This is a genomic window from Litorilituus lipolyticus (assembly GCF_006439335.1).
Lineage (GTDB): Bacteria > Pseudomonadota > Gammaproteobacteria > Enterobacterales > Alteromonadaceae > Colwellia > Colwellia lipolytica.
In genome coordinates, this window is record NZ_SAWY01000038.1 from 1 (window position 1) to 57,671 (window position 57,671).

58 protein-coding genes and 2 tRNA genes are annotated in these 57,671 nt (G+C 35.2%); 40 read left to right on the top strand and 20 right to left on the bottom strand.

The genetic code is table 11. The features are described 5' to 3' along the window. Positions 1-170: 170 nt before the first annotated feature. A complete protein-coding gene (locus tag EPA86_RS14965; RefSeq protein ID WP_140605046.1) occupies positions 171-1,235 on the top strand; it encodes an AI-2E family transporter in 1,065 nt (354 codons plus the stop codon). 59 nt (positions 1,236-1,294) lie between these two features. On the opposite strand, the gene EPA86_RS14970 is transcribed toward EPA86_RS14965, so the two are convergent. The 4 genes from EPA86_RS14970 to EPA86_RS14985 form a co-directional block, all read right to left on the bottom strand. Further along, complete coding sequence (locus EPA86_RS14970; protein ID WP_140605048.1) at positions 1,295-1,705, bottom strand: lysozyme inhibitor LprI family protein; 411 nt, start codon at positions 1,703-1,705, stop codon at positions 1,295-1,297. A 129-nt stretch (positions 1,706-1,834) separates the two neighbouring features. Further along, entirely contained in the window at positions 1,835-2,137 is a 303-nt protein-coding gene (locus tag EPA86_RS14975) for a YciI family protein (RefSeq protein WP_140605050.1), read from the bottom strand. A 38-nt stretch (positions 2,138-2,175) separates the two neighbouring features. Continuing rightward, the gene (locus tag EPA86_RS14980) at positions 2,176-2,739 is read right to left on the bottom strand and encodes a septation protein A (protein WP_140605052.1); all 564 of its coding nucleotides are present in this window, start codon (positions 2,737-2,739) and stop codon (positions 2,176-2,178) included. Positions 2,740-2,875: 136 nt separating this feature from the next. After that, positions 2,876-4,093 carry a M24 family metallopeptidase gene (locus EPA86_RS14985; RefSeq protein WP_140605054.1) on the bottom strand — a complete coding sequence of 406 codons (1,218 nt, stop codon included), beginning with the start codon at positions 4,091-4,093 and terminating at the stop codon, positions 2,876-2,878. A 213-nt stretch (positions 4,094-4,306) separates the two neighbouring features. Between EPA86_RS14985 and EPA86_RS14990 the strand changes: the two genes are divergently transcribed. From EPA86_RS14990 to EPA86_RS15090, 20 genes are all read left to right on the top strand, one after another. After that, positions 4,307-5,089 carry a CbbQ/NirQ/NorQ/GpvN family protein gene (locus tag EPA86_RS14990; protein ID WP_140605056.1) on the top strand — a complete coding sequence of 261 codons (783 nt, stop codon included), beginning with the start codon at positions 4,307-4,309 and terminating at the stop codon, positions 5,087-5,089. Between the two features lie 89 nt (positions 5,090-5,178). Beyond that, positions 5,179-5,781 carry a cytochrome c oxidase subunit 3 family protein gene (locus tag EPA86_RS14995; RefSeq protein WP_246058419.1) on the top strand — a complete coding sequence of 201 codons (603 nt, stop codon included), beginning with the start codon at positions 5,179-5,181 and terminating at the stop codon, positions 5,779-5,781. A 25-nt stretch (positions 5,782-5,806) separates the two neighbouring features. Beyond that, positions 5,807-6,064, top strand: coding sequence for a cytochrome C oxidase subunit IV family protein (locus EPA86_RS18530; RefSeq protein ID WP_170309676.1), 258 nt, complete (start codon positions 5,807-5,809; stop codon positions 6,062-6,064). Between the two features lie 22 nt (positions 6,065-6,086). After that, positions 6,087-6,491, top strand: coding sequence for a hypothetical protein (locus EPA86_RS15005; protein ID WP_140605060.1), 405 nt, complete (start codon positions 6,087-6,089; stop codon positions 6,489-6,491). Positions 6,492-6,620: 129 nt separating this feature from the next. Then, positions 6,621-8,474 carry a nitric oxide reductase activation protein NorD gene (locus EPA86_RS15010; protein WP_140605062.1) on the top strand — a complete coding sequence of 618 codons (1,854 nt, stop codon included), beginning with the start codon at positions 6,621-6,623 and terminating at the stop codon, positions 8,472-8,474. 413 nt (positions 8,475-8,887) lie between these two features. Further along, positions 8,888-9,163 carry an STAS domain-containing protein gene (locus EPA86_RS15020; RefSeq protein WP_170309677.1) on the top strand — a complete coding sequence of 92 codons (276 nt, stop codon included), beginning with the start codon at positions 8,888-8,890 and terminating at the stop codon, positions 9,161-9,163. Positions 9,164-9,223: 60 nt separating this feature from the next. Further along, positions 9,224-9,586 carry a response regulator gene (locus tag EPA86_RS15025; protein WP_140605066.1) on the top strand — a complete coding sequence of 121 codons (363 nt, stop codon included), beginning with the start codon at positions 9,224-9,226 and terminating at the stop codon, positions 9,584-9,586. Positions 9,587-9,604: 18 nt separating this feature from the next. Next, positions 9,605-11,716, top strand: coding sequence for a chemotaxis protein CheA (locus tag EPA86_RS15030; RefSeq protein ID WP_140605068.1), 2,112 nt, complete (start codon positions 9,605-9,607; stop codon positions 11,714-11,716). Beyond that, positions 11,716-12,243: a chemotaxis protein CheW gene (locus EPA86_RS15035; protein ID WP_140605070.1), complete on the top strand. Its 528-nt coding sequence runs from the start codon at positions 11,716-11,718 to the stop codon at positions 12,241-12,243. The genes EPA86_RS15030 and EPA86_RS15035 overlap by 1 nt, the downstream gene beginning before the upstream one ends. A 28-nt stretch (positions 12,244-12,271) precedes the next feature. Next, on the top strand, positions 12,272-12,790 hold the full coding sequence (locus tag EPA86_RS15040) for a chemotaxis protein CheW (protein ID WP_140605072.1): 519 nt from the start codon (positions 12,272-12,274) through the stop codon (positions 12,788-12,790). 57 nt (positions 12,791-12,847) lie between these two features. Then, positions 12,848-15,643 (top strand): methyl-accepting chemotaxis protein, encoded by a 2,796-nt coding sequence (locus EPA86_RS15045; protein ID WP_140605074.1) that lies wholly within the window; start codon positions 12,848-12,850, stop codon positions 15,641-15,643. A gap of 5 nt (positions 15,644-15,648) precedes the next feature. After that, a complete protein-coding gene (locus EPA86_RS15050) occupies positions 15,649-16,536 on the top strand; it encodes a CheR family methyltransferase (RefSeq protein WP_342777402.1) in 888 nt (295 codons plus the stop codon). Between the two features lie 23 nt (positions 16,537-16,559). Further along, entirely contained in the window at positions 16,560-17,219 is a 660-nt protein-coding gene (gene cheD, locus EPA86_RS15055) for a chemoreceptor glutamine deamidase CheD (protein WP_140605076.1), read from the top strand. 57 nt (positions 17,220-17,276) lie between these two features. After that, complete coding sequence (locus EPA86_RS15060) at positions 17,277-18,365, top strand: protein-glutamate methylesterase/protein-glutamine glutaminase (RefSeq protein ID WP_425462579.1); 1,089 nt, start codon at positions 17,277-17,279, stop codon at positions 18,363-18,365. Beyond that, positions 18,355-19,542 (top strand): methyl-accepting chemotaxis protein, encoded by a 1,188-nt coding sequence (locus EPA86_RS18480; RefSeq protein ID WP_140605080.1) that lies wholly within the window; start codon positions 18,355-18,357, stop codon positions 19,540-19,542. The genes EPA86_RS15060 and EPA86_RS18480 overlap by 11 nt, the downstream gene beginning before the upstream one ends. 44 nt (positions 19,543-19,586) lie before the next feature. Beyond that, on the top strand, positions 19,587-19,892 hold the full coding sequence (locus tag EPA86_RS15070) for an STAS domain-containing protein (protein WP_140605082.1): 306 nt from the start codon (positions 19,587-19,589) through the stop codon (positions 19,890-19,892). A gap of 16 nt (positions 19,893-19,908) precedes the next feature. After that, entirely contained in the window at positions 19,909-21,630 is a 1,722-nt protein-coding gene (locus EPA86_RS15075; RefSeq protein WP_140605084.1) for a SpoIIE family protein phosphatase, read from the top strand. A 59-nt stretch (positions 21,631-21,689) separates the two neighbouring features. Then, on the top strand, positions 21,690-22,856 hold the full coding sequence (locus tag EPA86_RS15080; RefSeq protein ID WP_140605086.1) for a response regulator: 1,167 nt from the start codon (positions 21,690-21,692) through the stop codon (positions 22,854-22,856). Continuing rightward, positions 22,853-25,027, top strand: a complete 2,175-nt coding sequence (locus EPA86_RS15085) for an ATP-binding protein (RefSeq protein WP_140605088.1) — start codon at positions 22,853-22,855, stop codon at positions 25,025-25,027. Before EPA86_RS15080 ends, EPA86_RS15085 begins: the two co-directional genes overlap by 4 nt. A gap of 166 nt (positions 25,028-25,193) precedes the next feature. Beyond that, positions 25,194-25,592: an Hpt domain-containing protein gene (locus EPA86_RS15090; RefSeq protein ID WP_140605090.1), complete on the top strand. Its 399-nt coding sequence runs from the start codon at positions 25,194-25,196 to the stop codon at positions 25,590-25,592. A 28-nt stretch (positions 25,593-25,620) separates the two neighbouring features. Here EPA86_RS15090 and yfaE read toward each other — a convergent pair whose 3' ends face one another. From yfaE to ubiG, 4 genes are all read right to left on the bottom strand, one after another. Continuing rightward, positions 25,621-25,926 carry a class I ribonucleotide reductase maintenance protein YfaE gene (gene yfaE / locus EPA86_RS15095; protein ID WP_246058420.1) on the bottom strand — a complete coding sequence of 102 codons (306 nt, stop codon included), beginning with the start codon at positions 25,924-25,926 and terminating at the stop codon, positions 25,621-25,623. Between the two features lie 45 nt (positions 25,927-25,971). Then, a complete protein-coding gene (nrdB, locus tag EPA86_RS15100) occupies positions 25,972-27,102 on the bottom strand; it encodes a class Ia ribonucleoside-diphosphate reductase subunit beta (RefSeq protein ID WP_140605092.1) in 1,131 nt (376 codons plus the stop codon). 88 nt (positions 27,103-27,190) lie between these two features. Beyond that, positions 27,191-29,461 carry a class 1a ribonucleoside-diphosphate reductase subunit alpha gene (gene nrdA, locus EPA86_RS15105; protein ID WP_140605094.1) on the bottom strand — a complete coding sequence of 757 codons (2,271 nt, stop codon included), beginning with the start codon at positions 29,459-29,461 and terminating at the stop codon, positions 27,191-27,193. Positions 29,462-29,907: 446 nt separating this feature from the next. Beyond that, positions 29,908-30,645, bottom strand: a complete 738-nt coding sequence (ubiG, locus tag EPA86_RS15110) for a bifunctional 2-polyprenyl-6-hydroxyphenol methylase/3-demethylubiquinol 3-O-methyltransferase UbiG (protein ID WP_140605096.1) — start codon at positions 30,643-30,645, stop codon at positions 29,908-29,910. Between the two features lie 321 nt (positions 30,646-30,966). Here ubiG and gyrA point away from each other — a divergent pair, with 321 nt between their 5' ends. The 9 genes from gyrA to pyrF all read left to right on the top strand — a co-directional run bounded on the left by gyrA (position 30,967) and on the right by pyrF (position 41,660). Beyond that, complete coding sequence (gene gyrA, locus EPA86_RS15115; protein WP_140605098.1) at positions 30,967-33,666, top strand: DNA topoisomerase (ATP-hydrolyzing) subunit A; 2,700 nt, start codon at positions 30,967-30,969, stop codon at positions 33,664-33,666. Positions 33,667-33,839: 173 nt separating this feature from the next. Then, a complete protein-coding gene (gene serC / locus EPA86_RS15120; RefSeq protein WP_140605100.1) occupies positions 33,840-34,922 on the top strand; it encodes a 3-phosphoserine/phosphohydroxythreonine transaminase in 1,083 nt (360 codons plus the stop codon). A gap of 1 nt (position 34,923) precedes the next feature. After that, positions 34,924-36,204 carry a 3-phosphoshikimate 1-carboxyvinyltransferase gene (aroA, locus tag EPA86_RS15125; protein ID WP_140605102.1) on the top strand — a complete coding sequence of 427 codons (1,281 nt, stop codon included), beginning with the start codon at positions 34,924-34,926 and terminating at the stop codon, positions 36,202-36,204. Positions 36,205-36,289: 85 nt separating this feature from the next. Further along, positions 36,290-36,988: a (d)CMP kinase gene (gene cmk, locus EPA86_RS15130; RefSeq protein ID WP_140605104.1), complete on the top strand. Its 699-nt coding sequence runs from the start codon at positions 36,290-36,292 to the stop codon at positions 36,986-36,988. Positions 36,989-37,129: 141 nt separating this feature from the next. Beyond that, positions 37,130-38,791: a 30S ribosomal protein S1 gene (gene rpsA / locus EPA86_RS15135; protein ID WP_140605106.1), complete on the top strand. Its 1,662-nt coding sequence runs from the start codon at positions 37,130-37,132 to the stop codon at positions 38,789-38,791. 139 nt (positions 38,792-38,930) lie between these two features. Continuing rightward, on the top strand, positions 38,931-39,218 hold the full coding sequence (ihfB, locus tag EPA86_RS15140) for an integration host factor subunit beta (protein ID WP_140605108.1): 288 nt from the start codon (positions 38,931-38,933) through the stop codon (positions 39,216-39,218). A gap of 88 nt (positions 39,219-39,306) precedes the next feature. Further along, positions 39,307-39,543, top strand: a complete 237-nt coding sequence (locus EPA86_RS15145; RefSeq protein ID WP_246058421.1) for a lipopolysaccharide assembly protein LapA domain-containing protein — start codon at positions 39,307-39,309, stop codon at positions 39,541-39,543. A 22-nt stretch (positions 39,544-39,565) separates the two neighbouring features. After that, the gene (gene lapB, locus EPA86_RS15150; RefSeq protein WP_140605113.1) at positions 39,566-40,732 is read left to right on the top strand and encodes a lipopolysaccharide assembly protein LapB; all 1,167 of its coding nucleotides are present in this window, start codon (positions 39,566-39,568) and stop codon (positions 40,730-40,732) included. Between the two features lie 229 nt (positions 40,733-40,961). Continuing rightward, entirely contained in the window at positions 40,962-41,660 is a 699-nt protein-coding gene (gene pyrF, locus EPA86_RS15155) for an orotidine-5'-phosphate decarboxylase (RefSeq protein WP_140605115.1), read from the top strand. A 91-nt stretch (positions 41,661-41,751) separates the two neighbouring features. Here the strand turns inward: pyrF and gap are convergent, their stop codons facing one another. Next, the gene (gene gap / locus EPA86_RS15160; protein WP_140605117.1) at positions 41,752-42,753 is read right to left on the bottom strand and encodes a type I glyceraldehyde-3-phosphate dehydrogenase; all 1,002 of its coding nucleotides are present in this window, start codon (positions 42,751-42,753) and stop codon (positions 41,752-41,754) included. A 243-nt stretch (positions 42,754-42,996) separates the two neighbouring features. Between gap and gndA the strand changes: the two genes are divergently transcribed. The 4 genes from gndA (at position 42,997) to EPA86_RS15180 (ending at position 46,964) form a co-directional block, all read left to right on the top strand. Beyond that, complete coding sequence (gndA, locus tag EPA86_RS15165; protein WP_140605118.1) at positions 42,997-44,529, top strand: NADP-dependent phosphogluconate dehydrogenase; 1,533 nt, start codon at positions 42,997-42,999, stop codon at positions 44,527-44,529. A 2-nt stretch (positions 44,530-44,531) separates the two neighbouring features. Further along, positions 44,532-44,912: a peptide-methionine (R)-S-oxide reductase MsrB gene (gene msrB / locus EPA86_RS15170; RefSeq protein ID WP_140605119.1), complete on the top strand. Its 381-nt coding sequence runs from the start codon at positions 44,532-44,534 to the stop codon at positions 44,910-44,912. Positions 44,913-45,198: 286 nt separating this feature from the next. Further along, complete coding sequence (locus EPA86_RS15175) at positions 45,199-46,650, top strand: glyceraldehyde-3-phosphate dehydrogenase (protein WP_140605120.1); 1,452 nt, start codon at positions 45,199-45,201, stop codon at positions 46,648-46,650. A 116-nt stretch (positions 46,651-46,766) separates the two neighbouring features. Then, positions 46,767-46,964, top strand: a complete 198-nt coding sequence (locus EPA86_RS15180) for a hypothetical protein (RefSeq protein WP_140605121.1) — start codon at positions 46,767-46,769, stop codon at positions 46,962-46,964. Positions 46,965-46,977: 13 nt separating this feature from the next. Here the strand turns inward: EPA86_RS15180 and EPA86_RS15185 are convergent, their stop codons facing one another. The 6 genes from EPA86_RS15185 to EPA86_RS15210 form a co-directional block, all read right to left on the bottom strand. Next, positions 46,978-47,316, bottom strand: coding sequence for a TusE/DsrC/DsvC family sulfur relay protein (locus EPA86_RS15185; RefSeq protein WP_140605122.1), 339 nt, complete (start codon positions 47,314-47,316; stop codon positions 46,978-46,980). Beyond that, the gene (gene tusB / locus EPA86_RS15190) at positions 47,307-47,600 is read right to left on the bottom strand and encodes a sulfurtransferase complex subunit TusB (RefSeq protein ID WP_140605123.1); all 294 of its coding nucleotides are present in this window, start codon (positions 47,598-47,600) and stop codon (positions 47,307-47,309) included. The genes EPA86_RS15185 and tusB overlap by 10 nt, the downstream gene beginning before the upstream one ends. A 3-nt stretch (positions 47,601-47,603) precedes the next feature. Then, positions 47,604-47,966 carry a sulfurtransferase complex subunit TusC gene (tusC, locus tag EPA86_RS15195; RefSeq protein WP_140605125.1) on the bottom strand — a complete coding sequence of 121 codons (363 nt, stop codon included), beginning with the start codon at positions 47,964-47,966 and terminating at the stop codon, positions 47,604-47,606. Then, positions 47,966-48,349, bottom strand: a complete 384-nt coding sequence (gene tusD, locus EPA86_RS15200) for a sulfurtransferase complex subunit TusD (RefSeq protein ID WP_140605127.1) — start codon at positions 48,347-48,349, stop codon at positions 47,966-47,968. The genes tusC and tusD overlap by 1 nt, the downstream gene beginning before the upstream one ends. Positions 48,350-48,444: 95 nt before the next feature. Then, positions 48,445-49,113: a Bax inhibitor-1/YccA family protein gene (locus EPA86_RS15205; RefSeq protein ID WP_211664948.1), complete on the bottom strand. Its 669-nt coding sequence runs from the start codon at positions 49,111-49,113 to the stop codon at positions 48,445-48,447. 196 nt (positions 49,114-49,309) lie between these two features. Next, complete coding sequence (locus EPA86_RS15210) at positions 49,310-49,891, bottom strand: DNA-3-methyladenine glycosylase I (RefSeq protein ID WP_140605129.1); 582 nt, start codon at positions 49,889-49,891, stop codon at positions 49,310-49,312. Between the two features lie 166 nt (positions 49,892-50,057). On the opposite strand from EPA86_RS15210, the gene EPA86_RS15215 reads away from it, so the two are divergent. From EPA86_RS15215 to EPA86_RS15235, 5 genes are all read left to right on the top strand, one after another. After that, positions 50,058-50,148 (top strand) — tRNA-Ser (locus EPA86_RS15215). A gap of 96 nt (positions 50,149-50,244) precedes the next feature. After that, positions 50,245-51,135 (top strand): DUF6538 domain-containing protein, encoded by an 891-nt coding sequence (locus EPA86_RS15220; RefSeq protein WP_140605131.1) that lies wholly within the window; start codon positions 50,245-50,247, stop codon positions 51,133-51,135. A 103-nt stretch (positions 51,136-51,238) separates the two neighbouring features. Continuing rightward, the gene (locus tag EPA86_RS15225; RefSeq protein WP_140605133.1) at positions 51,239-52,060 is read left to right on the top strand and encodes a site-specific integrase; all 822 of its coding nucleotides are present in this window, start codon (positions 51,239-51,241) and stop codon (positions 52,058-52,060) included. A 226-nt stretch (positions 52,061-52,286) separates the two neighbouring features. Beyond that, complete coding sequence (locus EPA86_RS15230) at positions 52,287-53,234, top strand: hypothetical protein (RefSeq protein WP_140605135.1); 948 nt, start codon at positions 52,287-52,289, stop codon at positions 53,232-53,234. A gap of 62 nt (positions 53,235-53,296) precedes the next feature. Further along, positions 53,297-53,602, top strand: coding sequence for a hypothetical protein (locus EPA86_RS15235; RefSeq protein WP_140605137.1), 306 nt, complete (start codon positions 53,297-53,299; stop codon positions 53,600-53,602). 36 nt (positions 53,603-53,638) lie between these two features. Here the strand turns inward: EPA86_RS15235 and EPA86_RS15240 are convergent, their stop codons facing one another. From EPA86_RS15240 to EPA86_RS15260, 5 genes are all read right to left on the bottom strand, one after another. Continuing rightward, positions 53,639-54,007, bottom strand: coding sequence for a hypothetical protein (locus EPA86_RS15240; RefSeq protein ID WP_140605139.1), 369 nt, complete (start codon positions 54,005-54,007; stop codon positions 53,639-53,641). An 18-nt stretch (positions 54,008-54,025) separates the two neighbouring features. Continuing rightward, on the bottom strand, positions 54,026-54,268 hold the full coding sequence (locus EPA86_RS15245; RefSeq protein WP_140605141.1) for a hypothetical protein: 243 nt from the start codon (positions 54,266-54,268) through the stop codon (positions 54,026-54,028). 79 nt (positions 54,269-54,347) lie between these two features. Beyond that, positions 54,348-54,848, bottom strand: a complete 501-nt coding sequence (locus tag EPA86_RS15250; RefSeq protein ID WP_140605143.1) for a replication/maintenance protein RepL — start codon at positions 54,846-54,848, stop codon at positions 54,348-54,350. Positions 54,849-55,527: 679 nt separating this feature from the next. Beyond that, positions 55,528-56,130 carry a DUF938 domain-containing protein gene (locus EPA86_RS15255; RefSeq protein ID WP_140605413.1) on the bottom strand — a complete coding sequence of 201 codons (603 nt, stop codon included), beginning with the start codon at positions 56,128-56,130 and terminating at the stop codon, positions 55,528-55,530. A gap of 12 nt (positions 56,131-56,142) precedes the next feature. Continuing rightward, positions 56,143-57,267, bottom strand: a complete 1,125-nt coding sequence (locus EPA86_RS15260; protein ID WP_140605145.1) for a GNAT family N-acetyltransferase — start codon at positions 57,265-57,267, stop codon at positions 56,143-56,145. Positions 57,268-57,522: 255 nt separating this feature from the next. Here EPA86_RS15260 and EPA86_RS15265 point away from each other — a divergent pair. Continuing rightward, positions 57,523-57,613: transfer RNA gene (locus EPA86_RS15265), tRNA-Ser, on the top strand. Positions 57,614-57,671: the final 58 nt, after the last annotated feature.

Sequence of the window (57,671 nt, forward strand, 5' to 3'; positions counted from 1 at the left end):
AAGGCTTTGGTTGCAGCCAAAGCTTGGGCCTCACTTTACCTAAACTGGTTTAAAAAAGAATAAAAAAGGTGGGTGTATTATCCATACAAGGCTATTGAGTTATGACAGTAACTAGTGAATTTGGTTAATGTCATGTATATTGCCTTTATTAAGTAACAAGGGATATATTCATGGTTTCTTTGGAAAAAAGTAGTTCACTCGTTAAAGGCTTTGTAACAGTTGCTGCGGTTTTTATCATCTTAGCGGGTGTAAAAATTGCAGCAAGTATTATTGTTCCTTTTTTACTGTCATTATTTATCGCTATTATCTGTAATCCGCTGATCACAAAAGCTAGCCAATACAGAATACCCAAAGCCATTTCTGTCATCTTTGTCATAGTATGTTTTGTCTTTGTTGCACTTTCTTTAACGGGGTTAGTAGGAAAATCTCTCAATGAATTGTCACAGCAGCTGCCAGAGTATCGTGTGCAGTTGAAAGAGCAATTTGTTTGGTTAACTTCACTTTTTACCAAATACAATATTGATATTTCGATTTCTGTACTGAGTGAGTATTTTGATCCTGCCGCTGCAATGGGTCTAGCTGCAGATATGTTAAGTGGTTTTGGCTCTGTCATGGCCAACCTTTTCTTAATCGTGCTAACTGTTGTCTTTATGCTTTTTGAATCATCGTCTTTCCCATTAAAACTTCATTTTGCAATGGATGATCCTGAAATGCGACTTAACCAAATAGAACGCTTTCTAGCGGCGGTAAACAATTATATCGCAATTAAAACCTTAGTGAGTTTAGCCACAGGTTGTATCGTTTCAATTATGTTATGGGCTTTTGGTTTAGACTTTTTCTTACTGTGGGGAGTATTAGCTTTTCTACTTAATTATATTCCAAATATTGGCTCTATCATTGCTGCAGTACCACCAATGACATTAGCGATATTACAACTTGGTATTGGTGAAGCTGGCTTGATAGGTTTAGGTTATGTTGTTATTAACATGGTGATGGGTAATATTGTTGAACCTCGCTATTTAGGGAAGGGACTCGGTTTATCGACCTTAGTGGTATTTTTATCATTAATATTTTGGGGCTGGTTATTGGGCACTGTGGGTATGTTATTGAGTGTGCCATTGACTATGATATTAAAGATTGGCCTTGAAAATTCGCCTGAAGGACGATGGCTGGCGGTGATGTTAAGTGATGAACAAGAAGTCTGTGAAAAGTCTAAACAGATGTTAACTCAATAATAAGGTCCGTTTTAAGCGCTAAATACACCTTTTAGCGCTTAAAATATTAACCACTAAAGCTACTGGGCTTCAGTTTTTGTGGATAACTGGATAATTCTTGCCTTCGTTAATTCAACAAAACATTGTTTAAAAGCTATTCCTGCTCCTTTGTCTGGTGATATAGCCAAATACCGCCAGCGACAATCATTTTCCCTAAAGCTAATAAAATTGCTTTGTGAACGTTTAAACATTTTTAACGCAGAGTAGCGGCCATTAACAAGAGCTTTTTCTTCAAGGTTAAAGGTATGGTGATTAATCCACGTTTGAAGTTCACTATCTAAAGTGTCAATGACACCGTCTAAGCACCGGGATAATAAGCTTTCATCGTTTTTTAAGTCTTCACAATCAGCAAGCTTATTACGAGCTTCTGCTTGAGACGATATAATAAACATTACCAGAAATGGCACAGTCATTAAGGCTTTTTTATACATAGATTATATTACTACCTGTAAGCGACATGGTTGATTAATATAAAGTAGATACTACTAATTTAAGCTATTTCAAATGAGTTTGCACAAAAAATCTCACCTAATCATAAATATTTCTTCATGAAGAATTAATTATGATGGCAGTACTTTTTTATATGGCTTAACAATAACCTTTTTATACACACCTGCCTCAATATAAGGGTCGACATCTGCCCAAGCTTGAGCTTTTTCTAGACTTTCAAATTTAGCGATAACTAAAGAGCCAGTAAAGCCAGCAGAACCTGGATCTTCACTATCAATGGCAGGACATGGACCTGCAACTAATAATCTGCCTTCGTCTTGCAGTAGACGTAGTCTTTCTAGATGCTTTTCTCTAACGGTAAGTCTTAGTGATAAAGAGTTTTCAACGTCTTCGCTATATATAAGGTAGAACATACTATCTCTCAATATGATTAATGATTTTAAAGTAGGGGTTAGGTTTTATCATTGTGTTCTTCATCTTTATTTTCTTCTTGCGGCATGTACTTATATAAAAATAATACCGAACTGATAGCGAAAACAAATGTTAAACCAGTTAAGCCAAATACTTTGAAGTTAACCCATGTTTCTAGAGGGTAGCTATAGGCTATGTAAATATTCAATATGGCACAGCAAGTAAAAAAGCATGCCCAAGCAAGGTTTAACCTTGCCCATATGTTATCTGGTAATGTTAAAGCTTCGCCGAGAAATTGTTTAATGATATTTTTGTTAAATCCGTAATAACTCACCAACAATGCACAGGCAAACAATCCATTTATAATTGTTACTTTCCACTTAATAAACGCATCATTGTGGAAGAAAATAGTAAGTCCTCCAAATACTGCTACCATGAGAAATACTACTAAATGTCGCGTTGGAATTTTTTCTTTTTTTATGACGTAATACAACACCTGCAGTGCAGAAGTCACTATTAATGCGCCTGTAGCCCAGTAGATATCTGCAAATTTATTAACCACAAAGAAAATGATGAGAGGAATATATTCAAATATTGCGTGCATATAATATTATGTTTTGAAAAAAGAGGTGAGGATTTTAACTAAAGTTTGCGGTAATAGCCAAACATTAAAGTGTTAAAAATAATGTTTGGCTCTGATATTTGTATAAGGGGGTTAACTTACCTGTTCAAAGAGAGAGTTACTGATCATAACCAAAAGGATCGTCGATACTAAAAGATGGCTCAGTAAACCATTTTGCCCCTGTCTCTGTCATATAAAAATGATCTTCTAAGCGTATACCAAACTCACCAGGAATCACAAGCATAGGTTCATTTGAGAATGACATACCTTTAGCTAAAGGGGTTCTGTCGCTTCTTACTAAATAAGGCCATTCATGAATGTCTAAACCAACGCCATGGCCTGTTCTATGCGGGCAACCAGGAGTTTCGTAATCAGGGCCAAGTCCTTTATCGGCTAGAAAGTTACGTGCAGCTACATCAACATCACCACAAGGGACACCAATCTTGGCAGCATTAAATGCGGCTATTTGTGCATCTTTTTCTACTTGCCACATTTCTCTATGTCTGTCAGTCGGTTCACCGAATACATATGTGCGAGTAATGTCAGAATTATAACCATGTAACTGGCAGCCAGTATCAATCAAGACCACATCATTTTTATCTAATGCTTTTGGGGTTTTAACACCGTGAGGGTATGACGTATCTAAACCGAATAAAACAATACAAAAATATGAACCTGCTGGTGCACCTAATTTAATATGAGCTTGATTTATAAATTGCTTCACTTCGTCTGTGGTAATGCCTTCATACAAAATACGTGCTGCTGCTTTATGTACTTCCATGGTCATGTCTTTTGCTCGTTGTAAAAGAGCAATCTCAGTATCTGATTTTTGGCCACGACAAGTCGCAGTAATTACTTTTGCATCAATGAGATTTAGTTGTGGGTTAACTTGTTGAATACCATTTGTCATAAAGAAGCTAGTTGATTCATCTATAGCTAAGGTACCTGTATTTACCCCGAGATTTGCTAGTACTTCATTGGTTAACTCGTAAGGGCTCTCATGTTCTTGCCAGCCGTGAATGTTACCTTCGATAGTCAAGTGCAACTTAATGGTATCAATTTCGAAAAATGGCACTATGTAATGCAATTCACCACTTTGAGTTAAAATTGCTCCAACCATGCGCTCACTTGGGTACCAGCGTGTCCCAGTGAAATAGTAAAGATTTGTGCCAGCATTAAGGTACATTGCATCAATGCTATGTGCTTTCATTAGTTGCTGAGCTTTTTCTATGCGACTATTAAATTCTAGTTCGGTGATAGGGGATATATCAGTCGTCATGTTTGATAGCTTTTCAAGTTCAATTGCTGCGGTTGAACCGCCAATTCCAATAGTCATTTTGTTTCACCTATATGGGGAGTGTTAATATATTTTAAATATACAATATACATGGCGTATTTGATAGTAGTAGGTTTTATTTATTTTTATAGTTGTGTTAGGACAATATTAGCAATTGATCTTTATCAAGTAACACGTGCTAAAGCATTGTACTTTTGTGTAGAGAAGAGTACTTTAGTGACAATTTTACACTATATACTAAATTTTTAAATTATGAGTGAATCGAATCTTTTTTATCAAGAACAAAAGAATGAAGTATCTTTATTCAATTATGCTTTCGAACATGAGTTGCCTGTATTGATCAAAGGTCCAACAGGTTGTGGTAAAACACGTTTTGTTGCGCATATGGCAGAAAAGCTAAATAAACCACTTTATACTGTTGCATGTCATGATGACTTAACTGCCGCAGATCTTGTAGGAAGACATCTTATTGGTCCTGATGGTACCTATTGGCAAGATGGGCCATTAACCAAAGCCGTAAGAGAAGGTGGAATTTGTTATTTAGATGAAGTGGTGGAGGCACGTAAAGATACAACGGTAGTCTTACATCCATTAGCAGATGATCGTCGTGTTTTACCTCTTGAAAGAACAGGAGAGTTACTCGAAGCCGCACCTGGCTTTATGCTAGTTGTTTCATATAACCCAGGCTACCAAAATTTATTGAAGGGTATGAAACCTAGTACGCGACAACGTTTTGTTGCCTTACGTTTTGATTACCCAAGTGCTGAAGTTGAACAACAAATTTTAATAAAAGAAGCTGGCGCTGATGCTCACCTTGCCTTTAAATTAGTTGAACTTGCTACAGCGCTTCGTCGGTTAGAACAAAATGACCTTGATGAAGTTGCTTCTACTCGATTGTTAATTTATGCAGCCCGTATGATTGGCTCAGGCATGAATGCTCTTGATGTTTGTCGTTGTTGTTTAGCTGAACCATTATCAGATGACCCTCAAACGGTTAAAGCATTGATGGATGTCGCTAAAATATACTTTGATTAGTATTGATATGAGCGAGTTTTGTCACGGTTAAACTCGCTCATATTGATTAGCTTTTATAAACAATACACTTCTGTTGCAATTGACTAACTATGCCTGAATCCTTTTCTTCTAATAATATCACTCGTGAAGATATTTTAAATAAACACGTATTGCCTGGTGATTTGGCCATGTGGTTTTTCATATTGGCTGAGCTGACTGTATTTGCTATTTTTTTTATTGGTTTTGCTATTGCTGAGCAGCAGAATTCAATTCTATTTAGTGAAGGGAAAAAACAATTACATCAAACTGCAGGGCTTGTTAATACTATAGCGTTAATAACCAGCAGTTTTTTTGTTGCAATAGCTTTGAACGTAATGCACAAAAATAAAGGTAAAAGAGCGGCATATTTGATTGTATTGGCCGATGCAACCGCACTTATTTATATCTTTGTAAAACTATGGGAGTACTTTGCTTTATTTGAGCAAGGGATTGGAATAGAAACGAATACCTTTTTTACTTTGTATTTTCTTATCACTATGTTTCATTTAATGCATGTTTTACTAGGCATGGTTATTTTGTTGTTTATTGCGAAAAAAGCATTTTCGGGCGAATATTCTGACACAAAAATATCTGGCTTTGAATCTGGTGCCAGTTATTGGCATATGGTTGATTTGTTGTGGATAATTCTATTTCCACTTATTTACGTTATTTAAGACTGAGTGTTATATGAGCTACTTTATGAATAAAAGTACTAAATTAGCTTTCATAAGCTGGCTAGTATTAATAGTACTTACTTTGATATCAGTTTATCTTACACTATTTATCGATAGCCGAGCTATATACGTGGGTGTAGCGTTATTAATTGTATCAATAAAGGGTCAGCAAATTATTGATATATTTATGGAACTTAAGCATGCACCTAAGTTATGGCGTATGCTACTATTAAGTTATGTAATCGTTGTTCCATTGATTATTGGATTAATTTATCTAGTCTAGCTATTTAGGGTAGGAATACACTATGGAAAGAGAAACAAGTCCTAGCACGAAGTTTTCGATCATTTGCCAGTCGCTTTATTTGGCTAATTTACTTTTATTACCAGGCGTTTGTTTCTTCATTTTAATCTATTACTTACTACAATATTCTCGTCTGACTAAAAATCAATTGCCCCAAAAAGAAGCTAAAAAGCTTTCTTTGAACACCTTGGGTATTGGAAAAATTCATCTGTATCGTAGTGTTCAAATAACATGCCTTGCAGGTGTTATGTTAGTGGTATTTCCATTAATAGTTTTTTTATTTTCAAACCAGTTTGAAGCATCTATTATGGTTAGCTTGTTTTACTTCATTACCTTACATGCCGCTTTTGTATTAATCGGCATGCTCAACTTATCTCGTGCAATGGCAAGAAAGTTACCAATATTCTAGTTTTTTTGTATTTAATCTAAACAAAAGTAATTCTTATTTATTCAAGCTTTGACCCATATCACAACGGCAGTGAAATAACTTGATAGAATAAGAATATATCTTTGAAATAATTTGTGAATAGTAAACATTATGGAAGAATGGGTCGGCGGCCTTTGGCATAAATATATTACCCGAAAAGCAAATCCTGAATTTGATGAGGCAAGAGTTACCTTCGATGAAGTAAGTAAATCTGTTGGTATGGTTTTTCGTGCTTTAGGTGGTGACGTCGTTAAACGTGTTGAAGCGGCAACAGGCAGAGAATACTTAACGAGAAAAACCTTTCTTCAAAAAATTTCAGGTGATAACCAGTTAGTTAGTTTAGCTTGGCAAGATCATGAGAGTCTGCGTTTACCTGAATCATTAGCTGTATTTCCAACAACTGAACTTAATTACGATTTATATATATGGTTATCTGTTCTGGCAGCAAATCATAGTGGTAAATTTACACATTGGGCGAAAGATAATCAGCAACTAGTTGTTGAAGTATTAGAAAGTTTTCCTAGCTTACATAGCCGCTATAATAGACTAGCTCAGTCATTTGTCGAGCTTAGGGCCGATCTGTCTGGTATGTCTGAGGAAGAAGCTCAAATGGAGCGATTAATTAGGCAGTCTATTTTAACGCCTGGTTCTGTTAGTGATTTTCCTGTGGTTAATTTTGCACCTAAAGCTGTATATCTTTGGTTATATCCTTCTGCTAGTTCTGATGAAGTGTTGCAAGCACAGTTTGATGAATCCTCATTAGAAGAACAAGAAAAAGAGCAGCAGAAATCGGCAAAGAAAACTAAAAATTCTCGTAAAGAAGCAGAGCGAGTTGAGTCACCCGATGAACGAAATGGCATGATGATATTTCGTTTAGAAAGTATGTTCTCTTGGAGTGAATTTTCAAAGTTAGATCGGGGCAGTGATGATAGCGATGAAGATGATGAAGATTACGAAAGAACCATTGATGACTTAGATAAGATCACTTTAGCTCAACAGCAAGAGCAACAAAAAAGTGCTCAAATAAAAGTCGATTTGGATTTACCTTCTGCATCTGAAGATGATATTCCTTTAGGTGATGGTATAAAACTACCTGAATGGGATTATAGAAAACAAGTGTTACTGGAAGATCATTGTCTCTTGCAGCCTATGTTGCCAAGAGACTCAAAACCAGCCAAGCTTCCTGTTAAACTTCAAAAAACAGCTAAAACTATCCAAGCACAATTTGAGCAACTACAAAGTGTTCGTTATTGGCTAAAAGCACAACCACAAGGTGAAGAGCTTGATTTAGCTGCTTGGCTCGATTTTCACGTAGAAAGTAAAACATCAGCTACTGCTGAAAAAGGCTTATTTCAATCCTTTAGAGGAAATCATCGAGATTTATCTTGTTTGTTATTGGCTGATTTATCTATGTCCACTGATTCTCATTTAGATGATGATAATCGAGTTATTGATGTAGTCAAAGATAGTCTATTACTTTTTGGAGAAGCGCTTCAAGCCGTTGGCGATAACTTTGCTATGTATGGGTTTTCATCAGTAAAACGTTCTAATGTTCGGTTTACCATGTTAAAGAACTTTAAAGAAAAATATAATGACGATGTCAGGGGCCGGATACAGGCTATTAAACCAGGGTTTTATACACGAATGGGTGCTGCAATTCGCCAAGCAACTAAAGTCATTGCTGAACAAAACACCAGTGAGAAATTATTACTCATACTTACTGATGGTAAGCCTAATGATATTGATCATTATGAAGGTCGCTTTGGTATAGAAGATACTCATCAAGCTATATGCGAAGCTAAGCGGTTAGGTATAAAACCGTTTTGTATAACGATTGATGTTGACGCCCAGGATTATCTTCCGTATTTATTTGGCAGTGATGGTTTTACGCAAATTTTAAGGCCTGCTCAGTTGCCGATGCGTTTACCTCAACTTTATCATCAACTAACATCTCAAAACTCGTAATAGGATTTTGACTACTATGAAAGTATGTTTATATTGTCAAAACAAAAACAATGAAGACTTAAAACAATGTGAGCGTTGTGGTATGGAGCTTCCCATCAAACAACCTCAAAGCAAAAAAGCCAAATTGACTTTTTTTACTAAAGCATTTTGGTTAATCGTTATTTTTTGCATCATTATGGTTATTTATCTGCCAAGGTAAATAACCTGGGTTACTTTTCTTACTTAATACCTATTTTACTTGATCAAAACTTTTATTAACTCGTTCTTTTTTCATACGAATTGACTGAATTATAACCAAAATACATAAATGGTTACTTTTGTTTATAAATATCATGGTTGCTAGCTTGCATTAGCTAGAAACTGTCATATAGTTAATTCAGGTTAATAATAAAAATATTGAAATGGATAGCAAAATGATCAAGCTTCCCAGTGAGTTAACCATCGCTCAGGTTGACTCTTACCAGACGCAAGTCATTTCACACATTGATGAAAATACAGTTATTAATATCGATGATAGTGAACTGACTCGAATTGATACTATTGGTGTGCAATTCATCCTCGCTGTAGTGACCTATATTATTGCTCAAGGCAAAGAAATTAAGTGGCAATCTACATCCATAATCTTACGTGAAAGCATTAATCAACTCGGTATTAAAGATGCCATCTTATTGCAATATTTTTCGGATTAATTTGAAATTACTTTATAAACAAACAAATAGAATTACTGATATTTTTATGAGGAAGTACACATGACAAAAGTGTTAGTTGTTGATGACTCCAACTCTATTAGAGACATGGTGAGTTTTACACTTAAGAGTGCAGGTTATCAAACGGTTGAAGCAAAAGATGGTCAAGAGGGGCTATCAAAAGCTCAAGGAGACAGCTTTGATCTAGTTATTTCTGATGTCAATATGCCAAATATGGATGGAATTGCACTTTGTACTGAATTAAGAAAGCTTGCGAATTTTAAATTCACGCCTATTTTAATGCTAACTACAGAAAGCTCAACCGACATGAAAATGCGCGGCAAAGCAGCAGGTGCTACAGGCTGGTTAGTGAAACCTTTTAATCCAGAAAAGCTTTTAGCAACTATAAAACGTGTAGTGCGTTAAATGTACTAGGTACTCTTTATGACGGTTGATTTATCACAATTTATTCCTAGCTTTTTAGAAGAGAGCTTTGAAGGCCTTGAATTAATGGAATCAGGGTTGTTAAATCTTCAAGAGGGAGATAGTGAATTGATTCATTCTATCTTTCGAGCTGCTCATTCAATTAAAGGGGGAGCAGGTACATTTGGTTTTGAGAATGTAACTGACTTTACTCATTTAGTTGAAACTTTATTGGATGAAATGCGTGATGGTCGGCGTGAAATTACCAGCGAAGATACAGAGATATTACTTGAATCTGTGGATTGTATTCGTCTTCTGATTGAGGCGGCAAGAGATGGTGAAGAGTACGATAATGAAAAGATTGAACAAACTTCTAAAAGACTCACCGCCACCCTTGATGGTAAAAATCATTCGAAAGAGGCATGTGACAATACAGAGGAAGTTGTAAAATCACCTAATGATCTAGAGTATTTAATTCATTTCGTACCTGAACTAAGTTTAGCAAAAACGGGTAATGATCCCATTTTTTTATTTACAGCATTAGCTGAGCTTGGCGTATTAACAATTGAAGCTGATTCATCAAGCTTGCCTGCTTTAAATGACATTGATCCTCTTGAGCTTTATTTAAGTTGGCAATTGAAATTAATTAGTTCTGCAAGCATCGACGACATTAAGGAGATTTTTGAATGGGTTGAGGATGAGTGCGAACTTGATATCATTATAGTAGACGCGGATAACTTAGCCTCTAGTTCAACTGTTCAAGATTTGGAACAATCTTCAAATGAGCAAGTCAAAGAAGTAAAAGAAACACAAGGAGTTGAAGTTTCCTCTAACTCGGAAACGTCTAACCAATCTGAAGTAACTAAAGAAAGTAATGCTGGGATTAAACCTAAAGCCAAATCAGATGTGGGTTCGATAAGAGTTGGTGTTGATAAAGTAGATAGCTTAATTAATTTAGTTGGTGAACTTGTGATAACACAGTCAATGTTATCAGAGTTAGGTAGCGATTTTGATATGTCTAAGGTTGATCGTTTAACAAATGGCCTTGAACAATTATTACAAAACACCAAAGAGCTACAAGAAAGTGTCATGCGCATACGTATGTTACCCATAAGTTTCGCCTTTAACCGCTTTCCTCGTTTAGTTCATGATTTAGCCAATAAAACGGGTAAAGACATGGAGCTCGTTATTAAAGGAGAGCAAACAGAGCTCGACAAAACGGTGATGGAACAAATTGGCGATCCACTTGTTCACTTAATACGAAATGCTGTAGATCACGGTATCGAATCTAGTGAAGTTAGACTTGCAAATGGAAAGCCAAAACAAGGAGTAATCTCACTAGATGCTTATCATCAAGGCGGTAATATCGTTATTGAAATCTCTGATGATGGTGGTGGAATTGATCGAGAAAATGTTTTTTCAAAGGCTGTAGAAAAAGGCTTAGTTGATGCTAATGCAACACTCACTGATAGCCAAGTCTTTGATTTATTATTTGAGCCCGGATTTTCTACAGCAGCAGAAGTCACCGATATTTCTGGCCGTGGTGTCGGTATGGATGTAGTAAAACGTAATATTCAAGCCCTCGGTGGTAGAATTCAGGTCGACTCTACTCCAGGTGAAGGTAGTACCTTTAAAGTGAATCTCCCCTTAACACTAGCGATTCTTGATGGTCAGCTAGTTAAAGTCGGCACCGAAACATATATCATTCCGCTTATCTCAATAGTCGAATCATTACAAATAGAAAAAGAGTATTTAAATCGTGTGTCTGGCGACATGGACTTATACAGACTTAGAGATGACAATGTCCCTATTTTGCCTATATATCAACTATTTAATATAAATTCTCAATGTACTGATTTAGATAACGCGTTACTTGTCGTGGTTGAATCTGACGGGCAAAAAGTCGGATTAATGGTTGATGATTTACTTGCACAGCAACAAGTTGTCATAAAGAGCTTAAAAGATAACTATCAGCAAGTATTAGGCATTTCTGGTGCAACTATTTTAGGAGATGGCTCAGTAGCGATGATTTTAGATATTCCAGGCATGATCCAAATGGCTCTTGAAAAAGCACAGAGAATACAACTTAAGAAATACCCGAATCATACAGATAAAGTAGGAGAGTATATTTAATGAATATACAAGCTATGGCGAATGAAATACCTTCAGAAGGTGAGCACTCCATAGAAGGCATAGACTTTATTACTAGTGGTGATCAATATCTAACTTTTACCTTATCTCACGAGCAATACGCGGTAGATATATTATGTGTCGAGGAAATAAGAAGCTGGGAACGACCAACAATTATTCCTAATTCACCTACTTATATACAGGGTGTAATTAATATGCGTGGAGTAATTGTGCCGATAATCGATTTGAGATTAAAGTTTTCAATAGGTGAAGCATCGTATACAGAAACAACTGTCGTAATTGTTTTAACTTACCAAGATGATGTTGCTTCTAGAACGATGGGCTTTGTTGTTGATGCGGTTTCCGATGTATTAAATGTGGAATCTGAAGAAATTAAGCCTGCGCCTCAGTTTGGCGGATGTGTTCCTCCACAATATATTGAAGGCCTAATTAATGCCGAAGCAAATGTAGTTACATTATTAAATGTTGCTAACTTACAGTTGTTAGAAAAAGACGACAACCATGCGTAAATTATTATGTTAAGTAATGGAAAACACCATGATAGATAGTGAAAAAGAGTATTTAACATTTATGCTTCAAGGTGAAGAATATGGGGTTGATATTCTTTGCGTACAGGAAATAAGAGTTTGGAGTTCGGTAACAGAGTTACCCAATAAACCTGAGTATCTAAAAGGTGTTATTAACCTTCGTGGGGTAATAATTCCAATAATTGACCTGAGACTAAGGTTTGGCCATCAAGCTTTAGAATATGACGAACAGACAGTTACGATAATTTTGCGCCAAAAAAATCAGCATAGAACTATGGTTGTTGGCTTAGTTGTTGATGCCGTATCAGAAGTTTATAAATTTACTCCGCAATCTATCAGACCCGCTCCAGCATTTGGTAGCCACATTGATAGCTGTTTTTTAAAAGGTTTAGCAAGTGTCGATGAAAAGTTAATTATTTTATTAGATAGCAATACTCTGTTAAATGAAGATGACCTTTATTGTATCGAACATGTAACTGATGAAGAAAATTCTGATGAACTAGCTGAACAAGAGAGCGGTACAGCATAGTAAATTAATAAAATAGTAGTGATTTACAAAGTATAAAATAAAACAGGAAAATTATTTATGACTCCAAAGCAAATTAGTTTAGTGCAGGAAAGTTGGCTAAAAGTACTACCAATAGCGCCAAAAGCTGCGGAAATATTTTATCAAACATTATTCGAAATGGATCCTGCACTGACTTCTCTATTTCCTGAGGATTTAACGGAGCAAGGTAAGAAGCTTATGGCAATGCTCGATACTGCTGTTAAATTGTTAAATGATCCTGAAAAATTAATTCCAGCAGTTGAAAAGCTAGGTGTTAAACACCTTGAATACGGCACAAAAGAAGAGCACTACGCTACTGTAGGCGCTGCGTTAATAAAAACCTTAACAATTGGGTTAGGAGATGATTTTACCCCATCTGTTAAACGTGCATGGACTGCTGTATATAAAACTTTGTCTACCACTATGATTTCAGCAGCTAATAATGCTGCTAACCAAAACTCACAAGCAAATACTGGTAACCTAAAAGGTGCAATGATGAACAAGAAAACTAAGGATGGAAATGATTTAGCTGTACGTTTACAAGGTGCTTTAGAGCAATCAATGACGGCATTCATGATGATAGATAGGGGTTTTACTATTACCTATTTTAATCAAGCTACACTTGATTTACTTAAAAAGCACGAAGCAACTTTCCAGAAAAAGTGGCCGGGTTTTAAAGCAGATGCTGACGCAATGATGGGGATAAATATTGATATGTTTCATCAACACCCAGAGCATCAACGAAAATTGTTAGCTGATCCATCGAACCTACCTTTTACTACAGATATTCAAATTTTGCATTTGGTTATAGAACTAAATGTTACTGCGATAATGGATTCAGATGGTGAGTATATTGGTAATTCACTTGAGTGGTCAGATGTTACTGAAACTAGAGCAAAAGAAAATCAAGCGGTTCAGCTTCAAGGTGCTATAGACCAGTCAGGAACTGCATGTATGATGATTGATAGGGATTTCAATATTACTTATGCAAATGCATCGACACTTATTCTTTTAAAAGAACATGAAGAAACATTGGCTGACAATTGGCCAGGTTTCAAAGCAGATGAAGAATCATTAATCGGCACTAATATAGATATATTCCATAAAAAACCTGAACATCAACGCAAACTTTTAGCGGATCCGAATAACCTGCCATATCAAACAGATATTCAAATTAGCCATTTAACTTTTAACTTAAAAGTTACTGCAATTTATGATTCAAATGAAAACTATATAGGTAATTCATTAGAATGGTCTGATGTAACAGAGATAAGAGCTAAATCAATTGAAGTAGGTCGTTTGACGTCTGCCGTAGAGGGGATGACGACTAACCTTATGATGGCGGATACTAAAGGAAATATTGTGTATGCAAATCCAGCAGTATTGACAATGTTACGCCGCAGAGAAGAGCAATTACGAACCGCTTTGCCTTCGTTTAGTGTAGATAAGGTTGTTGGTACTAATTTTGATTCATTTCATAAAAACCCAGCGCACCAACAGAACTTATTAGGGAATCCTGATAATTTACCCTATACCGCAGAAATTAGTGTAGTGGGCTTAACCTTCCAATTGATAGCTATAGCTTTAAGAGATGATCAAGGAAACCATGTAGGTAATGCTGTGCAATGGCTTGATCTTACTGAGGAGAAAGATGCCCAAGGACAAATTGAAAACCTAATTACGGATGCAATTTCAGGCACATTAGATAGCCGAATCGATACTAGTAATTATGAAGGTTTCATGAAAGTGCTTGGTTCCAATATTAATAACTTAATGGATGCCATAGTTGAGCCTATTACCGACGCTATCAATATTGCTCAATCACTTGCCGATGGTGATTTAACACAATCAATGAGTAACGATTATGGTGGTGAATTTTTAGCGCTTTCGAATGCAATGAACGGTTCAATTAAAAACCTGACGAGTATGGTCGATGAGATTCGAAATGCATCCACTAATGTCTTTGATTCAGCGAGAGAAATTGCTGAAGGTAATAATGAGTTAAGCCATAGAACAGAATCGCAAGCCTCAAGTCTAGAAGAAACCGCTTCTGCGATGGAAGAGTTAACCAGTACAGTTCAACAAAATGCAGAGAACACTACAGAAGCGAGTAAATTGTCTAATTCTGTTATGGATAAAGCGAGCAATGGTGGCTCTGTCGTACGAAGTGCCATTACTGCAATGAGTGATATCAACAAATCAAGTAAAAAGATTGCAGATATTATCAGTGTCATTGATGAAATCGCATTTCAAACTAATTTACTTGCATTAAATGCTGCCGTTGAAGCCGCAAGAGCAGGTGAGCAGGGGCGTGGTTTTGCCGTCGTAGCCGCAGAAGTAAGAAATCTAGCGCAGCGCTCAGCAGGTGCAGCGAAAGAAATCAAAGGCTTAATTAATGATAGTGTTGAGGCTGTCGGTCAAGGAACGAAGCTTGTTGATGAAACAGGTCAAACATTTGGTGAACTGGTCACGGCAATTGAAGAAGTGAGTAAAATGATTTCAGATATTGATAGTGCAGGCAAGGAGCAATCAGCCGGTATTAGTGAAGTTAGCGCTGCAGTAAGTCAAATGGATGAAATGACCCAACAAAACGCAGCATTAGTTGAAGAAGCTGCAGCATCAAGTAAATCTATGGAAGAACAATCTCAAGCACTACTTGAACAAGTTGCTTTCTTTAATAATGGAGAAGAAGAGCTAGAACAGCCAATTCGTTCTCCAAGAAAACGCGAAAAGGCAAGAGCGAGTAAATTTAGTCCTGCGGTTCCTTCTCTAAGTAATCGCCCTAAAAGCAATAGGCCTGCAACACCTGTAGACCAAGAGTGGGAAGAGTTTTAGTCTAAATGATGACCGTATCGACTCATGATAAAACGTTGCAAGTCGACAGAAGCAATAGAGCTAAATTAACCGATAAAGAATTTAGCTTTATTTGTCAATTTGTATATCAAAGCACAGGAATTGTATTAAACGACAATAAACGTGAAATGGTCTATCGAAGGCTTACAAGAATTATAAGAGAAAGAAAACTTGCTTCTTTCTCACAATATTGTCAGATGCTTAAGGAACACCCTGAACGAGAGAAAGATTTTTTTATTAATGCTATCACAACCAATTTGACAAGTTTTTTTAGAGAGCAGCATCATTTTGATTACTTAAAAACAACAGAGTTTCCTACATTGTTGCAAAGGAAAAAGAAACTTGCCAATGGCAAGAAACGTCTAAGAATATGGTCTTCTGCTAGCTCTACAGGTGAAGAGCCTTATAGTATAGCCATGACATTACTTGAAGTCTTAAAAGCAGAATTGTCTGAATGGGATGCAAAAATTTTAGCAACAGATATTGATAGTAATGTGCTAAATAAAGGAAAAAATGGCATTTACGACAATAATAAAATTGAGGCTATTCCACAAAGCTACCTTGATAAATACTTTTATCAAGGTAAAGGTGAAAATAGAGACAATGTAAAAGTTGCTAAAGAGTTGCAGCAACTAATTACTTTTAAAAGGCTAAATTTACTTCATGATTGGCCGATGAAGGGGCCATTTGATGTGATTTTTTGCCGTAATGTCATTATTTATTTTGACAAGGAAACTCAGCAAGATTTGTTTGCACGTTATTATGAGTTATTAGCGCCCGGTGGATTATTTATTCTAGGCCATAGTGAGAATTTAGGTAGTTTCCAAAAGTATTTTGAAAATAGTGGTAGAACAATGTTTAGAAAACCTTATTAGTTTTTATTAGTTTAGAGGTTTATGTGCGTCGAAGTGATCATCCTGAAGTAGAATTATGTAGGCAATCTTGTTTACCTGAATTTAGCAATATAAATCATTATTGGGACAAACAAAGAGATATGGTTGTTGCAAAAATATTGCCTGGAGAGTTTTATTTTACTACAGGTCATATAGCCATATCGACGACATTGGGCTCATGTATTTCTGCATGTATCTGGGATAGTAAAACATTCATCGGTGGAATGAACCATTTTATGTTACCGATCACCAATAAAGAAGCTCATGAAGTTAACTGGGGTAAGCGGGAGAAAATGAGTGACGCTACACGTTATGGTAACTTTGCCATGGAGCACCTTATAAATACCATCTTAAAATCTGGTGGTAGACGGGCTAATTTACGAGCTAAGTTATTTGGCGGGGCAAAAGTGTTAAACAAAATGACTGATGTAGGTCAGAGGAATATTGACTTTGCTATACATTATTTAAAGCAAGAAAATATACCCGTTGAAAGTCAGGATATTGGTGATATTTTTCCTAGAAAAATTATTTTTGAGCCAAGTAGTGGGCGAGCGTTTGTTAAAAGACTCGATAACCTACATAACGATACCATCACTAGACGCGAATATGATTATCGTAGTCAAATTGAACAAGATCCTGTTGATGGTGATGTTGAACTTTTTTAGTTAATGAAACAGTACCTTGACAGCAGTAAAGGTATATAAGGGCAATGTTATATGGAGTTGATAAAAGTCTTAGTAGTTGATGACTCAGCCGTTATTAGGAGTATTGTTAAAGAGTCCTTAAGTCAAACTGCCGGCATTGAGGTGGTTGGTGAGGCAGAGGACCCATTCGTTGCACGAGATCTCATTAAACAGCTTAACCCCGATGTATTAACACTAGATGTTGAAATGCCTAAAATGGATGGCATAACATTTTTGAAAAATTTAATGCGTCTTAGGCCGATGCCTGTTGTTATGCTGTCAACACTGACTACTAAAGGTGCTGATATAACTTTACAAGCTTTAGAACTAGGTGCTGTAGACTTTATTGCTAAACCCAGTGTTCAAGAATTATTAGCTACTCAAGCTAGCTTTCAAGATGTTTTGGTTGAAAAAATTCAAGAAGCTTTTAGCGTTGATCAACGAAATTTTAAGCTAGTTGACCTCGTTGCAAAAAATAAAAATGATCCAACATTATCTACAAGTTCATTTAAAGGAATTAAGCGAGCCAATCATCTTATTGCGATAGGTGCCTCTACTGGAGGTACTGACGCAATTAAGAGAGTTTTGACACAACTTCCAAAAAACAGTCCGCCAATTGTTATAGCCCAGCATATACCTAAAGCTTTTAGTTTACGTTTCGCCGAACGTCTCAATAACAATTGCTCCTTAGAGGTTAAAGAGGCGAATCATGGTCAAAAAATCAAAGAAGGTCATGTATATATTGCACCAGGAGATAAACATCTTGAGATTGTCAGTAAAAATGGCGCTTTATTTACTACTTTAACAGATGGACCTGAAGTAAATCGACATAAACCCTCCGTGGATGTTCTATTCGATTCATTGATTAATTTTGCAGATAATGTACAGGCGGTTTTATTAACTGGGATGGGGCAAGATGGTGCGCAAAGTATGCTTAGATTAAAAGAGCATGGTGCAAACACTATTATACAAGATAAGTACAGCAGCTTAATTTGGGGAATGCCAGGTAGGGCATTTGATTTAAGAGCACATACTGTTGAAGCTCCGCTAGACATGATTCCTAATATTCTTTTGAATTATGCACAATTATCAAAAAGTGAGATGAAGGAGAAGTTAAATGAGCATTAATCGATATATGTTTGGTTTATTCTTCACCTTAACAATTTTGATTATTGTGAATCAGTTAGTGATAGAAAGTAGTGCCATGTTTTTCGTGGTTGTTACTTTATTGCTATTTTGCTTAGGATATTATTTTTTAATACTTGAAAAGTCGAGTATATCCAATTCTTCTCCTGCTAAAGAGCAATACATCCCTGATGTTGATAATGAACTCATACATAACGTTGTATTTGAGCTGCAACAGTTTCTACAACAAGAAATTAAAGTCATTGAGGCTGAATTAAACAGAACTAAGTTACTAATAGAAGAAGCTGTATTTGGCATGTCTGATAGTTTTAAAGAGATGCAAAGTTTGACTGATGAACAACAATCAATGATTCTTCAGTTAATTGATAATAGTCATAGTTTTGCGGGTGGTGAAGGAACATTAGAAGACTTTGTTAAGGACTCAGATAAAACACTAGATGACTTTGTAAATGTTATAGTTAATACAAGTAAGCAAAGCCTAGAAACCATGAATTATACCGATGAAATGGTGACTCAATTTGATGGTATTTTCAATATCTTATCTCAAGTCGAAAGTTTAGCGTCTCAAACCAATCTACTCGCTTTAAATGCTGCTATTGAAGCTGCAAGGGCTGGTGATGCTGGGCGTGGCTTCGCTGTAGTAGCCAATGAAGTTAGATCGTTATCAGTAGATTCAACAGAACTAAACCAAGAAATTAGAAATGAGATCAATCAAGCCAAAGAGACCATTGCTAATTTACGCCAATCCGTTGAAATTATGGCCTCTGCCGACATGACATCAACACTTGAAGCTAAAAATAAAATGTCGGTTATGATGAAACATGTCGACAAGTTAAACCAATATACTAACTCAAGTGTTGATAAACTGAGTAACCTTTCACCAAAATTAACTGATGCTGTTGCAACAGGAGTTCGCTCATTACAATTTGAAGATTTAACAAGACAATCGCTACATTCACTTGAACTAAATGTTGAGAGCATTCTTTCCATTAGTAAGGTGCTGGCTGATTTTGAGAATAAACCAAGCTCAGATGTTCATCAGCAGCTAATAAGCTTGAAAGATAAGTGTCAGGCTGTTTATCAAGAAACACATCTTGCAGAAAGTAAACGAAGTGTTAAGCAATTAAATATGGATGAGGGAGATATTGATTTATTTTAATCATCAAATCACTTTAAAATTTTAGGTCGTATAGGGAGCCCACTATGACAGTTAATTCAAGTTTGCATAGCGATAGTAATCAATTAATCATCTCAATTGATGAACGTTTTGATTTTTCATTACATCAACAGTTTCGAGATTGTTATAGCCAAGTACAACAAAAAGGACTCGAGTATATTTTAGATCTTAGTAAAACGAAGTATATGGATAGTTCTGCACTTGGCATGATCTTATTGTTAAAAGATCACGTAGAAATGTACGCAAGTACCTTAACCATTCAGAACCCTAGTGATACGGTAAGTAAAATTTTAGAAATTGCACAATTTCATCGTTTAATGACAATTAAATAACTGGTATTGATACTTTATGAGCAGTAATCAAAAACTCGCACTGATTGTTGATGACTCTAAGACTCAATGTAAGATCTTAACTAAACTTTTGGAAGAAGAGCATTATTCTGTCATTGAAGCTAATGATGGCTCAAGTGGAGTACAGAAATATATAAGCCATAAACCTGATTTGGTATTGATGGATATAAACATGCCAATTATGGATGGCTTTGAAGCAGCCCGGCAAATAAAGAAATTGTCGGGTACTAAAGATCTGGCTCCACTTATTTTTATTACTAGTATGGATACAGACCAAGCGTTTATTGATAGTGTTGATTCAGGCGGTGATGGCATTTTAGTTAGGCCTTTTTCTCCAAATGTATTTAAAGCTAAGATTAAATCTATTCAAAGAATTAGTAATTTATACCAGCAAGTTAAAACTTTGCAACAAGAGCAACAGCAGGATGCTGAACTCGCTGAGAAAATGATGTCTGAAGTCATTGAATCAAGAAACTTTGCTTTAGATAGAGTGCAAGTGATAAAAAAAGCCGCGACTATTTTTAGTGGTGATATCCAGTTAACCGCTTTATGCCCTAATGGTGACATTCATGTTTTATTAGGTGACTTCACAGGTCATGGTTTAAGATCTTCAATAGGTGCTATTCCCGTTACCGAAACTTTTAGAGCGATGACGAAAAAAGGTTTCTCTTTGTTTGAAATTGTTATTCAACTTAACAAACAATTAAATCATTTATTACCTGCGGATCTATTTTTCGCTGCAAGTTTTGTTTGTATTTCACACCATGAAAAATCCGCTTACATTTTTAATGCCGGTCTTCCTGACGGTTACCTTTATAATGATAAAGGTCAGATTAGAAAACGATTTGAATCATCACACCCGCCCTTGGGTATTTTACGTGAGTTGCTACCTGACGCTAAGGTAGAGGTTATTGATATAGACTTGTCAGATAGCGTAGTTTTTATTTCTGATGGAATAATTGAGGCACGAAATGAACAAGGTGAACTATTTGGTGTTGAACGTTTTGAAAACGCAGCAACAGAAGGGATTACAGGGAATAATCTAGTTTCTACCGTGAATGAACGTTTAGAAGTATTTTGCCTTGGTGTTCCCCAAGAAGATGATATATCACTTGTAGCAATCCCTTGTCATGGATGGATAAAAGATATTGTTAATACTAAGCCTGTAATCCCTGAAAGTTTAAATGAACAAGATTTTAACAGACAATCAACACCAGCATGGTCTTGGCATTTACATTTAACTGGCAAGCTATTAAAAACAGTAAATCCAATTCCGATGATCATGAATCAAATTAACGACATAGAGGGGGCTGGTGAGCACTGGCATAATTTATATACTATATTAACAGAACTGTTTATTAACTCATTGGATCATGGCGTTTTAGGTCTGAGTTCATCATTGAAAAAATCGCCAGAGGGATTTAGCCAATATTTTAACGAACGAACGAATCGTTTAGATAAATTAGATTCTGGTTATGTATTAATTTCCTTAAAGTATTTTCCATTTTCAGAAGGTGGAAAAATGGTTGTTAATATAAAAGATAGTGGGAAAGGATTTAATATTTTAAAAGTAATGAAAAGTAATACAGAACAACTAGCTACATCTCATGCCTTAAGTGGCAGGGGAATAGAACTAGTTAATCAACTCTGTGACACGTTAGAGTATATAGAAGAGGGGACTTCTGTAACTGCTAGCTATGTTTGGCATAATAAAAGTTAAATTACATATTAGCTAACATTACCCAAATTGCCCCGTCTAAAACAGCTAAGGAAAGTACTATGACAAAACATAATATCTTAATTATTGATGATAATATTGATTATCTGAAGCTATTGGCTGAAAGTTTAGAAGATATTTTTGATGTTAAATGTGCGAGCAATATCAAAGTGGCAAATGATTTGCTTGAAGAAAATGATAAGTTTGATATTGCTCTAGTTGATGAAAATATTGGTGAAGATAAAGGGTCAGAATGGATCAAAAGTCATCAAGGCAATAGTCAAGCTCCCACATCGTTTGTCCTGTACTCAGGTCTTGCAACAGAAGAAGCAATTTTAAAAGGTTTAGAGTGTGGGGCAGATGACTTTTTGTCCAAGCCTATTTCTTTATTAGCCCTTCATTCAAAGCTAGAAAAATTAATTGATTATCAAGACAAAATCCATGATTTTGAGCATGAAATCAAATCAAAAGAAAATGTAATCAATATTTCGATGGCACAAGCATCGAAATATGGCAGTTGCATGCAATTAACATCGAAATTAAATAACTGTTTCTCCATCGAGCAAATACGTGATGAAGTTTTTTCATATTTATATTCAACAGGCTTACATGGCTGTATTGCTTTTTACCCGCTCAATGAAAAGCCAAGATTTTTTAGTGCTCAAAAAGGTTTATGTTCACCAGTTGAAATAGAAGTGATGGAGCTACTTAAAGTCAAACCTAGACTCTATAGATTCGGTAGCAGAACTATATTTAATCACTCGCTGGTTTCGCTTTTTATTTTAAATCTTGAGGATGGCAGTATTGATACTGATATATATGTTGATGCACTAGCATCAGTTATTGAATGTATTGGTGCAAGAATGGCCTTTATTACCTACAAAAATTCACTTGTTAGCGTACAAGAGCAAATAAAAGAAGCAGTTTATAAAACAAAGAAAATGGTGCAAATTTCAAAGCATCATCAGCAAGAGGTTATGAATGAAATCGTTCAAAATATAGGTACCAGTTTTCATATCCTTGATATGAGCGAGAAGCAGGAAGAATACTTAACAAGTTTAGTGCATAACGCTCTTAAAAAGCATAGCCAAGATGACATAAACTTTCTTGAGGTTACTCAACTGTTAGATCAAGCCTTAGTAAGTGTCGATCAACTTCAATCATTAAGCGTCAAGCAACAAAATTCACCTCAACTTGATGCAATTGATGATGAGGATGAACTATTTTGAAAACAGAATCATTAAGTTTTGCTCATAAAGTATTAGAAGCAGTCGATGATGCTTATTTTGAGTGGCATCCATTAAAGGATGTCGTAGTTTATTCGGCAAAGTTAATGTCTTTACTCGGTTATGAAAATGAAACTTATATTGATTCTTCAGCCCTGCTTGCTAGACATATTGAGCAGGAGGATTTCGACGAGTTCATTGACCAACTAAAAAAACATCTTAAGGGAGTGATTCAAAAAATTGATATTACTCTCCCTATCAAAACCAAATTTGAAAAATCGATGTGGGTTCATTGTGTTGCCAGAGTAGTTGAACATAGTGAAGGGGATGCATCCCTACTTTTTGGCACCGTGAGAGATATTAGTGCAACTAAGCAAATGATGCATCAGTTAAAGAAACAAAATGATTGGTTAATGTTTGCTGAACGGATAAGCAACGCTGGACATTGGCGTTATGATATTGAACAAGAAACATTAACTTGGTCTGCTGAAATATTCCGAATTCATAATTTAGAGACTAACGATTTTACACCAACTATTCATAAAGCGGTTGATCTGTTCATCGCAAAAGATAGGCCTAAAATTAGAACTATGATGAACAATGCAATTCATCATCATCAAGCATTTCAGATAAAATCTTGTTTGTTGTTAGCAAACAACATAAAGCGAAAAGTAGAATTAAATGCGGAAATAGAACGAGATGCACTTGGTAATCCTAAAGCTATATTCGGCGTATATAAAGATATTACTCGCAGTGAGAATATGTTTGAAAAGTTAAAATTACTTGCCATGGTTAATTTTACTATTCGTGTGCCTATTTTCTTCATAGATGACAATGACAATGTTGTATATCAAGATATTTCTCCTCATTATGATGAAGAAAGCTCTGTACTTTTCAATTATATTAATTTTAGCATTACTGAATATATGGAGTTTAAAAAGCACGCAAAAGAAAAAGGGCAAATTAAACAAACCAACGTAAGCTTTGATAAATATAATTCTGTGTTTGATTTATCTGTTACTTATGAAGCACAAGAAGGTATATATATCTGGATTGTGGAAAATGTTACTGAAAAATTTAGAAAAGAGCAGCAACAAATTATTTCGAACAGGTTAGCATTACTCGGCAATACATTTGGTAATGTTTCTCATGATATTAATAATGTGCTTGGAGTAGCTTTAGGCGCAATAGAAATGCTTGAACTTAAGTTTACTCGGGGAGAAAAAGATATATCAACTTATATTGACCGAGTAAAAAATGCCATAGATAAAGGGAAGGACGTCACAGAACGATTATTAGCGTTTACCAGAAAACCTACCGTTAAAGTGGTGACCTTTGACCCAATTCAAGAAATCTTAGATAACCAGTATTTATTCAAACAGTTGTTATTAAGCACAATAAATATTCAATTTAAATTTGAACAGTTGCAGTGCATGATTAATTTCCCACAAGGTGAGTTCATTAATATTTTATTAAATATTGTGTTAAATGCTCAAGATGCAATTCAAGAAAAGGGTTTAAGTGGACAAATAGAAATTTCTGCAAATTTGATAGAAGGTAATCGACTAGAGATACATGTAAAAGATAGCGGTATAGGTATAGAGAATGAAAACTTAACAAAAATCTTTGATCCGTTTTATAGTTCTAAATCAGTCAACAAAGGTAATGGTATAGGTTTAGCTAACGTATATAGCACGATGTACAAGCATAATGGGCAAATTCAAGTAGAAGGTAAAAGTGATCTCGGCGGGGCACACTTTACTTTGATCTTTAAATGTAAAGAGTTGCATGAGACTTATTTACCTCAAAATAGTAATAATGAGTTTTTAAGTTATCAAAATACCAATATTTTAGTACTTGATGATGAAGTTAGCATTGCGGAATTTGTAGCATTATTTTTAGAGAGCAAAGGAGCAAACGTTGTTGTCGCAAATAATAAATTTGAGTTGATAGAAAGGCTTTCGAATGATGCTGCATTTGATATTTTTATTACCGATATGATACTACCTGATTTATCAGGTAAAGAAGCTGTAAATATGGTTAAAGAAAAATTTCCGGCGATTAAGGTATATTCAATCAGTGGCTATATCGCCATAGAAGATAGAAGCTGGGATTACCCTGTATTAAGAAAACCATTTAATTCAAAAGAGCTTGCTGAATTTTTATCTATGTAATGATTACATTTGGTGATGAGCATTTAAAATGAAAAACATTGTATGACAACAGATTAATCGCATACTATTATATTAGCGATAAGCGATTATATAGAAATCGCACTTTTCCTATTCACGATAACTTTATTGTTATTCAATTAAGAAGTTAAAAAGAAAATATATTACTATGAATGATAATTTCTCAGATTTAGATTTACATGATGAACAAACACCAGAAATTCAGATTGACGGTATAGATTCAGCAATAGGCATAAATAATGTGCTAGGTGACGAAGCTTTATTTTTAGAAATCTTGGCTATGTTTTATGAAGATCATAATGAAGATGGTAAAAAACTGGAACAAGCCATTTCAACTGAAGATTATACGGCGTTAAAGCATATTGTACATACATTGAAAGGTGTATCGAGTTCTGTGGGCGCGACTTCACTGTTTGAATGTACAAAAGCATTAGATGAAGCGATTAATAAAAACATAAGCGATGACTACGCACCACTTTATCAAACTCTGTTACCTGAGTTTAATAAAGTAATGGATAGTATTTCTGCTAAATTAATTAAAACGTAAAGTTTAAGTGGTTTATAGTCTTTTATAATTATTCAATTTCTAACGTTATATCGGTAACAGGAACACAACAGCAGGGGAGTATTTCATTTGTTTTGACAAAAGCAAGTGGTTCTCCGTTAGGGTAACTAATCTCACCTTCACGAAGTGTCACTCTACATGCTCCACAAAAACCATCCCTACAATGATAATGCACTTCGACTTTAGCGGCTTCTAAACATTCCAATAACGTTTGCTTTGGATTTTTGTAAGCAATCTGTTGATCGTTAACAGAGATAGTAGGGATTAAATCACCAAGCTTATCTAATATGTTAGGTGTACTTTTATCTTTCATCATAAAATAATGCTTTGATTACGATACACCTAACGAAGGTAGGCACTTTTATAGATCAAAATCATCAAAGTCATCGGCATCAACAGTTGAGTCTACTTGACCAACAAGATAACTTGATATTTCAGACTCTTGCGGAGCTACTTGTACATTGTCACTCACTAAATAGGCGTTCATCCATGGTAACGGGTTACTTTTAATGTCGAAAGGTGCATCAAAACCTAAAGCTGCAAGTCTTTGATTTGAAATGTATTCTATGTATTGATTTAAGATTTCTGCATTTAAACCAATCATTGAACCATCTTTGAATAGGTATTCTGCCCATTCTTTTTCTTGTTCAACAACATCAAGGAAGATTTGCAAACCAGCATCTCGCATTTCTTCACTAATGACTTTCATTTCAGGATCATCTTTGCCGGCTGCCCAGTTATTAATAATATGTTGGGTACCAGTTAAATGAAGTGCTTCATCACGTGCAATTAGACGGATAATCTTTGCATTACCCTCGAGTAGTTCTCGTTCAGCAAAAGCAAATGAGCAGGCAAAACTAACATAGAATCTAATGGCTTCAAGGGCATTAACTGAACAAACAGCTAAGTAGAGGCGCTCTTTTAATTTCCTTTTGTTAACTTCAATCGTTTTCCCTTCAACTTCGTATTGTCCTTCACCCTGAGATTGCAACAATTGTGTTGTTAAAATCACATCATCAAAATATTTAGCGATACTTGATGCACGTTTCAAAATAGCTGGGTTAACAACAATATCATCAAAAACTTCACCAGGTTCAGTGAACAGGTTACGTAATATATGAGTATATGAGCGAGAATGGATTGTTTCACTAAAAGCCCATGTCTCAACCCATGTTTCAACTTCAGGTAATGAAACTAACGGTAATAAAACAGCATTAACTGAGCGAGCAGCCATTGAGTCTAGTAATGTCTGATACTTCAAATTAGAGATAAATATATGCTTTTCAGAGTCAGTTAAACTTTGCCAATCGGCTCTATCTTTTGAAACATCAATTTCTTCAGGGCGCCAGAAGAAAGAGAGTTGCTTTTCAATAAGCTTTTCAAAAGCAGAGAAGCGTTGTTGGTCATAACGAGAAACATTAACACTGTTACCAAGAAACATTGGTTCTAACAATGCATCATTTGGTGTTTGATTAAAGGTAGTATAAGGCATGACTATTTATCCTAAATTGCCGTTATATAGCAGCATAAACAAAGAGTTTATACTGCTTTAGAATATGTTTTTAAAAATGAAAAAATTGTTAGATTTTACAAGCACCACCAGCACAACCGTCGTCTTCTACCTCAACATCATCCGTCGCGCCATCGCGTGTGTTGTGATAGTACATGGTTTTAACGCCTAGTTTATATGCAGTTAAAATATCTTTTAATATTTGTTTAACAGGTACTTTTCCACCTTCAAATTTAGAAGGATCATAATTTGTATTCGCTGAAATGGTTTGGTCAACAAATTTTTGCATGATGCCAATTAATTCAAGGTAACCATCGTTACTTGGAATATTCCAGAGTAATTCATAATTATCTTTTAAGTTTTTATAATCAGGTACAACTTGCTTTAAAACACCATCTTTACTTGATTTAACGCTAATTAAACCTCTTGGAGGCTCAATACCGTTAGTTGCATTTGATATTTGAGATGATGTTTCTGATGGCATTAAGGCTGATACAGTTGAGTTTCTAACACCATATTCTTTAATGCTCGCTCTTAGGCTTTCCCAGTCTAAATGCAGTTTTTCACCGGTAATGTCATCAATTGACTTTTTATAAGTATCAATCGGTAAAATGCCTTGTGATAAACGTGTTTCATCAAACTTAGGGCAAGCACCTTGCTCTTTAGCAAGTAGGTTACTTGCTTTTAACAAGTAGTATTGAATTGCTTCAAATGTTCTATGAGTTAGATTATTCGCACTGCCGTTTGAATAATATAAACCATTTTTAGCTAAGTAATATGCATAATTAATAACACCTATACCTAGTGTACGTCGTGACATAGATGCATTTCTTGCTGCAGCAATAGGGTAGTCTTGATAATCTAACAAGCTATCTAACGCACGTACTGCCAAATCAGCTAAACCTTCAAGCTCATCGAGGGAGTCAATTGCGCCTAAGTTAAAAGCAGACAATGTACAAAGTGCAATTTCTCCACTTTCATCATTAATGTCATCCATCGGCTTTGTTGGTAAAGCAATTTCTAAACATAAATTACTTTGACGTATTGCGGCTTTTGTTGGTTCAAATGGGCTGTGAGTATTACAGTGATCAACGTTTTGTAGATAGATACGACCTGTGCTCGCACGTTCTTGTGCAAATAAAGTGAATAACTCTATAGCTTTAATACGCTTTTTACGAATATTCTCATCATTTTCATATTGCAGATATAACTGTTCGAATTTCTCTTGATCTTCAAAGAAAGCATCATAAAGGCCAGGTACATCACTTGGGCTAAACAAGGTTATTGAACCACCTTTGATTAAGCGTTGATACATTAATTTATTAAACTGTACGCCATAATCTAGATGTCTTACTCGGTTTTCTTCAACACCACGGTTGTTCTTTAGAACAAGTAAGCTTTCAACTTCTAAATGCCAAAGTGGGTAGAATAATGTGGCTGCTCCACCTCGAACACCACCTTGAGAACAGCTTTTAACCGCTGTTTGAAAGTGTTTATAAAAAGGGATACATCCTGTGTGGAATGCCTCACCGTTTCTTATAGTACTACCTAGGGCTCGAATACGACCTGCATTGACACCAATACCAGCACGCTGTGATACGTATTTAACAATAGCACTTGAGGTTGCATTGATAGAGTCTAAGCTATCATCGCATTCAATTAGTACACAAGATGAAAATTGTCTTGTTGGTGTTCTTACGCCTGCCATAATAGGGGTAGGCAGTGAAATTTTAAATTGAGAAATTGCGTGATAAAAATCTTCTACATATTGCAAACGTGTTTCGGCAGGATATTTTGCGAATAAACATGCAGAAACTAAGATATATAAGAATTGGGCACTTTCATATATCTCACCACTAACACGGTTTTGAACGAGATATTTACCTTCTAATTGCTTTACCGCGGCATAGCTAAAGTTAAGGTCGCGACTATGATCTAAGAAGCTTTCAATTTTTTCAAAATCTTGTGCAGTATAGTCTTGTAAAATATGCTGATCATATTTTCCTGATTCTATTAATTTAACGACATGATCATACAGTTTCGGTGGTTCAAATTGACCATAGGCTTTTTTTCTTAAATGAAACACTGCTAATCGTGCGGCTAGATATTGATAATCAGGAGTTTCTTCTGATATTAGATCTGCAGCTGATTTAATAATGGTTTCATGAATATCTTCTGTCTTAATACCATCATAAAATTGAATATGAGATTTCAATTCAACTTGAGATACAGAAACATCTTCAAGACCATCTGCAGCCCAAGCAATGACGCGGTGAATTTTCTCTAAATCAATGGCTTCTTTTTCGCCATTACGTTTAGTTACAAAAAGATTATTATTCATGAATTACCTATACGCAATTATTGTTATTGTTCCCTAATGAAAAAATCCTTCACTTGACTTGAACCTAAAAAGGTCTGTAAGCGCTGAAATAACAACTGAACACTGAATGCACAATATCTAGGGATTTTTATAATTATAAGCACAAGATAATGAGGTTTTGCTTTTTTTGCAAGAGGAAAAATAGGCCATTTTTACCCTCAAAATCACTTAACAAAAATCGGTTAGTCTTTACTAACCTACTACAGCTAATTTATTTGGTAATAGGATAAAAGCAACGATTTTTTTGCACTATTTTTTTAAGGTAAAATATATTTTATTAAAAATTGGCTAAGTGATTAATTGATAGACAGTTTAGGATTGTAAAAAATAATAACCCTCTATATCAGAGGGTTAGGTTGGAATGTTGTTTAGGCTATTGTTTAATCATTGTGGTCTTTTTTACAACACTATGAATTAACTTTACGACAGCAAATTATGTAATTTACATCGAGCGACGAGGTAAGGGTATGATTCTCGGTAATTGGATTGTAGTGAATACCACAAGTATCTATACATTTTAAATTACTTCGCTCTGACCATGCAATCAATTGGGAAGGACGAATGAACTTATCATGGTCGTGAGTTCCTTCTGGTACAAGTTTTAAAATCTTCTCAGCAGCCAGAATGGCAAGTAAGTAAGATTTAATATTTTTATTTAATGTAGAAAAGAAAACGAGTCCACCAGGTTTAACCAGTTTAGAACACGAGGCAACAACAGATGCTGGGTCTGGCACATGTTCTAACATTTCCATACACGTAACAATATCAAAGGCTTCTTCATTTGATGCAGCCTTGTCTTCTACTGTTGTTTTTTCGTAATTAATAGTCAATTTCGATTCTAACGCATGAAGTTTTGCTACATTAAGTGGTTCAGTTCCCATATCGATACCAGTCACCTTTGCACCTAGTTTAGCTAAAGATTCTGATAAAATACCGCCGCCACAACCGACATCAATTACTTGTTTATCGAAAATGCCTTCATGTTTATATACTGGATGCTCAGCGATATGCTGATTAATGAATTGAACTCTCAAAGGGTTAATTTGGTGTAACGGCTTAAAATCTCCGCTTAAATCCCACCAAAGGTGAGCAACACTTTCAAACTTTTCAATTTCTTCAGGATTAACGTTTTCTGTCTGATTCATGGACAATACAATCTATTTAAAAGGGTTAAGTATTGAGACGATTCTAAACCAAAGCGTTTTTTAAACAAAGGGGATAGATCAATTGTATGTAAATTAAGGTGATTGTGAACAATTTATGCGCATAGTATTGGACATAAATTAGCCTAAAAATTATCATTAAATAAAGCAGTATGGCATATGAAAATTTTATGCTAGTATGCTGCGTTGATTACTAAATTAGTAATATTAAGATAACAATAAAAATCTTTGTATTTTGATGTTAGTTTTGATGAATATTTATCATTCAAGCTACAAGAATAAGTTAAGGGATACCGTCAATTTATGTCCGATCTGGCCAAAGAAATAGTTCCAGTCAATATTGAAGATGAACTAAAAACTTCCTATTTAGATTATGCCATGAGCGTTATTGTTGGGCGTGCATTGCCTGACGTTCGTGATGGTTTAAAACCAGTGCATCGTCGTGTTTTATTTGCGATGGATGTATTAGGTAACGATTGGAACAAAGCATATAAAAAATCAGCACGTGTTGTTGGTGATGTAATAGGTAAATATCACCCTCATGGTGATACCGCGGTTTATGACACCATAGTTCGTATGGCTCAGCCATTCTCTATGCGTTACATGTTAGTAGATGGGCAAGGTAACTTTGGTTCTGTCGATGGTGATAGTGCCGCTGCAATGCGTTACACCGAAATCAGAATGGACAAAATTGCTCATTCAATATTAGCTGATTTAGATAAAGAAACTGTTGATTTCGTTCCCAACTACGATGGCACAGAGCATATTCCAGCTGTAATGCCAACGCGTATTCCTGCGCTTTTAGTTAACGGTTCTTCAGGTATTGCTGTTGGTATGGCGACAAACATACCACCGCATAATTTAACGGAAGTCATTGATGGTTGCTTAGCGTTAATAGATAACAACGATATTACTATTGACGAACTATTACAGCATATTCCTGGGCCTGATTTCCCAACGGCTGGCATTATAAGTGGTCGTGCAGGTATCGAAGAAGCATACCGTACAGGACGTGGTAAGATTAAAATTCGTGCTCGTGCTGAAATTGAAGTGAATGAAACAACGGGTAAAGAGATTATTGTTGTTCATGAACTGCCTTATCAAGTTAACAAAGCTCGCTTAATTGAGAAAATGGCTGAACTTGTTAAGGAAAAACGTTTAGAAGGTATTTCTGCCTTACGTGATGAGTCTGATAAAGACGGTATGCGTATGGTTATTGAAATTAAACGTGGTGATGTAGGTGAGGTTGTACTAAACAATCTTTATAAATTAACTCAAATGCAAGTGTCGTTTGGTTTGAATATGGTGGCATTAACTAATGGCCAACCAAAAATATTCAATCTAAAGGAAATGCTTGAAGCGTTTGTTTTACATCGTCGTGAAGTTGTTACGCGTAGAACCATTTTCGAATTAAGGAAAGCACGCGAACGTGCACATATCCTAGAAGGTCTATCAATTGCCTTAGCAAATATAGACCCAATCATCGAAATGATTAAGAGTTCTAGTAATAGAAAAGAATCAGAAGAAAAGTTAATTTCTCAAGGTTGGCAGTTAGGCAATGTTGAACATATGCTTAGCGCTGCAGGTAATGATGCCGCTCGCCCTGAATGGTTAGAGCCAGAATATGGCATTCGTGATGGTTTGTATTACTTAACTGCAGAGCAGGCAAAAGCTATTGTAGATTTACAGTTATATAAACTTTCAGGCATGGAACATGAAAAAATTCTAAGTGAGTACAAAGGGTTATTAGACGTAATTGCTGAATTAATGCATATTCTTGCTTCACCTGAGCGTTTAATGGAAGTTATTTGTGAAGAATTAAATGCTATTAAAGAAGAATTTGGTGATGAAAGAAGAACTGAAATCACTAATGCTTCACATGATTTATCACTAGAAGATCTTATTTCAGAAGAAGATGTTGTAGTTACTTTGTCACATGAAGGTTACGTGAAGTATCAAGTACTTTCAGATTATGAAGCTCAGCGTCGTGGTGGTAAAGGTAAAGCGGCTACCAAAATGAAAGAAGAAGATTTCATTGAACGTTTATTGGTTGCAAATACCCATGATACGATTTTATGTTTCTCTGACCGCGGTAAATTATATTGGCTGAAAGTGTATCAATTACCATTAGCTAGCCGTACCGCAAGAGGAAGACCAATTGTAAATATTCTTCCTTTAGAAAAAGATGAAAGAATTACCGCAATATTACCAGTTCGTGAATATGAAGAAGATAAATACATTATCATGGCAACTGCCTCTGGTACGGTTAAGAAGACGGCACTAACTGCTTATTCTAACCAACGCGCGAACGGTATTATCGCGCTAAATTTACGTGATGATGATACCTTGATTGGTGTTGACATTACTGATGGTAATAACGATATCATGTTGTTCTCTGATGCAGGTAAGGTTGTTCGCTTTAATGAAAAACTGCGTGATAGTGAGACTGGTGAAATTAAGATTGACCCTGAAACAGGCGAACAACGTTGGGCACTAAAACCTATCGGACGAACAGGTACAGGTGTACGAGGTATCAAACTAGAAGGTGAACAAAAAGTCGTTTCTCTAATTGTACCGAAGAACGATGGTGCAATCTTAACTATTACACAGAATGGTTATGGTAAACGTACTGATTTAGCTGAATATCCAGCTAAGAGTCGAGCGACTAAAGGTGTCGTCTCGATAAAAGTTAGTGAGCGAAACGGACCTGTTGTTGGTGCTGTTCAAGTTGAAGAGCAAGATGAAATAATGCTTATTACTGACAATGGTACACTTGTGAGAACACGTGTAAATGAGGTAAGTGTTATTGGCCGAAATACACAAGGTGTTCGAATGATTCGTACAGCTGAAGATGAGCATGTTGTTGCGCTTCAGCGAATAGATGAAATTGAAGACAATGAAGCCGAGACAACTGACGAACCATCAGTTATTGAAGGTCAAGTTAGCCCAGAGCACGATGCTCAACAGAACGAAGATGATAACGCTGATACAACAGCGGAATAATCTCTAAGTTCTACAATAAAAGGCGGCTAATAACCGCCTTTTTTATATTTAAATTTTAATACAGCGTTACTCAAATATATTAATAAATAAGAATCTAATCTCAATTTTTGAGAACAGCGCTGTCATTTATTAAGTGATGATTTAATCAGAAGCATTATTAATTAGGAAAACCTATGTCAGAAATATTTAATTTTTGTGCTGGTCCAGCCATGTTACCAAAAGCTGTAATGGAAAAAGCTCAACGAGAGTTTATCAATTGGCAATCTACGGGAAGCTCCGTCATGGAATTGAGTCACCGTAGTAGCATATATATGGATATGGCTAAACAAGCGGAACTTGATTTAAGAGAATTGATGTCTATCCCTGATAATTATCACGTTTTGTTTTGTCATGGTGGTGGTAGGGGGCAATTTTCTGCTGTTCCTCTTAACCTTTTACCACAAGGTAAAACAGCTGATTATATTATTTCAGGATCTTGGTCAAAGGCTGCGGCCATTGAAGCTCAAAAATTTGGCAATATAAACACTGTCGATATTACCTTAAGTGGTGAGCAAACAAGTGTTCTCCCTTCAAAAGATTGGCAATTAACCCCTGATGCGGCGTATGTACATTATTGTCCTAACGAAACCGTTAACGGTATTGAGATTTTTGAAATTCCTGAAACCAATGGCGTGCCTCTAGTTGCAGATATGTCTTCTACCATTTTATCTCATGAAATAGATGTCTCAAAGTTTGGCCTTATTTATGCTGGAGCACAAAAAAATATTGGCCCTTCAGGTTTAACGATTGTGATTGTGCGTGATGATCTTGTTGGTCATGAACAACCTGCAACTCCGTGCATTATGAATTATAAAACCTCAGCCGATAACGATTCTATGTACAATACACCGCCAACGTATGCATGGTATTTAGCAGGTGTGGTATTTAAATGGTTAAAAGAGCAGGGAGGTGTAAAAGCCATTGCAACTATAAACCAAGCAAAAGCAGATCTATTATATAAAGCTATCGACCAAAGTACTTTTTATCAAAATAATATTATTGACCAGTATCGTAGCAAAATGAATGTACCGTTTTGGTTGAAAGATGAGACTTTAAATTACCAATTTTTAAAAGAAGCCGAACACGCAGGCTTAACCGCATTAAAAGGACACAGAATTGTCGGTGGAATGCGAGCAAGCATATACAACGCTATGCCAATTGAAGGTGTGCAAGCGCTTGTAGAATTTATGCAACAGTTTGAAGAGAGGAACATGTAAAGTGGAGCAGTTAACATTAAATCCAATTGACTCGATCAATGGAGAAGTTTTTTTACCCGGATCTAAAAGTTTATCGAATCGAGCATTACTCATCGCAGCTTTAGCTAATGGTGAGACAAAAATCACCAACTTATTAGTGAGTGATGATATTAACCATATGCTAAACGCATTACGCACTTTAGGCGTAGATTATTCGTTAAGTGACTGCGGTACAGAGTGTACCGTGGTCGGTAACAATGGATTCTTTAAAACAAACGAACCACTAGAGTTATATTTAGGTAATGCCGGCACTGCAATGCGACCTTTATGCGCGGCACTTGCAGCGAGTGAAGGTGAGTTTATTTTAACTGGTGAACCTAGAATGAAAGAGCGTCCAATTGGTCATTTAGTTGATGCTTTAATGCAATTGAACTCTGATATAGATTACCTTGAAAATAAAGACTATCCGCCAGTAAAAATTCATGGAAAATCACTTGAAGGAAATACCGTGACGATTGACGGTTCTATTTCAAGTCAATTCCTTACCGCAATTTTGATAATTGCCCCATTACTTAACTCTGATACTCACATCAAGATTGATGGTGACTTAGTATCTAAACCCTATATAGATATTACCCTGAATATCATGTCGCGTTTTAATGTTAGCGTTAAGAATAATGATTACAAATCGTTTTCAGTGACAGGTAATCAAACCTATCAAGCTGTAGACAAATATATGGTTGAAGGTGATGCATCATCAGCATCATATTTTCTAGCAGCAGGTGCCATTAAAGGCGGGGAAGTTACTGTTCATGGTGTTGGTAAATTAAGTGTTCAAGGTGATAAACATTTTGCAGATGTACTTGAGAAAATGGGTGCTGATGTTCAATGGCGTGACGAATCAATCAAAGTCGTTGGTAAACCTTTAACGGCTGTAGATATGGACATGAATCATATTCCTGATGCGGCCATGACCATTGCTACAACAGCATTATTTGCTACAGGCACCACCACTATTCGTAACATCTATAATTGGCGTGTAAAAGAAACTGACCGCTTGAATGCTATGGCCACTGAATTACGCAAAGTTGGCGCTGAAGTTGTTGAGGGAGAAGATTTTATTTCAATTACACCACCTAGCGATATAACGCATGCTGAAATAGATACTTATAACGATCATCGCGTTGCTATGTGCTTTTCTCTAGTTGCTTTAAGTGATACGCCTGTGACAATAAATGATCCTAAGTGTACTGCCAAAACGTTTCCTGATTATTTCGATAAACTGTCGCAAATATCTTGTTAACCATCGCAGAAGAGAATATTTTTGGCGATTTTACGTTACAAATCTCGTATAATGCCGCCGATTTTTGATGTTAGGAGAAATGTGTATGCAGGAAAGCATTCCAGTAATTACAATAGATGGACCTAGTGGTGCGGGTAAAGGTACAGTCGCTAGGATAGTTGCAGACCAGCTAGGTTGGCACTTATTAGACAGTGGTGCAATTTATCGTGTCCTCGCCGTTGCACTGCAACATCACAACGTAAGTTTAGAAGAAGAAGAGCCTCTCATTCCTTTAGCGGCACATCTTGATGTGCAATTTGAAATAAACAGTCAAGGTGAAGCTAAAGTAATTTTAGAAGGTGAAAATGTCACTGATTCAATTCGTACTGAAGAGATTGGTGCGTTAGCTTCACAAGTAGCTGCATTTCCTAGAGTTAGGGAAGCGCTATTAAGAAGACAACGTGCTTTTAGTCTTGCTCCTGGCTTGGTAGCTGACGGTCGAGATATGGGAACCGTCGTATTTCCTCAAGCACCTGTTAAGATATTTTTAACCGCAAGCGCTGAAGAAAGAGCAGAGAGAAGATTTAATCAGTTGAAAGAAAAGGGCTTTGATGTTAAAATCGGGCGCCTTTTGGATGACATACGTCAAAGAGATGAGCGAGATCAGAACCGAAAGGTTGCTCCGCTTGTTCCTGCTGAAGGTGCGTTAACCCTTGATTCTACTGACCTTTCCATACAGGAAGTCGTCAATAAAGTCCTGTCATTTGCGAATGAAAAGTTAACACAATTACAATACACTTCTTAACGTGTAATTAGCTAAAAACTAGCTATAGTTAACATGTTTAAGAATAACTTTAGGCCTACTGTAAGGATGCACTGGGCTATTTTAACAACCCCATGATACAAGAACGTAGATTGGATTAATAACTGAGTTTATATACAAGTTATGACTGAAAATTTTGCACAACTTTTTGAAGAAAGTTTAAAAGAAATCGAAACTCGTCCGGGTTCAATTATCCGTGGTACTATCGTTCAAGTTAACAAAGACAATGTAATTGTTGATGCTGGCTTAAAATCTGAGAGTGTTATCTCAATTGATCAATTCAAAAACACTGCTGGTGAAGTAGAAGTAAGTGTTGGTGATGAGATCGATGTTGCATTAGATGCAACTGATGATGGTTTCGGTGAAACAATTCTTTCTCGCGAAAAAGCAAAACGCCACGAAGCATGGCAAGTGCTTGAAAAAGCATACGAAGAAAAAGAAACTGTTATCGGTGTTATCAACGGTAAAGTTAAAGGTGGTTTCACAGTTGAAGTTAGCAACATCCGTGCTTTCTTACCTGGTTCATTAGTTGATGTTCGTCCAGTACGTGACACTGCTCACCTTGAAGGTAAAGATTTAGAATTCAAAGTTATTAAGCTTGATCAAAAGCGTAATAACGTAGTTGTTTCACGTCGTGCAGTTATCGAAGCTGAAGGTAGCGCAGAACGTGATGAATTACTTGAGTCATTAGCTGAAGGTCAAGAAGTTAAAGGTATCGTTAAGAACCTTACAGATTACGGTGCATTCGTAGATCTTGGCGGCATTGACGGTTTATTACATATCACTGATATGGCTTGGAAACGTGTTAAGCACCCAAGTGAAATCGTTAACGTTGGCGATGAAATTCAAGTTAAAGTACTTAAGTTTGACCGTGAACGTACACGTGTATCACTAGGTATGAAGCAGTTAGGCGAAGATCCATGGGTAGCAATTGCTAACCGTTACCCAGAAGGTTCTAAACTTTCTGGTCGCGTAACTAACTTAACTGACTATGGTTGTTTTGTTGAAATCCAAGAAGGTGTTGAAGGTTTAGTTCACGTTTCTGAAATGGATTGGACAAACAAAAACATCCACCCATCTAAAGTTGTTAACTTAGGTGATACTGTTGAAGTACTAGTATTAGAAATTGATGAAGAACGTCGTCGTATTTCTTTAGGTCTTAAGCAATGTATTGCTAACCCTTGGGAAGAGTTTGCTAAAAACTTCAACAAAGGTGATAAAGTTTCAGGTAAGATCAAATCAATTACTGACTTTGGTATCTTTATCGGCTTAGACGGTGGTATTGACGGTTTAGTTCACTTATCAGATATTTCTTGGAACGGCGGTGATGAAGCTGTTCGTGATTACAAGAAAGGTGACGAAATCACTGCAATCGTATTACAAGTTGATCCTGAGCGTGAGCGTATTTCTCTTGGTGTTAAACAAGCAGAAGACGATCCATTCAATATGTATCTGACAGATAAGAAAAAAGGTGCTATTGTTACAGGTAAGGTTGCTGAAGTAGATGCTAAAGGTGCTAAGATTGAATTAGCAGAAAGTGTTGAAGGTTACCTTCGTGTTGCTGATATCTCTGTTGAACGTGTTGAAGATGCAACTTCAGTACTTTCTGTTGGTGATAGCGTTGAAGCTAAGTTTATGGGTGTGGATCGTAAGAACCGTACTATTAGCTTATCAATCAAAGCGAAAGACCAAGCAGATGAGCGTGAAGCTATGGATAACTTAAACCAAGCTGAAGAAACTGGTTTAAGTGCAATGGCAGCAGCGTTTAAAAACGCACAAAACTAATTTACTTTAGTTTACTTTGTAACGTTACATTTAGTTGTAACTCGCGAGTAGAGTATTGATAAATACTCTACTTATACTTTATCACCTCATGGCGCAACGCTAGCTTTGACGCGGTGCTTAGTGAATACTGGAGGGTCAAATGACCAAATCAGAACTCATTGAAAAATTAGCAGAGAAATTAAACCATGTTCCTGCTAAAGATGTTGAAAAGTCAATAAAAGAAATCTTAGAGTTGATGGCGCAATCTTTATCTAAAGGTGAGCGTATTGAAATTCGCGGTTTTGGTAGTTTTTCATTGCATTATCGTGCACCTCGTGTAGGTAGAAACCCTAAAACGGGTGAGTCTGTTGAATTAAGTGGGAAATATGTTCCACACTTTAAGCCAGGTAAAGAATTGCGTGAAAGAGTTAATCTTTCAGCAGCATAAATTGCAAAGTGAACTAAGAAGTTAGATAATAAGCGGCATACTTTTAAGTATGCCGTTTTTTTATTCCTATTATTTAAGGTAAATCACCGTGCGTTTATATATCACCTTATTTTTACTATTATTTTTTATATTAATTGCATTCATATTTGGCAGTCAAAACGATCAAATAATTACCTTAAATTACTTAATTGCTAGAAGTGAAATAACGGTAGCTGAAGCAGTAAGTATATTTTCAGCTCTTGGCTTTATTATAGGTATCTTAGTCACCATAGTGTGGCGATTAGTTCGTAAAGGCAAGAAAGCTTTATCAACTCCCCAACAATAACTTTAGGTTGATTACGTTTTAAATGATTGAGCTACTATTTCTTCTATTACCTGTTGCCATGGCTTATGGTTGGTTTATGGGTCGTAACAGCGTCAAACAAAACCAACAAACAGAAAAGCAAGATCTCTCGATAAAATATTCAACGGGCTTGAATTACCTTCTTTCAAATCAACAAGATAAAGCAATTGATTCTTTATTGGATGCATTGAAAGTTGAGGATGATAGTGTCGAAGCACATTTTGCTATGGCTAATTTATTTAGGAAACGTGGCGAGTTAGACCGTGCTTTAAAAGTACATGAGCATCTTGTTAGGTTAGGTGGTTTACCGACAAAAGCAAAACAACAAGCCGTATTTGAATTAGGTAAAGATTTTCTTAGCGCTGGTTTATATGACAGAGCTGAGAAAATGTTTACTAAATTGCTTAAGTCAAAGACTTATGGTTTGAAGTCGATAAGTTATTTATTACAAATCTTTCAATCTACTAAAGACTGGCAACAAGGTCTTTCACATAAAAAACTGATTAAAAAAGTTAATGATAAGAGACAGCTACATACCTTAGCAAACTTTTATTGTGAACTTGCAACCACAGCTTTTGAACAAGACAAGTTTATTGACGTTATTGAATTACTTGAAGAAGCACTTGCCTTAGATCCTAACTCATGTCGAGCTAACTGGCTTATGGCAAAAATATATGAAAATCATGATCAGTGTGAACAAGCAGCACAATGTTATCAAGCAATTTATGAGCAAGATAAAGAGTTTTTTCCAGATGTCATTCAACAAATGCATGATTGTTACACTCGACTAGATGAACTTGATGACTTTTATAAATTTATTAAAAAAGTCTATGACGAAACTGCAAGCTCAAGTGCATTAATTACTTATGTGAATCATATCCAAGAAAATAATGGTCATAAAAAAGCTAAAGAGTTTATTTTAACTGCATTAAAACGTCGCCCGACAATTCGGGGCTTTCAGCACTTTATTAAAATGCAGATGAGTCAGTCTGATGATGTTGACAATACTAGTTTAGATTTAATAAAAGATTTAATAAGTGAGTATATCAATATAAAGCACAGGTATAGTTGTAGAACCTGCGGTTTTAATAGTTCAACACATTACTGGTCTTGTCCTTCATGCCATGAATGGGAACAGCTTAAGCCAGTGCGGGGTCTAGAAGGGGAATAATATTCCCTTTTTGTATGGTCAAGCTACTGCTTCGAATGTACTCACTGACTATCGTCAGTTCCGTGCAATCTCTTTGTTCTAGAGCTATACCATGTTGAAACGAATCATTATTAGTTTTAAAAGCTAGATATCATAGCTAGCGTAAAGTTTAGTTAGTACTAATACTAAATTAACAGTCATTCCCGAAGTCTTTTATCGGGAATCTATTGTATTAAAGATAGGAAAAATCATGAACGATCCAAAAGTAGTTGTGGCGTTAGACTTTGGTAAAAAGTCAGAGGCGTTATCATTTATTGACCGTATTGAGCCAAGTGATGCTCGATTAAAAGTTGGCAAAGAAATGTTTACTTATTTTGGTCCAGAATTCGTTAAACAATTAACAGGAAAAGGTTTTGATGTTTTTCTTGATTTGAAATTTCACGATATTCCAAACACTGTTGCTAAAGCAGTGACAGCTGCAGCTGATCTGGGAGTTTGGATGGTTAATGTTCATGCCAGTGGTGGTGAACAAATGATGATAAAATCACGTGAAGCGTTAAGTCAATTTGGTAGTGAAGCGCCTTTATTAATTGCAGTAACGGTTTTAACAAGTATGGGTCAAGAAGACTTATTAGGTTTAGGCATAACTAAAACACCTGCTGAACAAGTCATGTCTCTAGCACAGCTAACGCAAAAAAGTGGCTTAGATGGTGTTGTTTGTTCTGCTTGGGAAGCTGAGCAATTAAAGCTACAACTTGGTAAAGATTTTAAATTGATCACACCAGGAATTAGGCCAGCGGGTTCAAGCAGTGATGACCAAAAAAGAATTATGACCCCACAACAAGCGATTGATGTTGGTGTTGATTACTTGGTTATAGGTAGACCCATTACCAAGGCTGCTGATCCACAAGCGGTATTGCAACAGATTAATCATTCATTAAATGTTTAAATTAATAAATTTTTAAAATGAGTCAATGTAAAAAGGGTTAAGTAAATAATACTTAACCCTTTTGTCTATTAGAAATAAGTACTAAAGAGTATTATTTTTTATAGTTACTAACATAAGCAACCAAGTCTAGTACTTTGTTAGAATAGCCAATCTCGTTATCATACCAAGCAACAATCTTCACAAAAGTATCGGTCAGTGAAATACCAGCTTTTGCATCAAAAACTGATGTACAAGTTTCACCAATAAAATCATTTGAAACTACTGCATCTTCGGTATAACCAAGTACTCCATTTAGATCACTTTCAGCTGCTGCGCTCATTGCTTGACAAATTTCATCATAACTTGCTGGTTTTTTAAGGTTTACAGTTAAATCAACTACTGACACATCAGGTGTAGGTACGCGAAATGCCATACCTGTTAGTTTGCCATTTAAAGCAGGGATTACTTTACCTACGGCTTTAGCTGCCCCCGTAGATGAAGGAATAATATTTTGTCCTGCACCACGACCACCACGCCAGTCTTTTGCTGATGGGCTATCTACTGTTTTTTGTGTTGCGGTTGTTGCATGAACAGTTGTCATTAAACCGTCTTCAATACCCCAGTTATCGTTTAACACTTTTGCAACTGGTGCTAAACAATTTGTGGTACACGATGCATTAGAAACAATATCTTGACCATCATATTTATCTAAATTTACACCACAAACAAACATTGGAGTATCATCTTTAGATGGGGCAGAAAGTACAACTTGTTTTGCTCCTGCTTCAATATGCTTACGTGCAGTTTGATCAGTTAGGAACAAACCTGTAGATTCAACAACAACATCTACATCAATTTCATTCCATTTTAAATTTGCAGGGTCTCTTTCTGCGGTTACCCGTACTACGTTGCCATTCACAATTAATTGGCCATCTACCACGTCCACAGTACCTTTAAAGCGGCCATGAGTTGAGTCATACTTTAGCATGTAAGCCATATAGTCAATATCTATAAGATCATTAATACCGACAACTTCGATATCATTACGCTCAGCTGCTGCTCTAAATACAAAACGGCCAATACGGCCAAAACCATTAATACCAACTTTAATCATGTTTGTAACCTCTAAAATTCATTATGTAGTAAAATTACATCATTTCAAAAAAAACACAAGTTAAACTCACTGTATTTGGCATAAATTTTCATGTTTTTGCCTTTTTTATGTAAAATTACTAAATTAATTATGTTTAATTGAATATTTTAGCCAATTTGTACAATACTTTTGTAATTGCATGTTAGAATATTAGAAAAATAATAAATTGTGAATAACACTCTCGACTTCATAAAGGAAAAACTTATGACACAAGATAAAATTTTGTGTGACATTGGATTTATTGGCTTAGGCGTAATGGGTAAAAATCTTGTACTTAACCTCGCAGATAATGGTTATAACATTGCCGCTTTTGATTTAAGTGATGAAAAAGTACAAGCAGTTATAGCTCAAGATGAACATGAAAATACAACGTCTACGCCTCGTGTTTATGGTTGTTCTTCATATACTGAATTATTATCTCAGTTAAAAGCACCTCATTTAATTGTACTTAGTGTTCCTGCTGGAGCTCCCGTAGATCAAGTATGTGAAAACTTGATTGGAGCAGGTATTCAACCCGATGACATTATTATCGATACAGGGAATAGCTTATGGGTTGATACTGTAGCAAGAGAAGAGAAATACAAAAGTAACTTCCTTTTGTTTTCTTCAGCAGTTTCAGGTGGTGAAGTAGGAGCCAGATTCGGACCTTCCTTAATGCCAAGTGGCTCACCTTACGCTTGGGCTAGAGTTAAACCTATTTGGGAAGCGATTTCAGCTAAAGTAGATGTTGTTACAGGTAAGCCAATTGAACGAAACAAACCTGGGCAAATCATTGAGGATGGTGAACCTTGTGCCGCTTATATAGGCCCAGCAGGAGCCGGACATTATGTAAAAATGGTACATAACGGTATTGAGTACGCTGATATGCAAATTATATGTGAAGCATACCATGTACTTAGATCTGGACTCGGCTTGTCGTGTGATGAAATAGCAGATATTTTTGAAACTTGGAATAATGGTTTACTTGATAGTTATTTAATGGAAATATCTGTCGAAGTATTAAGGCATAAGACATCAGATACAGAAACGCCTTTGGTAGACTTAATACTAGATAAAGCCGGGCAAAAAGGTACCGGATTATGGACTGCTATGAGTAGTCTAGAAGTAGGGTGTCCTGCGCCAACTATTGCTCAAGCTGTTTATGCACGTTCTATTTCATCATTTAAAGAGTTAAGAAAACAAGCTAGTGTCGATTTATCAGGACCTTCAAATGTTCCAGTATCAGAAAGTGAGTCTTTAGCTATCATAGAACAACTACATGATGCTATTTACTGTGCAAAAATTTGTGCTTATGCCCAAGGCTTTCAGTTAATGAAATTGGCTGCAAAAGAGCATGGTTGGGCACTCGATTTTGCTAGCATCGCAAAAATTTGGCGTGCAGGTTGTATAATTCGAGCTATATTCTTGCAATCAATTACTGATGCCTTTGAAAGAAATGAAAAGCTAGATAACTTATTACTCGATAAATTTTTTGCAAAGCAATTAAGTGAGCGACAAGATAATTGGCGTAAATCTATCTGTTTTGCCACGATGAAAGGTATTCCTACAGGCGCACTGTCTTCTGCACTGGCTTACTATGATTCTATGCGTTCAGCGGTATTGCCTGCTAATCTTTTACAAGGTCAACGTGATTTCTTTGGCGCACACACCTTTGAAAGAGTCGATAAGCCAGCAGGTAAAAAGTTTCATGTTGAATGGTCTACACTTGATCGTGAAATGAAATTAATAGATGACTAAATATCGTGAGTGAAGATATATATAAAGATAAGCTAAGCGAAGCTGCCTATAAGGTATGCCGCTTAGCTGCAACTGAGCAACCATTTACCGGTAAATATAATAATCACTGGGAAGTGGGACAATACCTTTGTGTTTGCTGTGAAAAAGTATTATTTGACAGTTCTACGAAGTTTAACTCAGGCTGTGGTTGGCCAAGTTTCTACCAAGGTATTGATGGTGCTATAGAATACATTCAAGATACTTCTCATAATATGCTTAGAACAGAAGTAAGGTGTCAAAACTGTCAATCACATTTAGGTCACGTTTTTGATGACGGACCAAAACCTACCTATAAACGGTACTGTATTAACTCTTTAAGTTTAGTATTCATCCCCAACTCATAAACTCAATACAATATGAAAAACCGCGGCTAATTCATTTTCTCTGTGTTGAGTACTTTATTCTTTTATGCCAAAAACACATAAACCGTGTGAATATATTATTAATACCTTAGTTTGATATAAGCCAAAAAGGCTAAAAATAATCCTGTAACCTATAGAGAAATATTTCATGCTGCATTACAATACGCACCAAATCTAACTATCCGCTATTATTTAGTATCATTTTTCTTAAACGTTACTATTTAAATAATAGTTTGTGTTCAATTGACTGAAATAAAAGGTTCAAATAATGACTTCTCATCTTGAGGAAAAGTATCAAGCAAGCTGGCAAGAGCGTCAAACATTTGCAGAAAATATGCAACCTATCATAGGGCAGCTATTTAGAAATAAAGGTATTGAAATATCTGTTTATGGCCGCCCATTATTAAATGCTTCTCCTATCGATATTATTAAGGCACATAAATCTGTTGCCTTACATGAAGATAACAAGTTGCGTTTAAGAGAAAGCTTTCCTTTTGTTGAAGCATTAAACTCAATGACATTAGCACCTGCAAGAATTGATATTGGTAAATTAGCTTACAGTTACTTATATCAAGGTCAAGCAAATGACTTATCAATTGAGCAATACTTAGAGAAACAATTAACTGCAATCTCTCGTGAGAATATTGATCAAGAGAGCCAAGACGTTGTTTTATACGGTTTTGGTCGTATTGGTCGTTTACTTGCTCGTCTGTTAATTGAACAAACTGGTCCAAATGCAAAACTTAATTTACGTGCAATTGTTTTACGCCCAAGTAAAGGCGATGACGATTTAGAAAAGCGTGCTAGCTTATTACGTCGTGATTCAGTTCACGGTGCTTTTAATGGAAGTATCACCACTGATAGCGAAAACAATGTAATTAAAGCAAACGGCGCTTTTATAAAAGTTATTTACGCTAAATCTCCTTCAGAAGTTGATTACACTGCACATGGCATTAACAATGCCTTAGTTGTTGATAACACAGGTATCTGGTCAGATGAAGACGGTTTAGGTCAGCATCTACAATCAAAAGGTGTAGCTAAAGTTTTACTTACCGCACCAGCTAAAGGTGACATTAAAAACATTGTTTATGGTGTAAACCAAGATATGATTTTACCAGAAGATAAAATTGTATCTGCAGCAAGTTGTACAACAAACGCTATTACACCTGTTTTAAAAGCAATCAACGACAAGTTTGGCATTAAAAATGGTCACGTTGAAACTGTTCATTCTTATACAAATGATCAAAACTTAATTGATAACTACCATAAAGCGCCTCGTCGCGGTCGTAGTGCACCATTGAACATGGTTATTAGTACTACTGGTGCTGCAAAAGCAGTGTCTAAAGCACTTCCGGAATTAAAAGGTTTATTAACAGGTAACGCTATTCGTGTTCCTACGCCAAACGTTTCAATGGCTATCATGAACTTAAATTTAAAAGCTGAAACTGATAAAACTGCTTTAAATGATTACTTACGTCAAATATCTTTAGATTCAGAATTACAAAACCAGGTTGATTACACGGCTTCTACAGAAATCGTATCTACAGATCTTGTTGGTTCTCGATATGCTGGTGTAGTTGACTCACAAGCAACTATCGTCGACGGTGATCGCGCAGTATTATATGTTTGGTATGATAATGAGTTTGGTTACAGCTGTCAGGTTGTACGTGTAATGTTAGAAATGGCAGGGATTACAGTGCCAACATTACCTCTAAAATAATATTAAATCAGTAAGATTAAAAACCTGTACAATTTGTACAGGTTTTTTTTTGAATTAAACTAAACTTATCCTTATTCAGGCCGATAAAGTCTTGAATGTCTTTTGAGGAAATATTTATGTCAATCGTGTTAGGTTCACCTTCATCAGTTCAAACGAACACAGATACTGGCTTTGCGTTAAAAACGGCAAGCCTAGCTAAAGATCAACAAGAACTTGAAGGTCAAATGGCAATTAAACTAATTCAAACTGCAGATTTAAGTAATGTACCAGCGCCTTCTGGTAATAGTGGTAGCCAAGTTAATATTAAAGTTTAGTCAACTAACTTTGTTAAATGCAACGCGCAGGTTTTGGTAAGCCTGCGTATTTTGTTGCTTGTTTCGCTGGTCCCTCTGGGAACAATCTATATAAATATCTACTATTAGCTTTCTCTTCCCCAAACTCAACTTTCATCGCTTTGGTTAGAGCTCTTATTGCTGGTGATGTTTTGTATGTTAAGTAAAACTCTCTAACAAAGTGAATAACCTCCCAGTGGGCTTGTGTTAATTCAACACCATCTAATTCTGCTAAGTAAGTAGCTAATTCTTTATCCCAAACTTGATAATCTTCAAGGTAGCCATGTTTGTCAGTTAATATTGTTTTGTTCTGAAAATTAATTTCTATTGCCATGTGATCACATTTTCTGTATCAAAAGTTAAATTGACTAATTCATTCATGCTTATTACTTCTATAAACTCTGGCACGTTAAGACCACGTGCTGATACATGATGTTGAATTACTTTTATGTTTTTAACACTGATGATGTTTTTAATATTTGTTAACAGGGTGTGGTTCAAGTTGTAACACCCATCATCTATAAGCACTAAAATATCTGCAGGTAGTATAATCTGAGAGCATTGAAAGAGTTCTTGGCTATTAAATGCTGATTGTCTTACTAAATGTAATGTCGTCATCTATTAAAATCTCAAAATGTGTTTATGCTGTTTTAATTCATGTGCAAATTCTCTTGCGGGCAGCACCTTTACATTTTCGATATGAAAAGAGCTCGTTAAACTTCGTTCATGTAACGATTCTAAGCAAACATAAATATCTTCAATGTCATAAAACTCAAATGCTGAGAAAGTTTTTAAATAATCTTTCAGTGATAATTGCTCACCGTCTTGATTTGGTGTCAATTGAAAGACACCATCGCCTTGAAAAAATAAGGATATACCTTGCTCATACGATCCAAAAATTAAAGCAATATCGAGAGAATCTTTTCCGTGGTTAAAAGAATAGGGGGCTTTACTGTTAATGATAGCGAGTGTTTTTTTGGTCATTAGAATTGTATTACCCGATCAGCATAATTAGTTAACTCTACTAGTTCACCTAAACCAGAAATTTCAAATGCATCCGCAACATTAGATGATTGTGGCTCAACAGAATTGGTTTCATCAACTTGTAAGCCTCGTTTACTTGCTGCAGTAACACATAAATGAAGAGATAAATTGAATTCATTTTTTAGCGCTAACCATTTTGCTTGTGCTTGATATTCATCGGTTGGAACTTCCACAAAGGTGTTAGCATGTAAAACGCCGTCTTGATAAAAAAAGATCCCTACAATCTCAATCTGTAATGCTAAAGCGGCTTCAATATATTCAATAGCAGTAACAGATAAGTTACTGCTAGGAGGTGATGTAATAATAACTGCGAGTTTATTCACGTTACTTCCTGAAATTGATGCATAAAAAAAGCCTCGTATTAACGAGGCTTTTCATTATAGCAATAAGCTATAAAGCAAACTAGATTTGATGGCAATTAATCATCGCTACCAAAAACACCTAATAAATGAAGTAGGTGCACAAAAATATTATAAATATTTAAGTATAAAGAGATTGTTGCTCTAATATAGTTACGCTCTCCACCGTGAATGATGCGGCTTGTATCGAATAAAATCAAACCTGACATAATCATGATAATAGCTGCACTAACTGCTAAAGATAACGCTGGAATTTGGAAAAAGATATTCGCCAAACTTGCAACAATAGCTACGATTAAACCAACCATTAAAAAACCACCCATAAAAGAGAAGTCTTTTTTACTTGTTAATGCATAGCCTGATAAAGCGAAAAAGATTAGTGCTGTTCCGCCTAATGCTTGCATTATTAATGTGCCGCCATTCGGTAAAGAAGCGTAAGCATTTAACATTGGGCCAAGTGAAGCACCCATTAAACCAGTAAAAGCGAATATCCAATAAATACCACTTGCTTGGTCTGCTTTTTTATTTACAACAAACATTAATCCAAATGCTACTAAAGTCATTACTAGCGCAGTCATATGCGACAAGTTCATTGCCATCGATATACCCGCTGTAACAGCACTAAAGGCTAGGGTCATTGATAACAACATATAGGTATTCTTTAATACCTTATTAATTTCAATAGCAGAACTTTGGCTAGCTGTTTGAAAATTCATATTTGATTGCATAATCTTTCCTTCAAAAATTATTATACTTATTTAGATAGGGTTAAAATTAATAAGTTCAAGTCTTAATGTAAAGTTAACCGTTCAATCCTTGACATATTATGGCATGGGTTATTTCTAATTACTACGCTCTAATATACATAAACATGATAATAAATTGTATTCTTTTGTTAATGGTTTACTTTGTAAGTTTAAACGATTAATTGTTTATCATCTGGTCTCGTCTATAACAAGTTAACGCATGGTCATTAATTAAACCACACGCTTGCAGGTGGGCATAACAAATGGTGGAGCCAAAGAATTTTATCCCTCGCTTTTTTAAATCTTTACTAATTTCATCTGATAGTTCAGTTGTAGCAGGGTAGTCAGATAACTCTTTTATCTCATTAATTATTGGCGTATTGTCAACATAGCCCCATAAATAATTGCAGAAGCTGCCAAACTCTTTTTGAATTTCAATAAAAACCTTTGCATTATTAATTGCTGCATTTATTTTGGCTCTGTTTCTGATAATGCCATCATTTAGCATTAACTCTTCAACTTTTGCTTGATCAAATTGCGAAACTTCCACCACATCAAAATTTGCGAACGCTTTCTTATAACCCTCACGCCTTTTTAAAATTGTGTACCAACTTAAACCCGCTTGAGCAGACTCTAAAATAAGAAACTCAAACATCTTTTTATCATCACGAACAGGCACTCCCCATTCGTAATCATGATAAGCAACATAATCGGGTTTACTCAAGTCTAACCATGGGCAACGACAGTTTTTATCAGTCATATAATCCTCAATATTTGTATGAATTGGCTGATTTACTAGCAAGTTGTCTATTTTATTAGCAAACAATCATGAATCAGTGAAAATTCGTAAAATAGTACTTTACAACGTTAAGTAGAGACTTTAATATTCGCCTCGTCTTCAAGCAAGCATTTGTTTTAAGACGATTGGTGAGATGGCTGAGTGGTCGAAAGCACTGGTCTTGAAAACCAGCAAGGGTTTGTAGCCCTTCTAGGGTTCAAATCCCTATCTCACCGCCACATTTAGATTAACCCGTTGATTTTATTAATTTAAAGTCAACGGGTTTTTTGCTTTTAAAAAGCTTAGCCACATAACTTAGTCACACAAGGCAAGTTATGAACAACATTTCACATTATTTATATCAATATCCTCAATCTAAAAACTATTATTTTCGTTTTCGTATACCTGTAAAATATAAGTCTTTGCTTGTAAAAGATAAAAAACACTTTACTTCAACCCTTAAAACGTCCGATATTAACGTAGCGCAATATTTAGCTATTTTTATTAAAAGTAAAATATTTAAGGAGTTAAGCCACTTGGAAGCCAAGCCAGAAAATTATCAACCTGAAAATTGGGACTTTTATAAATACTTAAAAACTAAGTTTGATACTTATTTGTCGTGGGGTAAAAAACTAAGTGCTTCACAATCTTTCTCTGACGAAATAGACCAATTAAATGAAGTATCAACAAGTGATATGGGCGTTTATGAGGACTACTTGGAAACCCTCATAAATGATAAAGATAAAAAAGCAATGCTCTGTTTAAACAAGCAGATAGCCCACGCGCCTTATATGCTCAGTTATTTGGGTGATTACAATGATTTTTTATCTTCAAGGTTTCATTCTGACATTCATAAACGCTCAACAGAGCAACCACCACTATCAAAACCCAGTGAAGCAGAGCTGTTTTTTACTGAACAGCATTATGACGGTGAGTTTTATCAAGCATTACGGGATGACACCCCGACTGACTCACCTATTGCACTAAAAAGATTTATGGCACGGCACGCGTGGATCGAATTAGAGTTTAAACAACACCTAATTAAGCAGTTAAAGGGCTTTAAACAGTCGTATAACCCTTTTAGTGATACTGTGACAGCCAAAGCCTATTCACCTACTGAATACGGCTCGTTTTTGGAGATAATAGAAACATTAAAAGAAACTCAACGTGTGATCAAAGACTTGAAGCAAGAAAAAGAAGAAAAACATAAAAGCCGAAGCTATTAGGCTGTATCAAATATCGTTTGATTTTTTATATACACAGATTGGTGAAGACTTTGATATTTGTCAGTTCGATAAAAACAAAGCCGTTGAAGTAAAAAAAGCGGTAATGAATAAAGAAACTAACCGAACAGATAAAGACGGTAACAAGGAATTAGCGGTAAAAACAATTAACCGTTACTTAGTTAATTTTAATGCTTTTTTAAACTGGTGTTCAAACGAAGGGAAAATTGAAAAAAGTAATTTTTTTGTTGGATTAAAAATAAAAGAAACAAAAAATAGTAAATCAAAACATAGACCCTACACCAGTGACGAAATAACCAAAGTAATGAACTATAAGCCTACACGCAGTAATGAGGCTGAAAAGATACGTATTGACGCTTATTGGTTCCCGAAAGTAGCGTTATATACAGGTATGAGACTAAACGAGATTGCAGGGTTAACTGTTAATGATTTTAAACAAGAAAACGATATTCATTATATTAATCTATTTGATAAAGACTTAAAAACAGAAACATCTGAACGTCACATTCCTATTCATTCAAAACTTATTGAGTTAGGTTTTTTAGACTTTGTGGAGCAAAGGAAAAAAGATAAACAAAAAGTATTATTTAACCAAATACGGGCAGGTAAAAAGGTTGCAGGTAAAGACGGGTGGGGCGTAACTATTTCAAAGTGGTATAACCTTAATGTTGTTAAGAAAATTGGTATTGATAAACGAAATGAAAAAAACAATAACAAACTTGTTGATTTTCATGGTTTGAGACATACTTTTTTATCTAAGTTTAAGCAGTTAGGTTTTTGCGACAACTTGGTTAAACAAATAGCGGGGCACGGCAAGGGGGACGATATAACCTTTGATGTATATGGCTCAGAGGTTACAACCAAAATATCAGCGCTAAAAGAAACAATAGAGAATATAGAATATTAATGAACAAGTAATCCTAGTTTAGTTTTCGGCTGTAATTGTTTTCTTTTTCTTTATTGAAAACCGGCACGGTTTTGGGTTTCAAGGGGGAACCCTTTGACAAGTAGGGCGGTTTATTTTGAGGAACGAAAAATAAAGCCCCTATCTTGAAAAGTGGTGTGTTTGTCAGTCTGATTTTGATTTTTTTAAAAGTGTGTTATTACATAATTAGAACAAATAAAAATTATGTATGATAAAAAATTGGATCGTAAAAACTAAACAAATAAAACAAGGTGAAAAAGGCTTTTTAAACCACGTTAATTATTTAACGGATAACAACAAAGCAAGTCACGAATATTCAGCTATCAAAGTGCTAAATAATGGTGCTAAAAATATTATAAAAGAAATTGATAAGAGAAAGTCTTATCGTAACGCACACGGGCTTAGTGGTGGCGGTGTGCGTAATTTTTCTACTTCAATGGTATTATCCTTGCCCAGAGACATTAAACAGCCAACAACAAAAGAATGGGAAAAAATAGGGCTGTATACTATTAAAGAAATAGCAAAAAAGAATAATATTGATTTTGAAAAATTAAAAAATGTTTCTCATATCGTTTTACATAATGAAAGTGCCAGTCCAAGCAAACCCTCACACTTACATATTTTAATCTCTAATGTTTTAGACGTTGACGTTATCAAAGGCATATCACAAAAGAAAACCACCTTTACCGCTAAAAAAGCTTTTAACTATGCCGTTAAAAAACTATTAAATGAAGATAACAATCAATACTTACCAGTCAATACAAAAACTAAAAATAAACCTCTGTTTGTAGTCCGTGCAGAAAAAGCGGAAAAGGTTATGCTACTTTTTAAAAGCTTCAAGAATGATATTAATGATTGGTTTAGCGAAATCATTAATAAAAGAAATAGTTTTATATTGTCCACACTCGCTAAAAAAGCGGCTCAATCATTCAATGATTTTGATAACTCGATAGAAAATAAAAATAATAACTTACCTGATAAAGTGTTAACGGCTGTTGAAACCATTGAAGATTTAACAGCCGATAATGAAACGGTTGAACTGTTAGCGTTACCAACGGGTCAAGAGCATATTGAACCAACCAAAGAAACAGAAAAAGTATCTACAAAAACAACCAGAAAACGAAGAAGGAGAACACCAAAACCAACAAATGAATAAGGAGCTATTGATTTATTTTTTTTCTGTAATACTTTGTTAGTTATAGAAAAGGAATAAATAAAATGAATGGATTTGATGATTTTAAAAAGGAAGTATCGAAGAAAATAAAACAGCTACAATATCAAATTAAAAAGCTAACTCAGCAAAATGACGAGTTAATAAAAACTAATAAAATTGTGAATGAATGGCTTAATATTTCAAGATCTCAAAACACCAAGCTAATAGCGGAACACTTTCAGTTAAAAAAAATAATTGCAGGACAAAAGCGAAAAATAAAAGAAATGTACGTAGTTGAAATAGATGAAGAATTAGAAATGCCGAAACTCTTAAAAAAGGAGATTAATAGAGAAGGTAATAATTTAAAATAATTACCTTCTGGTTTAAATAATGAAGTTACTTAATTTTTATTCTTGTAGAGCTTTTGATAACCCAATAAGAGAGTGTTTTATTTCACTTTTACCTTGTTTGATCACAAGTTCGTTACCCTTTGCAAGAGCATTTGCCATCCAAAAATCATAACAAAAATTATAGCCTTCATTACTTGAATACCCAGCTTCTTTCCCATCAATAATAAAACGAGGGTATTTTAGTCTTTTTTCACTTTTTATACATACATTCCTATTTGGAAAAGTCGCTAAAGGAGTTACTTCAAAGATGATTTCAATCTCACCGTTACTTGCAACTTCTTTTCCAATGTTTACCCAATTTGGGTTGTTAGCATTTGCAGTTCCATAAGTAGTAATTAGAAGTAGAGCGATTAGTATTTTTTTCATATTTTTCCTTAAATAACGTTATAATGTTTTTAGCCAATCTATAGGATACATATAAACAAAATCACCATAGATTTTTCTTGCTTTTTCAAACTCTATTGCACATTTTTTTTCATGATTTATAGAGTTTTTCTTTGCTAATTGCGCTGTTGTTATATCATTAAGCGATTTTTGAAAAGCTTTTTCAAACTTCCAAGTTGACATATACTCAACTCCGTCTTCTACGCATATGTAATGTCCATTATCAATTCGTTTATACGACACAATCTACCTCCTTATTATTTCCTTTTATTATTAATGGATTAGATAATATAAGCAACTAAAAGCCTTAAAATCAATTAAGTTATTTTACTGTTACTTTAATTATTTTCTTATATCCTTTTTCTACTTCAAGATCTAAAAGTATTGGGTTAACTTTAAATAAAGAGTTACGTTTATTTTCTAATGAACCTTTCCAAGCAATATTTGAGTTAACAATATAGTAATTAGTTGTCCCGTCTTTTTTTACATTAATTATTTTATGACTTTTTAATAAATCAATTGACTGTCTTACATGTCTTTCTCCAACATTAAAAATCTTCGCTAAATCTTTTTGCGTAATATGAAACGTGTTTCGTTTATCCATATTTTCACATAAAAACAATAAGATAATAAATGACATTTTATTTTCTTTAAGTAATGCTCTTAATAGTTTTTGATAACGGTTAAAAAATTGAACATATTTATTAAGGTTTGATTGTTGTTGATATTTCTTTAATTCTGCTTCAAGTCTAATATTTCTCGTTTCTGCAAAATGTAGTTTTTTTTGTAGTTCTTTTATTTGATCTAACTGGTTTGTATTCATATTTAATCCTTTTATTTTTTTGGCTAATTAAAGGGATATCATATAAAAGACATTTTTCAATAGGGGATCTATAACTTCCTGTTAATAGGCACTTATAGACCCTGTATTAAAAGTTAATAAATAGTCTAAATATCGGGGGAAAATGAATATTGATTATTTTTTTCTATTCTAAGTATTATAAAAGGGAGTTTCAGATACAGAAAAACCAACTTAATTAGTTGGTTTTTCGAAGGATTATTTTTCGCCAAAAAAATATGAACACCTACCATTCAAATTAATATATTTAAAAATATTGTCAATAACCAAACCTAAAAGATTTACCAGTAAAAATATCTCTTAAATAAGTATTCAATAAATATGAGATCACAACATATTAGAATACTTTTGTTATGAACGATCACTTTATTACAAAATCAAAGATTTTGAATGTTATCGCTTCGCTCACTGGTAACAAGCGTAGCTTGTTCTTAGTTGAATAGTTTTTTAATAAACTTAGCCACAAAAATCTGTCACAAAACTAAACGGGATGTTACGATATTTAATATATTCAATAGGTTATGTGTCTTTAATGTAGCGGTGTCAAATCCCTATCTCACCGCCATATAAGAAAAAGCCCGTTACGAAAGTAACGGGCTTTTTTGATTTAAGTCCATTTGTAATCATACTTACTTAACGATATTTACTGTTTTGTGAAAACTAATAATTGGTTATAAGCTGGCATTGCATAATCATTTTTTAAAACTAAGTTAGCTGATTCTGCTAATGTTAGAATTTCTTCTATATCTCTAATCCCACTTTTAATGTCTCGATTTTTTAGCCAAAGATCAAAATTAGCGTTACTTTCACTGGTAAATTTACCTTGGTATTTGAAGGGGCCGTATATACAAACTGTGGCACCTGAGTTAAAGTTTTTAGCAACTTCCTGAAAAAAATCAATCACAAGAGGCCAACTTATAATATGCAGTGTATTGGCTGTAAAAAGGGCATCGAATGGTTCTATATTACTATTTTGTTTCCAACCTGTGTTTAAATCAATTTCAATTGGCTTTTTAATATTTTTAGTAGGGGACGAATCTATCCACGCATTAATACCTTTGTGATTTATTATTAAATCACTGGGTTGCCAAGTAAGGTGTTTTAAATATTTTGCAAAATAAACTGCGTGTTGGCCAGTGCCTGAACCAATTTCCAGTAAATGTTTTGAATGCATAAGCTCTTTTGAAAGTACTGTTAATATAGGTGTTTTATTATTTTCACAAGCTTGCGAATAAGGTCGGTCAATCATAATGTTTTATTATTCTTTAACTTTAAATGGTAGTAATGTGCTACATCGTTGCTGATACATTAACATATGCTGTTGTTCTTGCTTGCAAAAATTATGTAAAGCACTCCTAAAGTGAGAGTGTTTTATCCAATGATATGAGTGAGTTAATATGGGTTCAAATCCTCGTTTGATTTTGTGCTCACCTTGAGTACCTGAGTTAAAGCGCATTAGGTTGTTTTTAATACAAAACTCAATTCCACGATAGTAGCAAAGTTCGAAGTGCAAATTTTTATATGATTTAGTGCATCCCCAATATCTGCCATACAATTGGTTGTCATCATAAAAGAATAGTGCGCTTGCTATATCTTCTTCTCCATTATTAGCAATTATGAGCAGCATATTGTCAGCCATACTTTCCAGACATTGTTGAAAAAATTCATAACTTAAATGCGGTTGATGACCTTTTTTTAAATAGGTAAGTTGATACGTTAAGTAAAAGAAGGTTAAAGCATCGCTTGTGATAGCGTTACCTGTTAATTGTCGTATTGTTAAGCCTTGTTGTTTAATTGATTTACGCTCGTTTAATGTATTTTTTCTCTTACGTGAGGTAAAAGTACTAACGAAGTCATTGAATGATTCATAATTTCGATTAAACCAATGAAATTGCACGGTATTACGTTCGTAAATATTGCTGGGCAATGGGTGTGCTATTTTTTCAGTATATAAAACATGCCAACTATTAAGGTTTGTTTGTAGGCAATACTCTGTTAATGAAGTAAATAGATTTGTTATTTCAAGTTCCTTAGACAATAACTTTTTGCTATTTACGGGGGTAAATGGGCAAGTTGCGACAAGCTTTGGGTAATAATCAATACTATGTTCTTGGTATGCTTCAGCCCAGGCCCAATCAAAGACGTACTCTCCCCAAGAATGAGACTTTATATACATAGGCATTATAGCTAAAACATTATCTTGACTGGATATAACTAAATGATGAGGCTGCCATCCTTGATTAGCATTGACCGATTGGCTTTTCTCTAGATTATTAAAAAAATTGTATTGCTCAAACGGACAGTTTGAATCATTTAGTGTTTGCCAATGAGATGGGTTTATCTCATTAATTCCACTAACAAAGTGAACATTCATTTTATTCATGAATTGAAGGCCTACAATGCAATATATAGTTAGCTATATTAACCTTAAAAATAATAACTTAACTACAAATTATGTTTCATTTTTGTGTTGATATAGCTAAAAAACGAGCATATCGTCTGACTATTGTTCAAGAATTAAAGTTTTTTTAATTTATCTTTATTTATTCCTTTACAAATAGGTAACGACTATTTAGAATTCGCCCCGCTTTTAAGGAAACTTTCATTGTTTCTAGCTTTGTAATCTTTAAAAGTAATTGGTGAGATGGCTGAGTGGTCGAAAGCACTGGTCTTGAAAACCAGCAAGGGTTTGTAGCCCTTCTAGGGTTCAAATCCCTATCTCACCGCCATATACTAAAAGCCGCTACCAGTTAGCGGCTTTTTTTTTAATGTCTATTCTATAAGGGA

Coding starts and splice junctions, on each gene's coding strand:
- EPA86_RS14965 (WP_140605046.1), top strand. CDS start 171: ATGGTTTCTTTGGAAAAAAGTAGTTCACTCGTTAAAGGCTTTGTAACA.
- EPA86_RS14970 (WP_140605048.1), bottom strand. CDS start 1,705: ATGTATAAAAAAGCCTTAATGACTGTGCCATTTCTGGTAATGTTTATT.
- EPA86_RS14975 (WP_140605050.1), bottom strand. CDS start 2,137: ATGTTCTACCTTATATATAGCGAAGACGTTGAAAACTCTTTATCACTA.
- EPA86_RS14980 (WP_140605052.1), bottom strand. CDS start 2,739: ATGCACGCAATATTTGAATATATTCCTCTCATCATTTTCTTTGTGGTT.
- EPA86_RS14985 (WP_140605054.1), bottom strand. CDS start 4,093: ATGACTATTGGAATTGGCGGTTCAACCGCAGCAATTGAACTTGAAAAG.
- EPA86_RS14990 (WP_140605056.1), top strand. CDS start 4,307: ATGAGTGAATCGAATCTTTTTTATCAAGAACAAAAGAATGAAGTATCT.
- EPA86_RS14995 (WP_246058419.1), top strand. CDS start 5,179: ATGCCTGAATCCTTTTCTTCTAATAATATCACTCGTGAAGATATTTTA.
- EPA86_RS18530 (WP_170309676.1), top strand. CDS start 5,807: ATGAATAAAAGTACTAAATTAGCTTTCATAAGCTGGCTAGTATTAATA.
- EPA86_RS15005 (WP_140605060.1), top strand. CDS start 6,087: ATGGAAAGAGAAACAAGTCCTAGCACGAAGTTTTCGATCATTTGCCAG.
- EPA86_RS15010 (WP_140605062.1), top strand. CDS start 6,621: ATGGAAGAATGGGTCGGCGGCCTTTGGCATAAATATATTACCCGAAAA.
- EPA86_RS15020 (WP_170309677.1), top strand. CDS start 8,888: ATGATCAAGCTTCCCAGTGAGTTAACCATCGCTCAGGTTGACTCTTAC.
- EPA86_RS15025 (WP_140605066.1), top strand. CDS start 9,224: ATGACAAAAGTGTTAGTTGTTGATGACTCCAACTCTATTAGAGACATG.
- EPA86_RS15030 (WP_140605068.1), top strand. CDS start 9,605: ATGACGGTTGATTTATCACAATTTATTCCTAGCTTTTTAGAAGAGAGC.
- EPA86_RS15035 (WP_140605070.1), top strand. CDS start 11,716: ATGAATATACAAGCTATGGCGAATGAAATACCTTCAGAAGGTGAGCAC.
- EPA86_RS15040 (WP_140605072.1), top strand. CDS start 12,272: ATGATAGATAGTGAAAAAGAGTATTTAACATTTATGCTTCAAGGTGAA.
- EPA86_RS15045 (WP_140605074.1), top strand. CDS start 12,848: ATGACTCCAAAGCAAATTAGTTTAGTGCAGGAAAGTTGGCTAAAAGTA.
- EPA86_RS15050 (WP_342777402.1), top strand. CDS start 15,649: ATGATGACCGTATCGACTCATGATAAAACGTTGCAAGTCGACAGAAGC.
- EPA86_RS18480 (WP_140605080.1), top strand. CDS start 18,355: ATGAGCATTAATCGATATATGTTTGGTTTATTCTTCACCTTAACAATT.
- EPA86_RS15070 (WP_140605082.1), top strand. CDS start 19,587: ATGACAGTTAATTCAAGTTTGCATAGCGATAGTAATCAATTAATCATC.
- EPA86_RS15075 (WP_140605084.1), top strand. CDS start 19,909: ATGAGCAGTAATCAAAAACTCGCACTGATTGTTGATGACTCTAAGACT.
- EPA86_RS15080 (WP_140605086.1), top strand. CDS start 21,690: ATGACAAAACATAATATCTTAATTATTGATGATAATATTGATTATCTG.
- EPA86_RS15090 (WP_140605090.1), top strand. CDS start 25,194: ATGAATGATAATTTCTCAGATTTAGATTTACATGATGAACAAACACCA.
- yfaE (WP_246058420.1), bottom strand. CDS start 25,926: ATGATGAAAGATAAAAGTACACCTAACATATTAGATAAGCTTGGTGAT.
- nrdB (WP_140605092.1), bottom strand. CDS start 27,102: ATGCCTTATACTACCTTTAATCAAACACCAAATGATGCATTGTTAGAA.
- nrdA (WP_140605094.1), bottom strand. CDS start 29,461: ATGAATAATAATCTTTTTGTAACTAAACGTAATGGCGAAAAAGAAGCC.
- ubiG (WP_140605096.1), bottom strand. CDS start 30,645: ATGAATCAGACAGAAAACGTTAATCCTGAAGAAATTGAAAAGTTTGAA.
- gyrA (WP_140605098.1), top strand. CDS start 30,967: ATGTCCGATCTGGCCAAAGAAATAGTTCCAGTCAATATTGAAGATGAA.
- serC (WP_140605100.1), top strand. CDS start 33,840: ATGTCAGAAATATTTAATTTTTGTGCTGGTCCAGCCATGTTACCAAAA.
- cmk (WP_140605104.1), top strand. CDS start 36,290: ATGCAGGAAAGCATTCCAGTAATTACAATAGATGGACCTAGTGGTGCG.
- rpsA (WP_140605106.1), top strand. CDS start 37,130: ATGACTGAAAATTTTGCACAACTTTTTGAAGAAAGTTTAAAAGAAATC.
- ihfB (WP_140605108.1), top strand. CDS start 38,931: ATGACCAAATCAGAACTCATTGAAAAATTAGCAGAGAAATTAAACCAT.
- lapB (WP_140605113.1), top strand. CDS start 39,566: ATGATTGAGCTACTATTTCTTCTATTACCTGTTGCCATGGCTTATGGT.
- pyrF (WP_140605115.1), top strand. CDS start 40,962: ATGAACGATCCAAAAGTAGTTGTGGCGTTAGACTTTGGTAAAAAGTCA.
- gap (WP_140605117.1), bottom strand. CDS start 42,753: ATGATTAAAGTTGGTATTAATGGTTTTGGCCGTATTGGCCGTTTTGTA.
- gndA (WP_140605118.1), top strand. CDS start 42,997: ATGACACAAGATAAAATTTTGTGTGACATTGGATTTATTGGCTTAGGC.
- EPA86_RS15175 (WP_140605120.1), top strand. CDS start 45,199: ATGACTTCTCATCTTGAGGAAAAGTATCAAGCAAGCTGGCAAGAGCGT.
- EPA86_RS15180 (WP_140605121.1), top strand. CDS start 46,767: ATGTCAATCGTGTTAGGTTCACCTTCATCAGTTCAAACGAACACAGAT.
- EPA86_RS15185 (WP_140605122.1), bottom strand. CDS start 47,316: ATGGCAATAGAAATTAATTTTCAGAACAAAACAATATTAACTGACAAA.
- tusB (WP_140605123.1), bottom strand. CDS start 47,600: ATGACGACATTACATTTAGTAAGACAATCAGCATTTAATAGCCAAGAA.
- tusC (WP_140605125.1), bottom strand. CDS start 47,966: ATGACCAAAAAAACACTCGCTATCATTAACAGTAAAGCCCCCTATTCT.
- EPA86_RS15205 (WP_211664948.1), bottom strand. CDS start 49,113: ATGCAATCAAATATGAATTTTCAAACAGCTAGCCAAAGTTCTGCTATT.
- EPA86_RS15210 (WP_140605129.1), bottom strand. CDS start 49,891: ATGACTGATAAAAACTGTCGTTGCCCATGGTTAGACTTGAGTAAACCC.
- EPA86_RS15220 (WP_140605131.1), top strand. CDS start 50,245: ATGAACAACATTTCACATTATTTATATCAATATCCTCAATCTAAAAAC.
- EPA86_RS15225 (WP_140605133.1), top strand. CDS start 51,239: ATGAATAAAGAAACTAACCGAACAGATAAAGACGGTAACAAGGAATTA.
- EPA86_RS15230 (WP_140605135.1), top strand. CDS start 52,287: ATGATAAAAAATTGGATCGTAAAAACTAAACAAATAAAACAAGGTGAA.
- EPA86_RS15235 (WP_140605137.1), top strand. CDS start 53,297: ATGAATGGATTTGATGATTTTAAAAAGGAAGTATCGAAGAAAATAAAA.
- EPA86_RS15240 (WP_140605139.1), bottom strand. CDS start 54,007: ATGAAAAAAATACTAATCGCTCTACTTCTAATTACTACTTATGGAACT.
- EPA86_RS15250 (WP_140605143.1), bottom strand. CDS start 54,848: ATGAATACAAACCAGTTAGATCAAATAAAAGAACTACAAAAAAAACTA.
- EPA86_RS15260 (WP_140605145.1), bottom strand. CDS start 57,267: ATGAATAAAATGAATGTTCACTTTGTTAGTGGAATTAATGAGATAAAC.